Raw genomic sequence first — 46,373 nt, forward strand, 5'->3', positions numbered from 1 at the left:
CGCCTGGTCGGCGGGGCGCTCGTACGAGAAGAAGACCGGGGTCGGCGACACGACCTGCACGTCGACGCCGTCGGCGTCCATGTCGGCGAACCGGGTCGGCGCGTCCCAGCACGCCGCGCCGATCGGCCGGAACTCCGTCGAGCCGATCATGATCATGGCGTCGCGCTCGGAGTCGACGCGCAGCGTGGGCCAGCCCTCGCCGCCGCACTCGACGGCGAGGTCGGGCCAGCCCTTGGGTACGACGTGCGTGTGCACGTCGACGACTCGGGTCACCGTCAGCCTTTGCCGGGGTGCAGTGTGCCGCACTTCTCGCAGGTGCGGGCCTGCTCGTCGGCGTAGAACGCGCCGAACACCGGCGGCAGGTCGGTGACGATGTCGCGAACCTGCAGCTCGACCTCGTGCACGAGGTTGCCGCACTCGGGGCAGTACCACTGGAACTTCTCCAGCGTGCCCTCCTCGCGTACCCGCTCGACGACAAGGCCGACCGAGCCGACCTCGGGGCGCTGTGGCGAGTGCGGCATGTTGCCCGGAAGCACCCACATCTGACCCTCGCCGACATGCACCGTGTCAGGCCCGTCGGGTGTCATGACGTTGAGGTGCATATTGCCCTTGATCTGGTAGAAGAACTCCTCGTACGGGTCGACGTGGAAGTCCGTGCGCTGGTTGGGCCCACCGACGACCATCACGATGAAGTCGGCTCCGGTCGGGAAGAGCTGCTTGTTGCCCACGGGCGGCTTGAGCAGGTGCTGGTTCTCAGCCAGCCAGTCCGGGAAGTTCACCGGCTGCGCGACGTCGGTCATGGCCAAACCTCCTACGGTAGAAGTGCGACCGCCTGCATCTCGATCAGCAGGTGCGGGTGCGGCAACTGGTGCACGGCGACCGTGGTGCGCGCCGGACCGGTCTCGTCGAAGTATTCGCCGTACACCTCGTTGTAGCCGCCGAAGTCGTTCATGTTCACCAGATACGTGGTCACCTGGGTCAGGTCGGTGAGGTCGGCGCCCACCGCCCGCAGGATGTCGCGGACGTTCTCGATGACCGCCCGCGTCTGCTCGCGAATGTCCAGTGTGGTCGTTCCCATCTCGTCCGCGCTGGCGCCCGCGATCGAGCCGTCGGGGCGGCGGCTCGACGTACCGGAGACGAACGCGAAGCCGCCCGCGACCTTCACGTGCGGGAAGCGGCCACGGGGACGCGCCTTGCCAGCCACGATCATGAGAACTCCACGCACACGTTGGTCACCTCGGAGTAGAAGTCGAGCGAGTGCCGGCCACCCTCGCGCCCCACACCGGACGCCTTCATCCCGCCGAACGGGGTACGCAGATCGCGCAGGAACCAGGTGTTCACCCACACCAGCCCGGCGTCGAGGCGGCTCCCGGCGCGGTGCGCCCGCTTGACGTCGCGCGTCCACACCGTGGCGGCTAGCCCGTAGTCGCTGACGTTGGCGAGCGCGTACGCCTCGTCCTCGTCGTCGAACGGCGCCACGTGGCAGACCGGTCCGAAGACCTCCTCGCGGTTGAACCGGTCCGCACTGGACAGTCCGGTGAGGACGGTGGGTTCGACGTATGCGCCGCCGTCCCGAGCGTCGTCGAACGACGGCACGCCACCACCGGTCACCACGGTGGCACCCTCGGCGCGGGCGAGGTCGTAGTACCCGAGCACCTTCGCGCGGTGGTCCCGCGAGATCATCGGCATGGTGGCGGTGGCGTCGTCGTGCGGCCAGCCGTGCGGCAGCGCGGCGGCGTGGGCGGCCAGCCGCGCCACGAACTCGTCGAAGACCGGCCGCTGCACGTACAGGCGCTCGGTGCACAGGCACACCTGCCCGCCGTTGGTGAACGACGAGCGCACCGACCCGTCGATCGCCTCGTCGAGGTCGGCGTCGGCGAAGACCAGGCCGGCGTTCTTGCCGCCCAGCTCGAACGAGACCGCCTTCACACCGTCGGCGGCGGCCCGCATGATGGCCGCGCCGGTCGCTGACTCGCCGGTGAACGTGATGGCGTCGACGCCTGAGTGCCGGGTCAGGTACTCCCCCGCCGAATCGGGACCGAACCCGTGCACCACGTTGAAGACGCCGGCCGGCACGCCCGCCGCCGCAACGGCTTCGGCCAGTACGGAGGCGGACGACGGGGTCTCCTCGGAAGGCTTGACCACCACGGCGTTGCCACACGCCAGCGCCGGCGCGACCTTCCAGGTGAGCAGCAGCAGGGGCAGGTTCCACGGTACGACGACAGCCACCACGCCCACCGGTTTGCGTACCGCGTAGTTGAGCATCCCGGGCGCGCTGAACGCCTCGACGGGCGCGGCCGCGATGATGTCCGCGAACGCCCGGAAGTTGGCCGCGCCACGGGGGATGTCGAGGGTGCGCGCCTGGCGGACGGGCTTGCCCGTGTCGGCGACCTCGGCGGCCACCAGGTCGTCGAAGCGGCGCTCCAACTCGACCGCGATCCGGCGGAGTACCGCCGCGCGGTCGCGTTCGCTGGTGCGGCCCCACTCGCCGCGCAGCGCCTGCCGGGCGGCCGTCACGGCGGCGTCCACGGTCGACCGGTCGGCCTCGCACACGTCGGTGACCAGCTCACCGGTCACCGGGCTGTACTTGGGAAACGTCTTCTCCGAGGCCACGAAGGCCCCGCCGACGAAGTGCCTCAGCGCCGCCATGTCCGCCATCCCGCGAGTCCAGCGGCGGCCGCCAGCAGGGCCGCCACGCCAACCGCCTGATGCTGCCTCCGCACCCGCCGGCGCACGTCCGCGTACGGCGTCGTGGTGAACGACACCAGCTCGTACCGTGACACGTACCGGCCGGGCAGCGCCCGCTCCAGCGCGTGCTCGACGCCCTTCCCGACCCGGAACAGTGGCGAGGCGACCTTGTCACGCATCTCCACGAAGTTGTCCAGGGCCATCTCGGCGATCGCCTCCACGTTGGCCCGGCGGCGGCTCTCGTAGAGCGGCAGCGCGGCGGTCCAGTCGTCGCCGCACTCCGAAAGGCACCGGTCCAGCTCGACGCAGTCCTCGAACGCGCAGTTGGCGCCCTGCCCGTAGAACGGGACGATCGCGTGCGCCGCGTCGCCGATGAGCCCGACCCGACCGTCCACCACCCACGGTGCACAGCGGACGGTGCCGAGCCGGCCGACCGGGTTGTGCTGGTAGTCGTCGACCAGTGTGGGCATGAGCGGCAGCACGTCCGGGTAGTGCCGGCGGAAGTGCCGCTCGATGGCCGCCGGGCTGGAGAGCGAGGCGAAGCTCTCGGTGCCACCGTTGGGCCAGAACAGCGTGCAGGTGAACGACCGGTCCGGGTTGGGCAGGGCGATCATCATGGCGTTGCCCCGCGGCCAGATGTGGAGAGCGTCGGGCGGTAGGGCGAAGTCCCCACCGAGGGGCGGGATGGACAGTTCCTTGTATCCGTAGTCCAGGAAGTCGAGCGACTCGTCCAGCACCCCGTCTCCGAGGAGCTGGCCGCGCACCGCGCTTCCCGCGCCGTCCGCGCCCAGGACGACGTCGGCGCTGGCCTCGACCTTGCCCTGTGGTGTCTCGAAAACGAGAGGGTCCAGGCCGACGAGCTTGTGTTCGAAGAGCAGCCGCACGTCGGGCGCGGACGCGGCGGCGTCGACGAGCGCGCTGTTGAGCGTGGCACGGCTGATCGAGTTGATGGCGCGGGTACCGTCCACACTGTACTGCTGGAAGTCGGGCGCGCCGCGCACCGGATGCACCATCCGGCCGCGCATCGGCAGCGCCTCCGCCATGACCTGCTCGTCGAGCCCGAGGCGGCGCAGCGCGTCGAGCCCGCGTTCGCTGAGCGCGAGGTTGATGGAGCGGCCCCGCTCGACAGGAACGCGAGCCGTACGCGGATCGGAGCGCCGCTCGTAGACGGTAACCGCGTGGCCGCGCCGGGCGAGGAAACACGCCAGCAGGCTCCCCGAAAGCCCGGCACCAACCACGGCCACATCACTCATAGTTGGTCCACCTCCGCGCGTACTGCCTCGGCGGCGCGCCAGCAGTCGTGGTAGGTCGAGTAGAGCGGTACCGGAGCGAGCCGCACGATGTCAGGCTCGCGCTCGTCGGCGACCACGCCGTGGTTGTACCGCAGCGCCTTGGTGAGGCCGGCCGCGTCGGGCACGCGCACCGAGACCTGGCAGCCACGCCGGCCCGGCTCCCGTGGCGTGACCACCAGCCGCGGATCGAGCAGGTCCATCAGGTACCCCGTGAGCCGCAAGCTGCGCTCGCGCAGCGCTTCCATGCCGATTGTGTCGAAGATGGACAGTGACGTGCGCACGGGCGCCATCGCGAGGATCGGCGGGTTCGACACCTGCCACGCGTCGGCGGTGGCCGGCGGGCGCGCGACCGGCTCCATCCGGAAGCGCGTCGCGGGATCGGTGCTCCACCAGCCCTCGAAGCGCGGCAGCCCACCTGTGACGCTGGAGGTGTGTCGTTTGTGTACGAACGCACCGGCGACCGCGCCCGGTCCACTGTTGAGGTACTTGTACGAGCACCACGCCGCGAAGTCGACGCCCCAGTCGTGCAGCCGCAGCGGCACGTTGCCAGCGGCGTGCGCGAGGTCCCAGCCGACGACGGCGCCCGCCTCCTGCCCGAGCGCGGTGATGCCCGGGATGTCGCGCAGTTCGCCGGTGCGGTAGTCGACGCCGCCGAGCAGCACGAGCGCGGTCCGATCCCCATACGCCGCAAGGGTTTCGCGGATGTCGACGCTCCGGATGACGGTCTCGTCGGGGTCCAGCCCGTGGAAGCGCGCCTGGCTGCGCACCGCGTAACTGTCCGACGGGAAGAGGCCCTCCTCCACGACGATGCGGGTGCGGTCGCCGCGCGGGCGGTAGAACGACACCATCAGCAGGTGCAGGTTGACGGTGAGGGAGTTCATCACGACGGTCTCGGTGGGCAGCGCGCCGACCAGCCGGGCGGCGGGCTCGCGCAGTTCCTCGTGGTACGGGAGCCAGGGGTGCTCGCCGTCGAGGTGGCCGGCGACGCCGCGGGTGGCCCACGCGTCCAGTTCCGCGAGCACGCCGGCGCGGGTCGCCTTCGGTTGCAGCCCCAGCGAGTTGCCCGCGAGGTAGGCAGCCACGGGATAGCGGCCGCCCTCGGCGGGCGGGATGTGAAACAGCTCCCGGTGGCCGGGGTCGTCCCGGTCCCTGCGCAGAGCGTCGTCCTGGCCCCGCATCACATCGCCGTCCGCGCCGACCACAGCTCCGGGAACACGACCCGGGCCATGCTCCGCATCAGCCAGGTGGTGCCCGCCGAGCCGCCCGAGCCGGGCTTCGCGCCCATCGTGCGCTGCACCGCGACGAGGTGCTTGTACCGCCAGTCGCCGAATTGCTCCGCGACATCCGTGAGCACCTCTCCGAGCGCCCTCAGTGCGTTCTCGGGGCGATCGTCGCGATAAATCTCCTCCCAAGCCGCCTCCACGGCTCGGTGCGGTTCGTGCTCGCGCGTCCGATCGGCGTTCAGCGCGTCCGGCGGTATGTCGAAGCCGCGCCGGGCGAGCAATGCGATCACGTCGTCCCAGACGCTCGGCGCGTGCAAAGCGTCGGACAGTTCGCCGTACAGCTCGGCGTGGCGCCGGAACGGGCGGATCACCGACTCGCTCTTGAGCCCCAGCAGGAACTCCAGGTGCCGGTACATCGCGGACTGGAAGCCGGACGCCTCGCCGAGCGCGTTACGGAAGCGGTTGAAGTCGGCCGGGGTCATCCACCGCAGCCCGCGCCAGGCGGCGTTGAGCGCCTCCAGGTCCAGGACGGTGCGCCGCAGCGGTGCCATCGCGCCCCACACGTCACCGTCGCGGAGCAACTTCTGCGTCTCGCGCAGTTCGAAGCGAGCCAGCCCGAAGTACAGCTCCATCACCTGGCTGACCACCAGGAACGACATCTCGCCTGGGTCCTTGGTCAGCGGCTGCTGGAGCGTGTGCAGCGTGCTGGCGTGCACGTAGGTGTCGTACGGAACCCGGTCGTCGAAGTCCAGAGTGGGTCCTGTCACCCTTCCCATCCTCGCGCCGTACGCCGTGTGCTGGAATGCCGGTTCAACGGTCGTTTAGCCTGGTGACCAAGGGATCGACAAGCGGATCGGCGAGATCACTTAACGAACTGAAGGTCGCCGTGGATGACATGGACTGGGCCCTACTGCGGGAGCTCCAGGCGGACGCCCGGCTGTCGTACAGCGAGCTGTCCCGCCGCGTGCACCTCTCGCCGCCGGCGGTGGCCGAGCGGGTGCGGCGGCTGGAGGAGGCGGGCGTCGTGACGGGATACCACGCGCACGTCGACCTGACCAAGGCCGGCCGGCACGTGGTCGCCATCATCCGGATGGCCTGCTACGGCGCCCGCTGCGTACTGCGCGACCCCGAGGTGGCGGCGTGGCCGGAGGTACTGGAGATCCACCGCGTGACCGGCGACGCCTGCTGCGTCCTCAAGGTGGCGACCGGCGCGATGGAAGACTTCGAGAAGATCATCGACCGGCTCGCGCCCTATGGCCAGCCGTCGAGCACGATGGTGCTGTCCAGCCCGCTGAACTGGCGCCCGGTAAACCCGACACCATGAGACGTTTACACCTGCTCGCAGCGGTGATGGGATAGCCATCGAGAGGTGGTAACGGTGGACATACCCGTTTCCCTGGACGTGAAGATCACCGAGGCGGCCGACGGGCGCCGGATGATTCGGCTGGACGGTGAGCTCGACATGGCCACCGCCCCGCAGGCCACGCTCGCGCTCGACTGGGCGCTCACCACACCAGGCATCACCGAGGTCGTCGTCGACCTGACCGGCCTGGATTTCCTCGACGCCATCGGCATCACCGTCTTCGTCAACGCGTACCGGCTGGCCCGCCGCCGCGAGCGCACGCTGCGGGCGTGCGGCGCCCGCGGCGAGGTCGAGATGGTGCTTCGAGTGACGGAGGTGGCCGACCTCCTGGGCCTGCCCCAGATACCGGCGGACCTGGCCGCCATGGAGGAGCTGACCTAGCCATGCTCACGACGACGGCGACACCCGACCTGGCCAACGGGGTGACCGTCGTGTCACTGCGCGGCCGGCTCGCGCTGGAGAGCGCGCCGTCCGTGCGCACCACCTTGCTCAAGTGTTTCGCCGAGGCCCCCGAGGCCGTGCTGGTCGACGTGTCCGACCTGCGGGTCGACCGGGCCTCGCAGCTCGCGATCTTCCCAGCCGCGCTCCGGGCCGGCGGCCGGGAGTCGACCGTGCTGTCGCTCTTCGGCGCCTCCCCCGAGCTCACCGGCAGGGCACACGGCGGCGTGCTCGGACCCGTGAGGTTGTACGCCACCTGGGAAGACGCCGTCGCGGCGGTCGACGCCGGGCCACCGACCGGCACCCGGCGCCAGCGGCTCAGCCTGCCCGCCGACCCGTCCGCGCCGGCCCGGGCGCGCGCCCTCGTCACGCTGGCGTGCGACAGCTGGGGGGTCGCCCACCTGTCCGGCCCCGCGACACAGGTGGTCTCCGAACTGGTCAGCAACGCCGTCCAGCACGCCGGCCCGGGCGACGTCCACCTGGCTGTCGCGCTGCGCGGCGACTACCTGCACCTGAGCGTCCGCGACCACAGCGAGCGGGCGGCGGTGAGCGCCGAACGCCCGGATCCCATCGCCGTGCGTGGCCGAGGGCTCTACCTGGTCGACGTCTACTCGACGTCCTGGGGCAGCAACCCTTCCACCGGCGGCAAGACGATCTGGGCCACCCTGCGCGCCACCCCGATCGGCGCCGGCCGGGAATCCGGGGCGCGCCGGAACGCGTGACCCCCGCTTACGAGGCGTAAAGGACTGCATGGCGAAGAAGGTCGACGTCGTGGTGATCGGCGCGTCGGCGGGCGGCGTCGAAGCGCTCCAGGCTGTCGTGTCCCGCCTCCCGGCCGGCTTGCCCGTGGCGCTGCTGGTCGTGCTTCACATGCCCCGGTCGGCGCCGAGCGCGCTGGCCCGGATACTCGACCGGGCCGGCCCGCCGCCCGCGCAGGCCGCGGTCGACGGCGAACGCCTGCGGCGGCGCCGGATATACGTCGCCGCCGTCGATCACCACCTGCTGGTGATCGACGGTCGGGTGCGCCTCTCCCGGGGACCGACCGAAAACGGGCACCGGCCGGCCGTGGACCCGCTCTTCCGCTCCGCCGCCCGCGCCTACGGCCCGTCCGTCGCCGGCGTCGTGCTGTCCGGATCGCGCGACGACGGCGCCGCCGGGCTGCTCGCCGTCAAGCGCGCCGACGGTACCGCCATCGTGCAGGATCCGGCCGACGCCCTGCACCCGTCCATGCCGCTCGCCGCGCTGGAGCGGGTGGCGGTCGACCACGTGGTACCCGCCGCCAAGATCGGCGACCTGCTCGCCGAACTGGTGGGCACGGAGGTCGACGACGATGGGCCATCCCCCGATACCGATCTGCTCGACGCGGAGGTCGCCATGGCCAACCGTGCCCCACTGACGACCGACGAGACGGACGCCGTGCCGGCCGGATACGGCTGTCCACAGTGCGGTGGCGCGCTCTATGAGATCGACGAGGCGCCCGTACCCCGGTACCGCTGCCGGGTCGGGCACGCGTGGTCGCCGGACAGCCTGCTGGACGAGCAGGCCATCGCGACCGAGAGCGCCCTCTGGATGGCGCTGCGCGCGCTGGAGGAGAAGTCGTCGCTCGGCCGGCGGATGGCGGCCAGCGGCGCCGAACGGTACCGGGTGGTGGCCGACGACGCCGAGCACGCCGCCCAACTCATCCGCGACCTGATCGCGCGGATCGGCGACGCGGCTGCCGCTTCCGCCGAGGCCGGCCGACGTGCGGTAGCGTAAACGTCCCATGACGCCTGTCGACCCGCAGTTCGAGGCCCTCCTGGTGTACCTCAAGGAGGCGCGCGGCTTCGACTTCACCGGATACAAGCGGTCCAGCCTGATGCGGCGGGTCAACCGGCGGATGGTCGAGATCAACGTCTCCGACTACGCGGCGTACCTCGACGTGCTCCAGGTGCAGCCGGAAGAGTTCACGGCGCTGTTCAACACGATCCTCATCAACGTCACCGGGTTCTTCCGCGACCCCGACGCGTGGGAGTACGTGCGCACCGACATCCTCGAACCGATGATCGCCGACAAGAACGACGACGCGCCGGTGCGGATCTGGAGCGCCGGCTGCGCGTCCGGTGAAGAGGCGTACACGCTGGCCATGCTGCTCGCCGAGATCCTCGGCCCGGAGGCGTTCCGGCAGCGCGTGAAGATCTACGCCACCGACGTCGACGAGGAAGGCCTCGCGCAGGCCCGGCACGCCGCGTACGGCGAGCGCGACATGCGCGACGTCCCGGCCGACTTCCTCGACCGCTACTTCGAGACCAACGGCAACCGGTACGTCTTCCGCAAGGACCTGCGCCGGTCGGTCATCTTCGGCCGCAACGACCTCGTGCAGGACGCACCCATCTCCCGCATCGACCTGCTGGTCTGCCGCAACACGTTGATGTACTTCAACGCGGAGACACAGTCACGGATCCTCTCCAGATTCCATTTCTCGCTCGCGAGCGGCGGCGTACTGTTTCTTGGTAAGGCCGAGATGCTTCTCAGCCACGCCAGCCTCTTCCTTCCCGTAGACCTGAAGCGCCGGGTCTTCCGCAAGGTACCAAGGTCAATGCCACACAACGGCTCGATCTTCGCGGACCTGCCGCAGCCGCCGCCGCGCGACGAGCTGGTCGGGCTCGACCAGCTTCGCACCGAGGCCTTCCTGGCCAGCCCGGTGGCGCAGATCGTCGTGACCTCCGACGGCTTGGTGGCTCTCACCAACAGGCGCGCCGAGGCGTTCTTCGGCGTCTCCTCCCGCGACGTCGGGCGCCCGTTCCGCGACCTCGACCTGTCGTACCGTCCGGTGGAGCTGCGCAAGTACATCGAGCAAGCCCAGGTGGAGCGCCGGATGGCGCGCGTCACCGACGTCGAGTACGTCCGTGGTGGCGGCGAGACCGTACACCTGGAGATCCAGATCAACCCGCTGGTCGACACCGACGCCAGCCTTCTCGGCGTGACTCTGATCTTCCAGGACGTCACCGATGCCAAGCGGCTCCAAGACGAGCTGGAGCACGCCAACCGGCAGCTCGAGACCGCGTACGAGGAGCTCCAGTCGACCAACGAGGAGCTGGAGACCACCAACGAAGAACTTCAGTCCACTGTGGAAGAGCTGGAGACGACCAACGAGGAACTCCAGTCGACCAACGAGGAACTGGAGACCATGAACGAGGAGCTCCAGTCGACCAACGACGAGCTCCAGAACATCAACGACCAGCTGCGCGACAGCACCGGCAAGCTCGACGAGGCCAACGCGTTCCTTGAGGCGATCCTCACCAGCATGCGCGCCGGCGTCATGGTGGTGGGCATGGACCTGCAGGTGCAGGCGTGGAACAGGCGCGCCGAAGACCTGTGGGGCCTGCGCCGGGAAGAGGCCGTCGGCCAGCACTTCCTCAACCTCGACATCGGGCTGCCCGTCGAGCACCTGCGGCCGATGGTCCGGCAGGCGCTGGGCGGCGGCGAGCAGACGGAACCGCTACACGTGCCGGCGGTCAACCGGCGCGGCCGCGCCATCACCGTCCGCGTGGTGTGCACGCCACTCTCCCGCGACCACGAGACCATCACCGGCGCGATCGTCGTGATGGAACAGGACGAGCCGGGCTCATAATAGGAGCGTGACCGGCAACCACGCGGCCGACGACGCACGGCGGCGCGCCGACGAGGCGGGCGCGCGCGCCCAGCAGCTTCGCGACCGCCTCGACGCCGCGCAGGCGGGCGGCGAAGACATGCACGGGTCGACGCCGGGCGACGTCGACCGGGCGACCGAGCGAGCCTCCCGGGCCACCGAACGGCTGCGGCAGGCGCTCGAATCCAGCGCCGCGGCGCACGACCGGGCCGCGCTCGCGCACGAGACCGCCGCGGCCCGTGGCGGCGACCCAGACGGCGTACACGTGCGGCAGGCAGCCGACCACCGCCGCGACGCGGCGGCGGACTGGGAGCGCCTCGCAGATCTGGATTAGGGCTACCGCGACGTCCGCGGCGGTCCAGGCCCGTTGCTCCCGCGGCCTCACCCACCGCGGCCACACGACCCGCCCGGTTACGCGCGCTCCGCCGCCACCAATTCAGCGATCTGTACCGCGTTGAGCGCCGCGCCCTTGCGCAGGTTGTCGCTGGAGCAGAAGAACGACAGCCCGTGCTCGACGGTCTCGTCGGCGCGGATGCGGCCCACATAGGTCGGGTCCTGGCCGGCGGCCTGCAGCGGGGTCGGCACCTCGCTCAGCACCACGCCGGGCGCCGCGCCGAGCAGCTCGATCGCCCGCGCCGGGCTCAGCGGCCGGGAGAACCGGGCGTTGACCTGCAGCGAGTGGCCGGTGAACACGGGCACCCGCACGCACGTGCCGGCGACCTTCAGGTCGGGAATGCCGAGGATCTTGCGGCTCTCGTTGCGGAGCTTCTGCTCCTCGTCGGTCTCATCGGATCCGTCGTCGACGATCGAGCCGGCGAGCGGCAGCACGTTGAACGCGATCGGCCGGGCGTACTGCCGGGGCTCGGGCATCGGCACCGCCGACCCGTCGAATGCCAGCTCAGCGGCCCGGTCGACGACCTTCTTGACCTGCTCGTCGAGCTCGGCGACGCCGTTCAAGCCGCTGCCGGACACCGCCTGGTACGTCGAAACGACCATGCTGACCAGGCCGGCCTCGGTGTGCAGCGGGCGCAGCACCGGCATCGCGGCCATGGTCGTGCAGTTCGGGTTGGCGATGATGCCCTTCGGGCGCTGGGTCGCCGCCTCCGGGTTGACCTCGGAGACCACGAGCGGCACGTCCGGGTCCATCCGCCAGGCCGAAGAGTTGTCGATCACGACCGCGCCGGCTTCGGCGACGCGCGGCGCCAACTCCTTCGACGTGCCCTTACCTGCCGAGAACAGCGCGATGTCGAGCCCCCGGTAGTCGGCCGTGGCCGCGTCTTCCACCGTGATCTCGGTGTCCCACCAGGAGAGCGTGCGCCCGGCCGAACGACTCGACGCGAAGAGCCGCAACCGCTCGACGGGGAACTGCCGCTCCGCCAGAACCCGGCGCATCACGCCGCCGACCTGGCCCGTTGCTCCGACAATGCCGATCTGCATGGCCGCCACGTTACCGGCGACCCTCGCCGGCGTCGGGTCGGATATCCCAGCCTGTGGGCCCGGTCTCTCAGTTTTTGTCGGTGGGCGGGTAACGGTACGGATCGGTGGTGGCACCCGACGGCCTTGACCTGGCGGTGCCGGAAGGGTCGGTGATGGGCCTGAAGGCGGCCAGCCGTTAACTTCTGCCGTCCCAGCGGTCTCGCCGGTCCCAGGCGCCTCGCTCGTCTCTGCCACGGGCGGCGGCGGCCCGGCGGCCCTCCAGCAAGGCGCGCCGGGAGCGGACGTTGGCGCGCCGCCAGCGGGCCGCCACGATCATCGTCGCCAGCATGGCGGCCACCGCGATCGCGATACCGATCACGGGGGCGTACGACGACCGGGTCAGTGGTCCGGCAGCCGAGTCCGGGGCGGCGGCCGGCTGCTGCCCCTTCAGCGCGGCCGGCGGTGTGGGCGAGGGCGGCACCTCGTCGGGGTTGACCAGCCGGCCGACCGAGGCACCGGCGGGCACGGCGTACCCCCAGTCCAGCAGCGCCGCCGCCTGCTGCCAGGTGCGCTGCGGCCGGGCCTCGGCGTCCAGCAACGTCACCACGAGGCGCCGCCCGTTGCGCTCGGCCGCACCGACGAACGTGTGCCGCGCCAGCGTGGTAAACCCGGTCTTGCCGCCCAGCGCGCCCTGGTACCGCAGCAGCAGCTGGTTCTCGTTCTGGATCTGGAAGCCGCGCGGGTCCTTCGGCGGCTGGGCCGGGATCTTCGCCCGCTCCGTCGCCACATACTTGCGGAAGTTCTCGTTCGCGAAGCACACCCGGGCGATCAACGCGAGGTCGTACGCGCTGGTGAACTGGCCATTGCCGTCCAGCCCCGACGGCGTCACCGCGTGCGTCTGCAACGCACCGAGCCGGCGGGCCTCCGCGTTCATCGCCTCGATCGTGGCCGGTACCCCGCCGGGCCCACCGCCGATGCGGGCCAGCACGTTGGCGGCGTCGTTGCCGGAGTTCAGCAGGAGCCCGAGCCAGAGCGTCTCGATCGAGTACTTCCCACCGAGCAGCAGCCCCACCGCCGAGCTGCCCGCCTCGAAGTCCAGGTCAGCGCGGTTCACCTGGATCACCTGCTTGGGGTCCAATCTGGACATGACGGTCGCGGCGAGCAACAATTTCTGCACGCTGGCGGGCGTACCGTACTCGTGCGGCCCGCACCCCCCGAGTACCTCACCACTGTCCATGTCGGCGACAAGCCACGACGTCGCCGTCACCTTCGGCGGCGCGGCCGCACCCTGCGGGACCGTGAGGCCCGCGGTAGCCAGCCCTTCCCCACCCACGGCCCGCTGATAGTCGGTCAACGCCGGCGCGACGGGCTTGGCCGGCCGCTTCACCGGCGGATCAGGCTTGACAGACGGGCACGCGACGAAGGCTGGCGGTGCAGCTCTCTTCAGCACCGCCCCGGCTTGAGCCCGCTCCCCGGATGGCCCTTCACTCAGGGCCGATGCGGCTCGAGCCCGCTCCCCGGACGGCACTTCACTCAGGGCCGACGCAGCTCGGACCCGCTCCGCGGATGGCGCTTCACTCAGGGCCGATGCGGCTCGGACCCGCTCCGCGGGTGGCGCTTCACTCAGGGCCGATGCGGCTCGGACCCGCTCCGCGGATGGCGCTTCACTCAGGGCCGATGCGGCTCGGACCCGCTCCGCGGATGGCGCTTCACTCAGGGCCGATGCGGCTCGGACCCGCTCCGCGGGTGGCGCAAGCGCCGCGGGCGCGGCACGGGCCGGGAGCGGCACCGAGATCGCCATCAACGCCGCGCTCGCCATAGACGCGACCAGACCCCGAACAAACATCCCGATCACCCTAATCCGGTCTCCGACCAATGGCGACCGATGCGCTTCCGGCGCGAGTATCGCTGACGGCGCGGCGGTCGGCGGCGGTCGGGCTGGACCCGCTGCTCGGGGCGGCCGATCAAGGGCATTCGCGTGGATCAAGGGCAAACGCACGCGGAAACGAGATCCAACCGCGTGCATTCGCCCTTGATCGGCGGAAAAGGTCCCCGCGGGAGACGGCGCGCCGTCGTGGCTGGGACCAGCCGCCGCGGTTCGAGGGGTTGACGGCGGTGTATCGCCGCGCGGGTGCGCGGTGCGCGGTGCGCGGTGCGCGGTGCGCGGTGCGCGGCGATCAAGGGCATTCGCATGGATCAAGGGCAAATGCACGCGGAAATGAGATCCAACCGCGTGCATTCGCCCTTGATCGGCGGAAGCGGCGTGGCGACACGCCGTGCCGGGCCGGCCTGGGAGTGGACGCGCGCGGAAAAGCGCGTGCATTCGCCCTTGATCGGCGTGCACGGCGTGGCGGCGCGCCGTCGCGGGCGGCGGACTGTGCGGCGCGGAAGGTGGGCCGGGTTTCGGGGGTGTAACGGGGAGGTCACGAGGGCTTGACGTGGCGGGCGTCACAGGGCTAGCTTGCCGAAATGACATCGATGTCATCGGTCGACGGTCATTGGAGGCGTGCATGAAACCCGTAGCGCAGCTGCTCCCACTCAACCATCCCGAGCACTTTTATCGGGGCGGGGAGCGGATTGCCGCGCTGCGAGGCGGGTCCGTCGAGGAGGGCGCGCGCCGGCCCGAAGAGTGGATCGCCTCGATGACACCGATGACATCCCGCCCTGACCAGGGATTTTCTCGGCTCGCCGACGGTGCGCTGCTGCGTGACGCCATCGCCGCCGATCCCGACGGCTGGCTGGGCAAGGAGCACGTCGCGCGGTACGGCGCGTCGACGGAACTGCTGGTCAAGCTGCTCGACCCGGCGCAGCGGCTGCCGGTACATCTGCATCCCGACCGGGCCTTCGCGCGGCAGCACCTCGGGCTGCCGCACGGCAAGACCGAGGCGTGGATCGTGCTGGAGGTCGACGAGGGGGCGCGGGTACGGCTGGGGTTCGCCGCGCCGATGCGGATGGCTGACGTGCGGGCGATGGTCGACGGCGGTGACTCGGACGGGCTCATGGAGTCGCTGCGCACCCGGGCTGTCCGGCCGGGCGACGCGGTACTGGTGCCGGCCGGCGTCCCGCACAGCGTCGACCCGGGCATCTTCCTGCTGGAGCTCCAGGAGCCGACCGACCTGTCGATCCTGCTGGAGGCCGAGGGGATGGCGGTCGACGTGCCGCGCGACGGCCATCTCGGGCTCGGCTTCGACGTGGCGCTGGAGGCGTTGCGGCTGGACCCGATCGCCGACCTGGACGCGCTGATCACGCGGCCGCACGCGGTCGACCCGGGCCGGCTGGCCGATCTGATGCCCGCTGCCGCCGGCCCGTACTTTCGCGCGCACCTGTCCGCGGACGACAGCGGACCGTCTGTGGCGGCGGGCTTCGCGGTGGTGGTCGGCACCGCGGGCTCCGGCCGGCTGGTACCCGCTCACGGCGACCCCCTCCCGCTGGGGCGCGGCGACGCCGCCGTGGTGCCCTTCGCGGCGGGTGACTGGCGGCTCGACGGCCCGGTCGAGGCCGTCGTCTGCCGCCCACCGCTCCCGGAGGACAACCGGCCGCCTCTCGCGGAGCACGACCGCCCGCCCCTTCCGGAGGAGACACCCGAGCCGCGGCCTGAGGAAACACCCCAGCGTCTTGCCGAGGAGGCGTAGTGACGGGGCTGCTGATCGGCGTGGACATGGGGACCACGCGGGTCAAGGCGGTCGCGGTCGACACCACCGGCGCCGTACGCGGGCAGGCCGAGCGACCGACGCCGTGGCGGCACGTAGGCGGGCACGCGGAGGTGGATCCGGAGACGCTCGCCGATCTGGCTCGCGACGTGGCCGCCGAGGCGGCGCGGAACGCCACGACCGGTGGCACCGGGCCGCGCGGCACCGCACCGCGTACGGGCAACACCCGCGAAGCGGCGACCGCCGCCAACGCGGGCCGGGCGGGCATGAGCTCGGCCACCATCGGACCCGCCAATACGGGCCCCGTCAGTACCGCTGAGACGGGACCGGCCAACGCGGGCCCTGCCGGCACCGGGCAGGGCAACGCGGCGGTGCGAACCGGTGGGATCGAGGGGGGCGGCCCCGGGCACGGGCGGGTGCTCGGGGTCGGGGTGGCGGGGATGGCGGAGACGGGCGTACTGGTCGACGGGAGCGACCGGCCGCTCGTCCCCGCCATCGCCTGGCACGACCCTCGCGGCGACCTGGACACGATCGCGCGGGAGCTCGGCACCAACGAGTTCCAGCGGACGACCGGGCTGCCGCTGACCCCGCTCCCCTCGCTCGGCAAGCTGCTCTGGCTGCGCAGGCGCCACGCTGACCTGGGCAAGCCGGTGCGGTTCTTTTCGGTGGCGGAGTGGGTGGTGCGGCGGCTGGGCGGCGATCCGGTCGCCGAGCTGTCGCTGGCCAGCCGCACCGGACTGCTGGATCTGGCCGCCGCGCGACCGTGGGACGCGGCGGCCGACCTGCTCGGCTGGCCGGCGTTGCTCCCCGAGCCGGTGCCGGCCGGCACAAGCGCGGGGCGGGCCGGGGGCGATGGCGTGCCCGAGGTACTGCGGGGCGCCACGCTCACGGTCGCGGGGCATGACCATCAGGTCGCCGCGTACAGCGTCGGTGCGGCCACCGACGGCGCCCTGTTCGATTCGCTGGGCACGGCCGAGGCATTGGTCAGAACAATCAGGCCGCTTTCACACGACCAGATCGGTGCACTCGTCGGTCACGGCATGTCGGTCGGCTGGGGCGTCGTGGCAGGTCATTTCTGTGTACTGGCAGGGCTGCCCACCGGTCTGACGCTGGGCCGCATCGCGGCAATGCTCGGTGCAAACACGAGCACACAGCGGCGCGCCCTCGGTGAGCTGGCGCTGACAGTACCGGAGCATCCGACGCTGCGATTGGTGGAACCGACCGACGAGCGGTTCGGGCTCGCGGGCATCACAGACGGCGTCACGCCGGCGGCGCTGTGGCGCGCCGCGGTGGACGGCATGGTCGCCGAGGCCCAGCGGGCGCTGGACCGCATCGACGCGCTCGCCGGCCCGTACCGGGAAGTGGTCGCCGCGGGCGGCTGGCTGCACAATCCCGCGCTCCTTGCCGCGAAGCGGCGGCAGTTTCCCGCGATGCGCACGACGAGCGTCGCGGAACCAGGCGCCTACGGCGCCGCTCTCATGGCCGCGCGCGCGGCCGGTATCCCCCTGCCAGATGGAAGGTAGAACCGCATGTCCCTCAGCCTTGATCAGATCGCTAACGACGCGGGGACGTTCGCGATCCTCGCGATGGACCAGCGCGGCACCCTGCGCAAGATGCTGGAGAAGGCTGGTCAGCCGGCGTCCGGCGAGGACATGAGCGACTTCAAGGTCGACGTGATCGGTGCATTGTCGCCACATGCCTCGGGCGTTCTCACCGATGTCGAGTACGGCGTCGGAGCGGTTCGGACGGCCGGCGCGCTCGACGCGCGGGCCGGGCTGCTGATCTCCAGCGAGCGCTCGCCGCAACCGACGTGGAACGGCGAGCACCGCACCGAGTACGCACCGACCGAACGCGGCCCGGCGTTCGTGGCGGAGAACGGCGGCTCGGCGCTGAAGTTCCTGGTGCGGTGGCGACCGGACCGGGTGGCCGGCCCCGGCGAGCCGGACCTGGCGCAGGAGGCCCTGGACGCGGTCGCCGCCGTGGTCGCCGACTGCCGGGCGGCCGGGATGCCGTCGGTCATCGAGCCCCTGGTGACGACGCTGCCCGGCGAGGGCCCGGAGGAGAAGAAGCGACTGGTGATCCGCTCAGCGGAGCTGCTGGCCGAACTCAACCCGGACCTGCTGAAGCTGGAGTGGCCCGGCGACGCGGACGGCTGCCGCGAGGTCAGCAAGGTGGCCGGGCGGGTGCCGTGGGCGCTGCTGTCGGCCGGTGTGGCGTACGACGAGTTCGTGGCCCGGGTGCTGACGGCCATGGACGCGGGCGCGTCCGGGTACATCGCTGGGCGGGCGTTCTGGGGCGAGGCGGTCGGGCTCACCGGTGCCGAGCGGCGGCAGTTCCTGGCCAGTACCGCCCTGGATCGCATGGCCGGCCTCAACGCCGCGATCGAGGGGCACGGCCGGAGCTGGCGGGAGGTACGCGGATGAGCAAGCCTGTCCTGGGGGCGTACCGGGTGGTGAAGACGTTCGGGCACGTCCGTGCATTGCGGCACGCCTCGTTCGAGGCATTCCCCGGTGAGGTCACGGCGCTTGTCGGCGACAATGGCGCGGGCAAATCGACGCTCACCAAGGTGCTTTCCGGGGTGTACTCGCCGGACGAGGGCGAGGTGAGGATCGACGGCAATCCGGTGCGGTTGTCCGATCCGCACGACGCGAAGGCTCGGGGCATTGAGACCGTGTACCAGGATCTCGCCCTCGCCCCCGACCTGGACGCGGCCGGAAACGTCTTCCTCGGTCGCGAGCTGCGCCGGTTCGGCATCCTCCACAACCACCCCGAGATGCGGCGGCGCACCGCGACCGCGTTCCGCGACCTCGGCGTCGGTCTCGTGCAGGACATGCGGGCGCCGGTGGCGGAGTTCTCCGGCGGCCAGAAGCAGTCCGTGGCGATCGCGCGGGCGGCCATGTGGGCCACCAAGGTGATCGTCATGGACGAGCCGACCGCCGCGCTCGGGGTCATCCAGACCGCGAACGTGCTCGAACTGGTCGAGCGCATCCGCGACAAGGGGATCGCGGTCGTGTTCATCTCGCACAACCTGCCGCAGGTGCTCCAGGTGGCCGACCGGATCGAGGTCCTGCGGCTCGGCGCGCGGGTGGCCCGTTTCCGGCGCGGCGAGGCCGACGTCGACCGGCTCATCGCCGCGATCTCCGGCGCGTACGCGAACGAGGCGAACGAGGAGTCCTCATGACGCAGACCAAGCCGACGGCGGACACCGAGTCTCAGGAGCCGGTGACCCCGAGCGTGCCTTTCGTGCGCGCGCTGCTGCGCAACCCGACGATGGTCACTTTCGCGGTACTGCTGGCCATCATCGCGGCGTTCTCGATCCTCGCGCCGGACACCTTTACCCAACGCAGCAACTTCACGCAGCTGGCGCAGAACGTGGCCATCCTGACCGTCGTCAGCGTCGGCACGACGTTCGTCATCATCACGGCCGGTGTCGACCTGTCGATACCGAGCGGCATCGTGCTCGGCGAGGTGTTCGCGGTACACGCGCTGAAGCTCATCGGCACGGGTGGTGACACGACTGCGGCGGACGTGACCGCCGACCAGACCAAGGCCTGGTACATCCTGGTGGCGCTCGCGGGGGCGCTGCTGGCCGGCCTGATCATCGGAACCATCAACGGCTTGGTCGTGGCGTATCTGAAGGTGCCGCCGCTGCTGGCCACGCTGGGCACGCTCGGCGCCGGACTGGGCGCCGCTCTCATCCTCCAAAATGGAGTCAACACGGCGACGTACGCGCTCGACCCGCTCGGGCACGGATCGTGGATCGCCGCCGTGCCGAACCTCATTCCCATCGCGCTCGTCGTGGTGGTCGCGGGGTTCATCCTGTTGCACATGGCGGTTTTCGGCCGGCACACGTTTGCGATCGGCTCGAACCCGGAGGCGGCGCGCAGGGCCGGCATCAACGTCGAGCGGCACCTTCTGAAGGTTTACATCATCGGCGGCGTATCGGCCGGGTTCGCCGGCTTCCTCTCCGTCGCGTACTTCTCCACCACCAGCATCGGCGGGCACTCCACCGACAACCTCCAGGCGATCACCGCTGTCGCGCTCGGTGGCACCAGCCTCTTTGGCGGGGTCGGGTCGATCATCGGCACCCTGATCGGCGTCTGGATTCCGGCGGTACTCAAGAACGGCTTCGTCATCACGGGGGTCCAGCCCTACTGGCAGGACGTCGCGGTGGGCCTCGTGCTCATCGTCGCCGTCTGGTTCGACCAACTGCGGCGGCGTACCCGCAACCGCGGATAACACGACAGGAGGAAACCCCATGAAGAAAATCGCGGCGGTCGTGGTCGCCGGCGTACTACTGGTCGCCGGGTGCGCTGACGAGTCCGGCGGCGACACTGGATCAGACAGCGGATCGGCGTCCGGCAAGAAGTTCACGCTGATGGTCGGCGTCAAGGGCGACCCGTTCTACGTCTCGATGGAGTGCGGCGCCAAGGAGAAGGCCAAGGAACTGGGCGTCGACCTGCAGGTGCAGGGCCCCGACAAGTTCGACGCCACACTGCAGAACCCGTTGCTGGACGCGGTCGCGGCCAGCAAGCCGGCCGCGCTGCTCGTCGCGCCGAACGACGTCAAGGCGTCCGCCACCCCCCTCAAGCGCATCCAGGACGCCGGCACCAAGGTGGTGCTCGTCGACACCACAGTGGACGACACGAGCATCGGCGCGTCCCGGATCGCCACCGACAACAAGCTTGGCGGCGCCAAGGCGGCTGAGGCGTTGAACGAACTGCTCGCCGGCAAGCCGGGCAAGGTACTGGTCATCTCCACCGACCCCGGTGTGTCCTCGGTGGACGCTCGCGTGGCCGGCTTCGAGGAGGCCGTGAAGACGAAGTTCACGAACTTCACGCTCGCCGCGGCGACCCAGTACTCGCACAACTCGCCGCAGACCGCGGCCAGCATCATCCAGGCCGAACTGCAGCGCAGCCCGGACCTGGTGGGCGTCTTCGCCACCAACCTCTTCTCGGCGCAGGGCACCGCCACCGGCGTGCGCTCGGCGGGCAAGAGCAACCAGGTGAAGGTCGTCGGCTTCGACGCCGGACCCGACCAGATCAAGCAGCTGGAGGCCGGCGACGTGCAGGCGCTGGTCGCACAGAAGCCGTACGACATCGGCGTGCAGGGCGTCGAGCAGGCGGCGAACGCGATCGAGGGCAAGACCGTCGAGACCAACATCGCCACCGAGTCGCTCATCGTCACGAAGGACAACATGAGCGACCCCGAGGTCAGCAAGTACATCTACAAAGACAAGTGCTGATCGCGCGGGGAGCCGGCGCGGCCGGTGCCGGCTCCCCGCCGTCACAGAAAGGTCCAACATGGACGTTCAACGGCTCGGCATGGTGCGCCGGCTGGCTCGGATCGCCACCGATGACGGCTTCTTCTGCGTCGCCGCCCTCGACCACCCGGAGAACTACGTCGCGCTCTTCGACAAGGACGTTTCCCGGGTGCCGCACCAGACCGTCGTCGACTCCAAGCTGCACCTGGTGAGCGCGCTGTCCGGCCACGCGTCGGCGGTGCTGCTCGACCCCGTGTACTCGCTGGGGCAGGCCATCGCCACCGGCACGCTGCCCGGCTCGGTCGGTGTGATCGCCCCGATCGAGCTGTTGACGTACACGCCGGACAGCCCACCCGGCTGGGCACTGCCCACTGTGCTCCGTCCGCAGTGGACCCCGGAAAAGATCGCCAAGCTGGGCGCCGACGCGGTCAAGCTGATCCTGTTCTACCGCTCCGAACTGGCCGACGTGGCGGCGGAACAGCGCAAGCTTGTCGCGGATCTCGCGGCGGCGTGCCATGAGGAGCGGCTGCCGCTGGTCGTCGAGCCGATCTGGTACCCGCTCTCGCCCGACGAGGGCGACGGCGGTCGGGCCGACGCGATCGTCGCCGCGGTGGCCGAGTTCACGCTGCTGGGCGTCGACGTGCTGAAGGTGCAGTTCCCCGGGTCCGCGGCCGCCTGCCGCGACCTCGACGCCGCCGCCACCGTGCCGTGGGTGCTGCTGAGCGAGGGTGCCGGGTTCGAGGACTTCGCGACGCAGATGGAGATCGCCGCGAAGGCCGGCGCCAGCGGATACATCGCCGGGCGCGCCGTGTGGGGCGACGCGGTCGGGCACCTGCCCGCGGGCGAGCGCGACGCGGCGGTGGCTCGCGCGGCGGACCGGCTCGACACGCTCACCGCGATCGTGCGCCGCCACGGGCGGCCGTGGCAGGAGCGGGCCACCGCGTCGGAGCTGTCCTCCACCTGGTACGAGGCGTTCGGGGTGTGACGATGGGCGCCGTGCGTGCCTACGTCGTGGCCGGTGCGCCGGCCACCGGCAAGAGCGTGCTCGGCGCCGCGCTCGCCCGGGCCGCCGGCGCCGCGCCGCTCGACCAGGACGTGCTCACCGGGCCGCTGACCGCCGTCGTGGCCGGGCTGGTCGGCGCCGCGCCCGCTGATCTCGATGATCCCCGGGTACGGTCAGCCACCCGCGACGCCACCTATGCCGCGTTGATCGACACCGCGGCCGGCTGCCTGGCGGCGGGCGTGTCGGTGGTACTGATCGCCCCGTTCTCGTCGGAGCGCTCCGACCCGGTTGCATGGAACGCACTGAGCGACCGCCTCGGTGCACCCGACGGTATTGCCCTGATCTGGACAACCTGCCCGCCAGCGGAGGTGGCCCGCCGGCTCACCGAGCGCGCCGCGCCGCGTGACCGACGCAAGATCGCCGATCTCACCGCTTTTCTCCGCTCCGGCGTCCTCGACCCGCCCGCCGTGCCGCACGTGGCCGTCGACACCACCGCTCCGCTCGCGCACCAGGTCACAGCGGCGCTGACCGGCACCGGCGCGCTGGCGCCCGGCCGGTAGCCTGCCAAAGGTTTCTCGAAGGAGGCCCCCTTGCTCATCGCCACCCCGAACATCACCGTCGACCGGACGGTGCGCCTGCCCGAGCTGCGGCTCGGCAGCGTGCTCCGGCCGCCCCGACCAGCGGTGACGGCCGGCGGCAAGGGCCTCAACGTGGGCCGGGTGGCGGCCGCCTTCGGGCGCCGGGCCACGCTGCTGGCCTTCGAACCCGATGACGACGCCGTGCTCATCCGCCGGCTGTTCGCCGCCGAGCCCGTCGACCTGGTCGGTGTGCCGGTGGCCGGCGACGTCCGGGTCGCCACCATCTACCTGGAGGACTCGGGCCGCGTGACGGTGCTCAACGAGCCGGGCCCGGAGATCTCCGGCGAGGCGTGGCGGCGTTACGAGGAGGCGATCGCCGCCGAGTTGGCCAGCGGCCGGCACCGCACGCTGGTGTGCTCGGGCAGCCTGCCGCCGGGCGTGCCGGACGACGGGTACGGGCGGCTGGTGGGCATCGGGCACCGGTTCGGCGTACAGGTGATCGTCGACGCGGCGCGGGCGGCGCTCGCGGACGCGGTGGCCGCCGGTCCGGACATTGTCACGCCCAACCTCGCGGAGGCGGCCGGTGTTCTCTGGGGGCATCCGGATGAGGAAGTGCACGACGGTGACCCGGAGGTACCCGAGCGGGCCCAGCGGGCGGTGCGCGAGCTGTGCGCCCGGGGTGCCCGGTCGGCGGCCGTGACCGCCGGAGCCGCGGGTACCGCCTACGGCGACGCGGCGAGCGTGACCTGGGTGCCCACCGTCCAGGTGCCGGTGGTCAACCCGATCGGGGCCGGCGACTCGTTCGTCGGCGGACTGGTCGAGGCGTGGGAAACGGGCGTCAGCGGTACAGCTGCGATCATCTTCGCGGTCGCGACGGCGACCGCGTCGGTCGAGCAGGAACTGGCCGGCGGGGTCGACCCCGCGCGGGCGCGCGAGCTGGCCGCGCTCGTGGCCGCGGCGGCCGAGCGGCGCGTGGGGGCGTGATGTCTTCCCGGCGGCCGACGCTGCGCGATGTGTCCTCGCTGGCGGGGGTGAGCGCGAAGACCGTCTCGCGTGTCATCAACGACGACCCGGCCGTGGCGCCCGGCACCGCGGAGAAGGTCCAGGCGGCGATCCGCGAGCTGGGGTTCTTCCCGAATCCGGTGGCGCGCTCGCTGCGGGTCGGGCGCGACGACGCGGTGGGCCTCGTGGTCGAGAACATCGCCGACCCGTTTTTCGCCGAGGTCACCAGCGCGGTCGAGGAGGTGGCGCGGGAGCGGGGCATGTTCGTGGTGATCGCGAGCGCCGGGTACGCCCCCGAGAACGAGCGCGTGGTCGTCGACGGCCTCACCAACCGCCGGGTCGCGGGGCTGATCATCACGCCGACCTCCGGCGACCACTCGTACCTGGGGCACGGGCACTCGCGGTTGCCGACCGTGTTCGTCGACCGGCCGCCGATCCAGCACGACGCCGACACCGTGCTCGCCGACAACGAGGGCGGCGCCCGCCTCGCCACGCGGCATTTGATCGACCACGGGCACCGGCGGGTGGCGTTCATCGGCGATCGGCTGCACATCTACACGACGCGGCTGCGGTACCAGGGCTTCCGCGCGGCGATGCTGGACGCGGGATTGCAGGTGGACGAGCGGCTGGTGCGCGTCGATGCGATGGGCGCGCAGAACTCGACCGCCGCGACCGTAGAGCTCCTCACATCCGACCCGAATCCCACCGCGGTCATCTCGGCGAATGCACGGACCTCGCTCGGAGTGGTGAAGGCACTGCACCAGGAGGATCGCACCGACATTGCCCACGTGAGCTTCGACGACTTCCAGGGCGCCGAGTCGCTCAACCCGCCGGTGACGGCTGTCTACCAGGACCCGCAGGCGCTGGGTCGCCAGGCGGCGGAGCTGCTCTTCGACCGCCTGAACGGCGACGACACACCGCCGAGGCGGGTGGTGCTCCCGGTACGCCTGATCGTCCGCGGCTCCGGCGAGCTCCCGCCCGCGCCCATGCCCACGCTCCCGTGATCAGGGCTGTGAACGCTCCGAGTCGCATCCGCCGTCGTGGGCGAGCGCCGCGCGGCGACTCGGACCGTTCATCCCTCACGTCGCTCTAACGACTTCAGGGACGCCCTGATCACGGTTTAGGCCAGTAGGGAACGCAAGCCCGCGTCGACGTCCACGTAACCGCCCTCGCGGCCGCGCGGCACGATGCTCAGCATGTCCGCGGCGAACTGGCACAAAGGTGCCCTGGGCAGGTCGATCGCCAGCATGTCCCGGCCGTTGCGCAGGATGATGCTGACCACGCTGGCGCCCGGCTCGGTGCCGATGACCACGTCGCCCTCGCCCGCCTGGCCGGTCAGGCCCGCGAGCAGAAGATCACGCGCGAACACCCAACAGGACGCGTCGGACGCGTCGGCGCTGACGATGACATGCACGGCGTACGGGTCCTCCGCGGCGTACCCGAGCCCGATCGTCACCGATCCATCGACCGTGGCCGAGTACGCGTGACCCATCATCATCTGCCACGCCGATCGCTTCCTCCATCTCACGATCGTTGAATACGGTCCCCGAAGGGCGTCGGATGAATATTGGAGGTGATCGGCGGCACAAGTCGGGCGGATACCCACCGCACCGGGCACCCCGGGATGGCAGTCTTGACCGATGCGGACCCGCACCGATGTGATCGAAGACCTTATGGGTCGCTTTCCCCACATTCCCCGCGAGGCGGCGCTAAAGGAAGATCTGCTGCGCGGTGGTATGGCGTTCGACGAGTCGGTACTGACCGACGGCGACGACGGCACGGTGAAGCCCAAGTCGTACTTCATCTTCTCCTTCGACCACCGCACCCTCCCCGAGCTGGGCGAGGCGGCGCTGCGCCGGCCGCCGGAGGAGGTCGTGCTGACCGGCGGGCCGTACGAGCTGCGCCGCACAGTCGTATCGGTGCGGGTCAACCCCGACTCCCCGTACCGCGTACAGGCCGACGCCGACGGCGTGGCCCGGCTCTTCCTCGACGGGCGGCCGATCGCCGACGTCGGGCTCCCGCCGATGCCGGACTACTACCGGCACACGCTCGCCAACGGCAAGTCGGTCATGGAGGTCGCGCCGACCATCCAGTGGGGCTACCTGATCTACCTGACGGTGTTCCGCGTCTGCCAGTACTTCGGCGCCAAGGAGGAGTGCCAGTACTGCGACATCAACCACAACTGGCGCCAGCACAAGGCAGCCGGCCGGCCGTACACCGGAGTCAAGCCGGTCGACGAGGTGCTCGAGGCGCTCGCGATCATCAACAAGTACGACACGGCGCAGAGCTCGCACGCGTACACGCTGACCGGGGGCAGCGTCACGTCGAAGGTGGACGGGCTGGCCGAGGCCGACTTCTACGGGCGGTACGCGAAGGCGATCGAGGAGCGTTTCCCGGGCCGGTGGATCGGCAAGGTGGTGGCGCAGGCGCTGCCCAGGGCCGATGTGCAGCGGTTCCACGACTACGGCATCCGCATTTATCACCCCAACTACGAAGTGTGGGACAAGCGCCTTTTTGAGCTGTACTGCCCGGGGAAGGAGCGGTACGTCGGGCGGGAGGAGTGGCACCGCCGCATCCTCGACTCGGCGGAGATCTTCGGGCCCCGCAACGTCATCCCCAACTTCGTGGCCGGCATCGAGATGGCCGAGCCGTTCGGGTTCCGGACGGTGGACGAGGCAATCGAGTCGACAACCGAGGGGCTTCAGTACTTCATGTCTCGGGGCATTCTGCCGCGGTTCACCACGTGGTGCCCCGAGCCGACCACGCCATTGGGTCGGACCAATCCTCAGGGCGCTCCGCTGGAGTACCACATCCGGCTGCTGGAGGCGTACCGCGCGACCATGGAGGCCAACGGCCTCACCTCGCCGCCCGGATACGGGCCACCCGGGGCGGGGCGCGCGGTGTTCTCGGTGAGCTCCTTCATGGACACGCTGCCCGCTTCGGACACCTTGCCCGCTTCGGATACGGTTCCCGCGTGATCTTGGTTTTCTCGCGGACCACCGGGTTCCGGCACGACTCCATCCCGGCGGGCATCGAGACCGTGCGCTCGTTCGGGTACCCCGTCGACGCCACCGAGGACCCCGACTGGTTCACGCCGGAGCGGCTCAGCCGGTACCAGGCAGTCGTCTTCATGAACACGAACGGCACCGTGCTCGACGACGCCGGCCGCAGGGCATTCGAGGAGTATGTGCGGGGCGGTGGCGGGTTCATGGGAGTGCATTCGGCGACCGCGACCGAGTACAACTGGCCGTTCTACGGCGAGCATGTCGGTGCGTTCTTCGACCAGCACCCCGAGGTGCAACCGGCCACGGTCACCGTGGTCGACCACGACCACCCCGCCACCGCGCACCTGCCCGCCACGTGGTCCCGCGTCGACGAGTGGTACGACTTCCGCACCCGCCCCGACGCGCGGGTACTGCTGCGGCTCGACGAGACGACGTACTCGGGCGGCGGGATGGGCGCGGACCACCCGCTGGCCTGGTGCCACGAGCACGGCGGCGGCCGGGCTTTTTACACGGCGCTCGGCCACACGATCGAGGGGTACGACGAGCCCGCGTTCCGCGAGCACCTGCTAGGCGGCCTCCGCTGGGCCGCCACCCTGCCCTAACGCCGCCCCCTCGCCGAACGGCGCGCCGTTCGGCGAACGGCGGGCTCCTCGTCGATCGGCCCGCCCTTCGCCGATCGGCGCTCCTCGCTGAACGGCGGGCTCCTCGCCGATCGGCGCGCTCCTCGCCGATCGGCGCGCTCCTCGCCGATCGGCGCGCTCCTCGCCGATCGGCGGGCTCCTCGTCGATCAAGGGCAAACGCACGTGGTTCGATCTCAAAACCGCGTGCATTTGCCCTTGATCGACACGAATGGCCTTGATCGGCGCACGCCGGCCGCACGCCCGGCGCACGCCCGGCGCGGGCAGCGCGACGCGGGGCTCAGCGGCGGCCGACCGCCGCGTACGTGGACAGCCGCTCCGGGTCCGGCACCTCGACCTCCGGGCGCCACTCCGCCACGAACACCAGCCCAGGATCGATCAGCTCGAACTCCTCGAAGAACGCCAGCACCTCCGGCCGCGTCCGCATCGTCATCACGTCGGCGCCCTTGGCGTATCCGCCGTCGAACGTCTCCTTCAGCAACTCGGTGCTATCGGTGCGCCGCCCGTCCTGGGTGACCTGGGTGAGCGCCAGGTAGCTGCCCGGTGTGAGCACCTCCCGGTACCGCCGGATCGCACCGAGCGGCTCGTCGCCCGGAAGCTGGTGCAATACGCCGACCACCAGGAGTCCAACCGGCTCGGCGAAGTCGATGAGCTTGCCGACCACCGGGTGCCCGAGCACCGTCTCCGTGTCGCGCAGGTCGGCGCGGATGATCCCGGCCAGCGGGTTCTCGGCCAGCATCGCCGTACTGTGCGCCACCGCGATGGGGTCGACGTCGACGTAGACCACGCGCGCGTCGGGCGCGGCGCGCTGCGCGATCTCGTGGACGTTGCCGACCGTCGGGACACCGGAGCCCAGGTCGAGGAACTGCCGGACGCCCACCTCCACCAGGTGCTGCACCGCGCGCCGCAGGAACGCCCGGTTGGCCCGCATCGTCTCCGCCACGTCGGGCTTGACCGCGACCAGCCGCTGCGCCATCTCGCGATCGACCGCGAAGTTGTGGCTGCCGCCGAGGAAGTAGTCGTACACCCGGGCCGGGCTGGGGGCGTCGAGGTCAAGCTCGCGGTACCAGGACTGCTCCACGCCGCAAGACTAACCCGGTCGGTGCCCTGGACACGGCCAACCGGCCGGGCCACGATTAGGCGAATGGGCATCGATGAATCCACATCTCGACGGGCGTTCATCACCTCAGCCACCGCGATGGCCGCAACACCGCTGGTCGCGGGCTCATTGGCCGGTGCGGCGCCCGCCCAGGCAGCCGGGTCAGCCCAGGTCGCGGGGTCACCCCCCGGGCCGGGCCGCCCCCTCACCCCTCAGCGGCCCAGCCGCGCTCTCCGGGCGCTGCTGGCCGACATTGACCCGAGGCGCATCGAGGCAATCGTGCGCCGGCTCGCGGCATTCGGCACGCGGCACACGCTGTCCAGTCAGGACGATCCGGCCCGCGGCATCGGAGCGGCACGTGACTGGATCTACGAGCAATTCGTCGGGTACGCCGGTGCATCTGGTGGTCGCATGACCGTCGAGAAGCAGTCGTACCTCCAAGAGGCGGCACCGCCCCGCATCCCCACGCCCACGGTCATCACGAACGTGGTGGCGACCCTGCGCGGCACGACCTCGCCAGAGCGCGTCTACGTGGTGTCCGGACACTACGACTCGCGCGTCACCGACGTACTCAACGCGACCGCCGACGCCCCCGGCGCCAACGACGACGCGTCCGGCGTGGCGGTGGCGCTGGAGCTCGCACGCCTCATGGCCAGCCGCCCGATCGAGGCGACCGTGGTGTTCACCGCGGTGGCCGGCGAGGAGCAGGGGCTGTTCGGCTCGGCGTTCCAGGCTCGGCAGTACAAGGCGGCCGGCGCCGATGTGCAGGGCATGTTCAGCGACGACATCGTCGGCAGCAGCACCGCCGACGATGGCACACGCGACCGGCGTACGGTGCGCCTGTTCGTCGAGGGCGTGCCGACCTCGGAGACGCCGGAGCAGGCGACGGTTCGCCAGTCGGTGGGCGGCGAAAACGACTCGCCGTCGCGGCAACTCGGCCGCTTCGTGCGAGACGTGGCCGACAACGACGCCACCGGCATGCGGGTCCGCGTCATCTACCGCCGCGACCGGTACCTGCGCGGCAGCGACCATATCTCCTACCTGCGCGAGGGTTATCCGGCCGCTCGTTTCACCGAGCCGAACGAAGACTTCCGCCACCAGCACCAGGATGTCCGCGTCGAAAACGGCGTGCAGTTCGGCGACCTGCCGGAGTTCTGCGACTTCGAGTACATCGCGCGGGTGGCCCGGGTCAACGGCGCCGCGCTGTGGTCGCTGGCCCAGGCACCGGGCACGCCGCGCTCGGTGCGGATCCTGACGGCCGCACTCACCAATGACACGACGCTACGGTGGACCCGGGGCACCGAGCCGGATCTGGCCGGGTACGAGGTGGTGTGGCGGGAGACGACCGCCCCGGAATGGACCCATGTGATCCCGGTCGGCGACGTGACCGAGGCGACGATCGACCTGTCGAAAGACAACGTCTTCTTCGGCGTCCGCGCGGTAGACCGCGAAGGCCACCACAGCCCGGTAGCTTTCCCCGTGCCCGCAACCTCCTAACCCCTTTCCCCCTTTTTCGTCGATCAAGGGCGAATGCACGTGGTTTGATCTCTTTTCCACGTGCATTCGCCCTTGATCAATGCGTTCTTCCTTGATCGCGACCAGCAAGGGCGATCTCGTTAATCAGCAACAATCAGGTATCCGACAGGTTTCCTGAATCGCTTATCGCCCAATTCTGGCAACATAAACTGACAATCATTGATCAGATTGTTGCGGGCTCGTCGCTGTCTGTCAGGGGGTGCGGTGATCCAGGTCCTGCTCGGACAGAGAGGCACGCTGTTTCGGGGGGCGCTGGCCACCGTCCTCTCCGCCGAACCCGACCTCACGGTCGTGGCCGAGCTCGACCGCGCCGACGACATCCTGCCCATCGCCACCCGCGAGCGCCCCGACGTCGCGCTCCTCGACGCCAGCCTCCCCGGCCCGGTCACGGTCGGCGAACTCTGCCCAGCCCTGTGCCAGTCGCTGCCCGCCTGCGGAGTACTCATCCTGCTCGACCGGCCAGCGAGCGCCGCCCTCGGCCGCGCGCTCGCCCGGCTGGCGCCGCGCGTCGGATTCATCGGCATCGAGACGTCGACCGGCGACCTGGTCGAGGGCGTGCGGCAGGTCGCCCGCGGCGAGCCGGTGCTCGACGCGCAGCTCGCCGTAGCGGCACTGACCGCCGGCGAGAGCCCACTGACCGACCGCGAACGCGAGGTCTTACGACTCGCGGTCGACGGCACGCCGCCCAGCGAGATCGCCCAGGCGCTCTTCCTGAGCACCGGCACAGTCCGCAACTACCTGTCGCGCATCCTCGCCAAAACCGGCGCCCGCACCCGCATCGAGGCCATCCGCATCGCCCAGGACGCCGGCTGGATCTAAATTTGAGCTACCGCGACGCCCGTCGTGATCCATACCGTCGCTCCCGCGGCCTCACCCTCCGCGCTCCACGACCACACCGCCCGCGCACAGCACGCCCACACCGCCGCGCACAGCACGAGCACACCGCCCGCCCGCAGCGCGTGCCACCCCGCCCGCCCGCGCGCAGCGCGCGCACCCAGCCCGCCCGCGCGCAGCGCGCACACCCCGCGTATCAGCGCCGGAGTCAGGCGGGCAGCGCCCGCCGATCAAGGAGATCTTCATCGATCAAGGGCAAAAACACGCGGAAAGAGATCCAATCACGTGCATTCGCCCTTGATCGGCGCAACCGGCGTGGCGACACGCCGTGCCGCGCCCGCCGGGCGGCGCCCGCGCGCGGATCGGAGATCACAGCACGTGCATTCGCCCTTGATCGGCGCAACCGGCGTGGCGACACGCCGTGCCGCGCCCGCCGGGCGGCGCCCGCGCGTGGATCGGAGATCAAAGCACGTGCGTTCGCCCTTGATCGGCGGCGCACGGCGCGGGGCGCGGTGCACGGCGCGGGGCACGGCGCACGGCGCGGGGCGCGGTGCACGGCGCGGGGCGCGGTGCACGGCGCGGGGCGCGGGGCGCGGCGCGGGGCGCGGTGCACGGCGCGGGGCGCGGTGCACGGCGCGGGGCGCGGTGCACGGCGCGGGGCGGGGCGGCGCGGCGCGGCGAGTGAGGGGGACGCGGGGCGAGGCTCGTGGGAGCGGAGCGCGGAGGCGGGCGCGCGGAGAGCGAGGAGGACGCGGCGGCGAGGACGTGGGGCGAGGGTTGCCGGTCGGGCGGTGGTCTGTGGAAAGGGTCAGACCGCGTGCGGTTGGCCTTGGTCGGCGGGGTCGGAGGGCCAGGCCCGCCGCAAAGCGGGCAGCCCGGGCAGCGCGGACGGCTTGACGGGCGGGGACGGTCGGGCGGGCGTGGGGGACGCGCCCGCGATCAGGCCCGGGTGCCAGAGGCCGTGGAGTTCGCGGTACAGCGGATTGCGGCTCAGCAGCGCCGCATGGGTGCCCAGATCCGGGCTGACCCCGTCCAGGACCAGGATGCGCCGCGCGCGCTCCGCCGACGTTACCCGGTGAGCGATGACGATCAGCGTGCCCTCGCGCGCGGCGAACGCCTCCTCGGCCACCCGTTCGGCGGCCGGGTCGAGGTGGCAGGTCGCTTCGTCCAGGACCACGAGCGGCGCGGGCGACAAGTATGCCCGGGCGAGGGCGATCAGCTGCCGCTCCCCCGCTGACAGCTCGTCGGGCCGGACCGGCGCCTCCATGCCGCCGAGCCGATCGACCAGAGTGGACGCACCCACGGCTTCGACCGCCGCCTCGACCTCCACTGTGGACGCGCCAGGTCGCAGGTACAGCAGGTTTTCCCTTACCGTGCCGGCGAACACGTACGCCTCTTGCGGGATCAGCACCCGGGTCCCGGGCATCACACCGGCTGGCGCCCCACCGACCAGTATCGAGCCTGAGGCCGGACTCAGCAGCCCGCAGACCAGGCTCGCCATAGTGGACTTTCCGATCCCGCTGGGCCCGACGATCGCCAGGTGATCCCCCTCGGGGAGGATGAGGTCGAGGTCGCGGAGCACCGGCTCGGCGTGCGGCCCGTACCGGAACGTCACTCCGCGCAATACCACGTCGTACCCCCGCGCCGCCACCGGCCGCGGCGCGCTCGCGGTGACCACAGTGGACGCGGTCAGGATTCGGTCCAATGTGACCACGAACCGCAGCCCGCTGCCGCCCAGTCCCGACATCAGGCGGCTCAACGCGGGCTGGAGTGCGAACAGCACATACGTCAGCGCGCCCATGATGGCGCCGGCGGTGAGCCCGCGGCGCACCAACCACGGGCCGGCGGCCAGGACGACGACGAGCGGGAGCCAGCCGCCCACGGCGAAACACAGCGTGCGCAGTGCCGCGGTGCCGGCGAGGGCGCGCTCAGCGGCCGCCTGTTCGCGGATCGGGCCGGCGACCATCGCGGCCGCGTGCTCCTCGGCTCCCCGCGCCACCACGTCGCGGACGCCGGCGAGTACCGCTCCGGCGGTGGCCGACAACCGCTCGTCGGTGCGCACCGCCGCCCGTTGCCGCTCCGCCGCGAACCCTAACGTCGCCACGAACGCGGCCACGCCGAGCACGAACGGAGGCAGTATCAGCAGCCCGATCACCGGCGCCACCGACATCAGGCCCACGGCCGCGCCCACCACCGTCACCACGAAGCCGCGCACGACGACGATCAGGCCGGCGTACGTGTCGCGCACGATCTCCACCTGCCGCGTGAGCCGCACGACCGCGCCGTCGTCGGGCTGGCCCGCGACGGCCCGCCGCAGCGCACCCCCGACCACTCGCCGGACGAGTTCGTCGCGGAACGGCTCGACCACGTCGCCGAGCCGCCGAAACACCTGCCGCGCCCCGATCGCGCCGACACCCGCGGCGAGCAGCAGCACGCCGAGCCAAGCCAGGCCCACCACCGGCCGCCCCGCGAGGAATCCACTGTCGACGGCCCGCGCCACCGCGACGCCGAGCAGCGCCGACGGCAACGCCTCCGGCACCGACCACGCGGCCAGCGCCAGCAACGGCCGGCGCGGCAACGCCGCCAGCCCGAACCGCAGGGCGTTCACACGAACACCGCCCGGTAGTCGGGATCGTCGCACAGCGCGGCGTGGGAGCCCACCGCGCGCACGCGCCCGGCGTCGAGCCACACCACGAGGTCCGCGCGCGAAGCGGTCGCCGCGCGGTGCGTGACAATCAATCTGGTACGCCCACGGCCGTCAGCCGTCAACGTGCGGCTGATCTGCATCTCCGTAACGGTGTCCAAACTGGACGTCGCGTCGTCGAGTACCAGCAACCGCTCCGCATGCCACGCACGCGCGAGCCCGAGCCGCTGCCGCTCCCCGCCGGACATCGGGGCGTCCGCCAGCGGTGTGTCGTACCCGAGTGGGAGCCGGCTGACGAAGTCGTCGGCGTGCGTGGCGAGCGCGGCACCGCGTACCCGATCGCGCGCAAGCCCGAGCCCGACGGCGTCGGCGACTGTCCCGCCAATCAGGACCGGCCGTTCGAACGCGCAGCCCACGGCCGCGCGTAGCGCGCCGTGGCTGAGGTCGGTCAGCGGCACCCCGTCGAGCCGCACCTCGCCCTCGTCGGGGTCGCGGAGCCGGGCCGCGACCGCGGCGAGCACGGACTTTCCCGCACCGGACCGGCCGACGACGGCGACCGCGGCCCCACCGGGCACCGCCAGGTCGACGCCGTCGAGCAGCGTGGCGTCGCCGGATCGCACGGCGACACCGCGAAACTCCAGCCGGCCCGGACCGGGCGGAAGCGCCGCTGGTCCATATTGGATGGTCGGGCGCGCCAGCACCTCGCCGACGCGGTGCAGGGCAGCGCGCGCCCGGGCGAGACCCGCGAGGGTACCGGTGAGGCCGCCGAGCCCCGCGCCGATCACCGCGTAGCGTCCGGCCGCGAAGAGGTCTCCGGCGCTGATCCGCCCGGCGGCCAGCGCGAGGCCGCCGGCCGCGAGCACCGCGACCAGGACGAGCGGGCCGGCGGCGGCCGCCTGCCCGCTGGAGCGCGCCAACACCCGCCAGGTCCGCTCACCCTCGGCGCGCAGGTCCGCGAGCGGCGCGAGCACGCGGCGCTCCTCACGTTCCGTAGTGCCGGCGGCGGCGATGGTACGTGCACCGCCGAGCGCCTCGGTCAAGCGCGCCGCGATCCGGCCCTGCGCCCGCTGGTAAGCACCGACCACCTCCGCGGTGCGCCGAGTGAATGCTCTGAGCACCGCACCGACCAGCGCCAGCCCGCAGAGGAACGCCAGCGCCAGCCACGGGTCGATGAGCGTCAGCAGCACGAGGCTGCCCGCGGGCGGGAGGATCGCGGTCGCGACGCTGACGGCGGTGGGGCCGGCCTGGGCCGCGTCGACGGCGTTGGCGGAGACCCGGCTGACGAGATCGCCGGCGTCGACGCCTCGACCGGCCGACAGCACGTGCCGCACGAGACGTTCGCGCAGCCAGGCGGCGGCGGTCGCGACGGTGATGGTGCCGGCGTAGGCGCCGAGCAGCTCTCCGGCGACGCCCAGCGCGACAAGCCCTCCCGCGAGGGCCACCCATGTGCCCGAACCGCCGCCCGCGACGATCGCGTCGATCGCCCGGCCCAGCACAGCCGGCAGCGCGAGCGTCACGGCAGTACCCGACAGGGCGGCGACCGCGACGAACGGCAGCCATCGGCCACCGCGCCGCGCTACCGCCCCGAACGACGCCGTCGTCACATAGACTCCATTTCACGGCGCCGCGGCCCCGGACAACCGACACTTGTCCGGGACCGCGGCTTCGTTGTCACGACTCCGCTGTCAGTGCTCGCGGATCATGGGTGAAACGGTCACTTGCAGAGCAGGACGCTCAGGTCGCTTTCGCCGCACAGGGTGACGCTGAGCTCGCTGCCGCCACACGAGTGCTTGCTGTTGCTGCTGTCCGCCGCGAGTTCGGGGCTCGGGGTGTCCATGCCTTGCAGGTCGAGCAGTGCCATGGTGGCACTCCTTTCAGGGAAGGGGGGATATCCGACCCGCGCCGGCTGGCGCGGGGGTCTGTGGGGCGGCGCCGGCCGCCTCCGGCGCCGAGCGCCGCGTGGGCGGCAGCATCGGCAGGTGTACCGGTGTGTCGTGCAGCGCCGCTCCGAGGGCGAGAAGCACGCCGGCGGTGCCGGTGGCCAGGTCCATGGAAAGGCGAAGCAGGGCGGTGCCGGGGAAGGCGAGCCCGCCGCCGTACGGGATGGCATGCCAGGCGAGCCCGCGCACCTGCTTCCCGACTCGCGGGTCAGCCGCTGGATCGGCTGAGCGGCCAGCCAGGTAGAGCAGGATGCCGGACCGTCCAGTGTGGAGTCCAGGTAGGACGTACATCGTGGACTGTGCGGCGAGCTCGATGCCCGGCACCGCCGCCGCGAACTGGTCGTCGTGGCGCCGCGCCAGGTACTCGTCGAGCACCATGCCGATGCCGACGCTGCCGACGTCCAGGTACGGCAGGGTGCGCCAGCCCTCGTTGACGTGCAGTACCCCGTTGTCGCGCTTGACGCAGCGACGCAGGTCCTGCCGCAGCGCGGTCGCCGCCTTGTCCAGCAACGCCGTGTCGCCGGTGTCGTCGTACGCGCGCATCAGTAGCAGCGCCGCGCCGGCTGAGCCGCGCATCAGCCCGGCATACGGATTCTCGCGCCCGCTGACCTCCGGTACCGAGTCTTCGTCGCCGAGCCGGTCGGCGACCAGTTCGACGGCCCGGTGCGCGGCGATCCGCAGCGCCGGCTCGCCGGTGCGGTCAGCGAGGTGGAGGAGGTTGAGGCCCACGCCGGCCAGCCCGCCCTGCAGGTCGGAGCCGAGCGCCGTCCAGTCCTCCCGGAGGCAGAGGTCGACCACGTCGAGGGCGGCCTGGCGGTGCCCGAGGTGGTCGAGCGTGAACGCCGCTCCGTGCAATCCGTCGTAGAGCCCCAAGCGGCTGCCCTCCGGCGGTCGGGTCGCCTTCTTGAGCAGCCACTCCTCCAGTTGCGGGTGGCGGCCGGCGCCGGTGACCGACAGCGCGTACAGCACGCCAGCCGCCCCGTACGCCAGCCCGATCGCGCCGAGCGGGAACTGCTGGATGTCACCAGGGAACAGCCGGTCGGCGCGGTCGGGCGTGGCGCTGGCCAGGATCGCCCGCGCGAGATCGTCGCGCAGGGCCGGCCAGCCCGCGGGGTCGGGTTCGATCCGCGGTGTGGGGGCGGGAACGGTGTCTGTGTCGGGCACAGCCGGAGCAATCACCTCGACGGCCTCGGTGAGAAAGTCGCTTGGCACCGGGAAGTGCTCCGAGATGATCTCGGCCCAATGCCGCGCCTTTGCCCTCGACAGGCCGAGCAGGTTCGCCATCGGCAGGAACAGAGCCAGCCGCAGGCACGCCAACCCGTACCGGTCGACGTCTTGGCCCCGGGTGCCGCGGGGTGCGCTGAAGCCCTGGTTGCCGAGCGCGGGCCGGGTGGCCGTCGCCATCGGTGCCGCCACCTCGAAGTCGAGCAGTGCGGCGGTGCCGTCGTCGCGCACCATCACGTTGAACAGGTGCAGGTCGCCGTAGACGAACCCGCGCTCGTTGACGCCGTGGATCGCCGCTTCGACCTGGCGGTACACGTCGATCGCCCACGCCGCGTACTCGGCCCGCTCGGCCGGCCCGGACGTCGGGTCGGTCAGCGGGTACCGGTACACGATCGCCTTGCTCAGCGGCTGGCCATCGATGTGCTCCATCGCCAGGAACCGGTGCTCCCCCACCGAGAACAGCTCGTACGCCTCGGGGATGCCGGGCACACCGGCCAGCGCGCGCAGCATCTCGTACTCGCGCTCGACACGGCGTACCGCATCATGGCCCCGGGCGTCGATGCCGGCGTGCGGCCGGCCCTCCTTGAGCACGACGGGCGTCCCGGTGCGGGTGTCCGTGCCGGCGTAGATGCCGCCGCCGTTGGAGAAGTGCAGCACACGCTCCACCTTGTACGGCACGTCGGCGAGCGTGACCGCGTTGCGGGCGGCGAAGTGTGGCGCGAGGAAGTCCGGGAGCGTGACCCACGGCGGCAGGTAGAAGACGGGGGTGCGGCGGTCGGGCACGAGCGTGCCGGTGTCGTCGGCGATCGCGGGCACGACCTGGCCGTTGTCGCCGACGCAGTACCGGCTGCTGAACGCCCCGTACCGCACGTACAGCGGGCCGGGCCCCCACCGCAGGTCGCTCAGGATGTAAGGGCTCGGTTCACCGTCGAGCAGTGCTCCGAGCTCTTCGAGGATCGCCTCGCACGCGGCGTCGTCGACCGGGTAGATCGTCACGAGCTTGCCGCTGTATCCGCGCGGTGCGTACTTCGACACCCGTGCGAGCAATGTCGCCGGCGATCGGAGCACTTTGAAGTCGATGCCTCGGGGCATGCAGTAGTCCCAGACCGCACCGATGATGCGCTCCGCGTTGTCGAGGCACGCCGATACGTGGATCTTCCAGCCCTGGTCTGGCAGGTTGGGGTTTCCGGAACGGAACACGATCCAGTCGTCCTGCTCGCGACGCTGCCAACCGTCCGGCAACGCACGCTCGGCGCTGGCGAAGCCCGCTGCGGGCTTGGCGTGCAGGACGTCGTAGAACAACAGGTCGGCCATGCAGAACGCTTCGTATCGATCGTCCATGCCGGCCCCTCACCTTCGTTTCATCGGTGAGTTCATCGTGGCGACGGCAATCGATCCGCTCTAGTGCCCATAGTCACCACTGGACGATGAGGATATCGATCGCTACTCGTGCGTAATTCACGGCCAAAAAGTGTGTAACAACGCGTTTGAAAAACGGCGACGCGGCACCTTCCAGTGCCGCGCCGCTAATCCTATTCAGCATATATGGTTTTGGGTACTACTGCCAGATCCACCCCGCGTCGCGCGCGATGCGAACCGCCTCTATCCGGGTCCGCGCACCGACCTTGCTCAGCGCACGAGACAGGTAATTGCGCACCGTGCCCGGCGACAGGCACAGCTCGCGCGCAATCTCCTTGGCGGGCCACCCCGTGGCCGCTATCTGCAGCACCTGCATCTCCCGGTCGGTGAGGGGATTCGACCGGTTCAGGGCGGCGACCACCAGCTCCGGGTCAGCGACGGGCTCGCCGCCCGCCAACCGGCGCACGCCGGCCACGATCCGATCCGGCGCCACCTGGTGGCCGAGAAATCCGCAGGTGTGCCCCTGATACCGCAGCGCGGCGCTCAAGGCGCGCGCCTCACGAGGGGCGGCCAGCACGAGCGTCCGGCACGGGAAGCGCCGCCCGGCGCCGACCGCCGCCATGTCGACGACCGCGACGTCCGGTTGCAGCGCCTCCGCGCGGCCCCACACGTCGGCAGTCGGCTCGACCTGCGCGACGACGTCGATGTCGGGTTGTGCCGAGAGTACGAACGCCAGCGCGCCGCGTACCAGTCCTCCATCGAGTGCGAGCAAGATACGAATCACGGTGCACATTGAAACATGCCATTGTCTAGGTCGCTTGGTTTCACAACCATCCCTTCTCCCTGGCCACCCGGATGGCCTCCAGCCGGTTGCGGGCCCCGGTCTTGCGCATGATGTCGGACAGCCTGTTCCGCACGGTGCCGTGCGCCAGGTGGAGGCGGGTGGCGATCTCTTTGGGAGGCAGCCCTTCCGCCGCCGCGTTGAGCACGTCGCGCTCCCGCTCGGTGAGCGGATTGGTCGGCGGGTTGAACGCGGCCGCCGCCACCCTCGGGTCGATCACCCGCTCGCCGCGGGCGATCAGCCGCACCAACCGCACGAACCGGTCCGGCGACAGGTCCTTGCTCACGAAACCGAGCACCTCGGCCTCGATCGCCCGCAGCAGCAGGTCCGCGCTCCAGCGGGCGCTCATGGCCAGCACAGCGGCGCCCGGCAGCCGCCGACGCACCCGCGCCACCGCGGTCAGCGCGTCATTCGCATGCTCGTTCACCGCGGTCAGATCAAGATCGACCACGATCACGTCGGGCCGTCCGGTGATCCGCTCGACCGAATCGACCTCGGCCAGGACCTCTACATCACTTTCACTCGACAGCACGGCGCTCAACGCGCTGCGCAACAAACCCATCTCCTCGACGATCACAACCCCGATCACGAGGCGTTCTCCGATCTCCGGTACGCGGATCAGCGCGGGCATGCCACGCCTTGCCCTCGGTGCGCTGCCGCCCGCTACCGCGTGCATTCCACGGAGCAATCTCGGGGTTTCTGACAGTTCACCGGCGGCCTCGGCCGGCTCACGGCAGGTCCCCCTGCCGGGCCCGATCAGGCACACTGGGTACGTCGGAGCGCCGTGCGAGCACGCACGCGGCGTTCCGTTGGTGCTGCTGATCTCAGCCGGGAAGCGGCATGACACCGGGCAACCGGCCGGCACGGAGAAGATGGGTCGGCACAGCGGCCAGCCCGGCACGCGCCTCGGGTCGCCCCGGCGCTTCGCCGGGCACGACCGACGGCAGCGATGGCCCGCCGGCGGCGCCGTGCGCGAGGGAGCAACCGCCGAGGCCACCCGCCGGGGGTGGTGGAGCATCCGGCGCCGGGCGCTGTCCGCCGGCACCTTCATGGGGTACCGCGCTCGGCCACGCCACGTCTCGCCGCGGCCCGGGCACGACGGTCGGACCGCTCGCCTGGACGGTGAGAATCCTGGCCGGTGTGGCGATCGCCGCGACCGGTGCGGCGGGCGCGGTAGCCGGGTCAGCGCCGAGCGGCGGCTCCTCGACGATGGATGGACTGCCTGGCGGCGCGGCACCCACGCCACCGACCACCGGTCCGACGACGTCACTGCCCACCTCGCCGACTACCCCGGCCACACCACCGAGGACAGGTCCAAGGACCGGACCGAGAACGGCACCCGTGACGGAGTCCACGCCGCCTATCACCGGATCGAGCACCGCGTTCACCGATCCGAGCACCGCTCCGACCGGCTCGACCACCACACCGGTGACCGCACCGATCGTGCCTGCGCCGGTGCCCACAATTGGCTCGAGCACCGCTCCGACCGGCTCGAGTCCAGTGCTCGCGACTGGCTCATGGATCGCACCGACCACCGTGCCGAGCTCCGCGCCCATGACAGATCGAGGTACCAGATCCGCAACCGGCTCCGTCACCGCGCCCACATCGAGGTCGACGCCGGTGACCGATACCGCGTCCTCCAGAACCGGAACGCCCACGCTGCCGCCGGCCGCGGACCCGGCGCTGCCGACCACGTCCCCTCGCTCGGTCCCGTCCGAGCTCACCAGCCCGGTATCGACCGGCCGGTCCGGAACCGATCCCACCGCGGACGGCGGCTGCTCCCGAGGCGGCGCCTCCGACCTGGGCTCGGATGGCCGGTCGGGCGCGGGCGGATCGGTGGTGGGGACATCCGGGGCGGGCACCTCGGGCAGGTCCACGGGGAGATCGACATCCACCGCCGCGGTCAGCCCGCCGAGGAGCCCCCGCTCTCCCCCACCGTCGGCAGCGCGCGCCGGCGACGACGCCAACAGTCCACACACGACGTACGCAGCCACGGCCGCGCCTGCCACGATGAGCAGGCGCAGCACCGTCCTGGAGAGCGTCGAGCTGGACATCAGGGCCGAAACTACCAACGCTCACACAAGGTCGCACGTCGATGGCTCATTGTTGACGTGACACCGCCTCCCCTGGAGAGGCCTCGATCCGTGCGATGACCTCCCCTTCCTTGCGAAACGTCACGGTTTGCCGTTCACCCGTTGGGTTGACGACCGCAAGGGTGGGCCTGGCCTCGTCTCCGAACGCCAAACCGTACGGTGCGTCCGCGGTCACCGCCGCTTGCGGTGCGCCGAAAGCCGCCAGCATTCGTACGTAATACCCGACCATCGCGCGACTCGTGCTGTCCTCGCGGGGCGGGTTCTGGCCAAGGCGGCGCAACGCCGCGTCCGGATCGGCCGCGGCCAGGTCGGCCGCGAACAGATCGCCCCAGACGCGGGGACGAGCCACCGCGCGGTCGAGCGCCGCCGATCGGTCGCGCGCCGCTTCGGGGTTCGCACGGTACAGCGAGCCGAACGTCACCGGCAGCATCTGGATCCCCTCGATCGACTCGGGACGCGGATCGAAGAACGTCGCGTAGTCGATTTTGGCGTCCCAGACAATGCCGGCGACCCGGTGCGAGTACCCCTCGGGGTGATCGAGGCCCATTCCGAGCCAGTACATCCGAGCGGTGGCCGCCTCCATCGCGTAGTGCGTGGCGCCCAGTTCGACGAGATCGTCCTGGCCGCGCACCAGGCCCCAGCGCACCACCGCCTCCCACGCGGCGACCGCCTCGCTCGACGACTCCTGGTTGTTGCCGTCGGCGAACGGTGCGAAGCCCGACGCCGCCGACCGCCCCAGGTACGGGTTGAACACGCGGAACGGAGGGAAGCCGGGCGCACCGCCCGTGTACTCGCGCGCGATCAGGTCGACCGCGCCGCCGTACTCGCGCAGGAACCCCTTGTCGGCCGCGGCCAGCACCGCCGCCGCCCGCACCAGATAGCCGTACTGGAAGTGGTGGTCGTTGTAGTCCTCGCTACCGAACTCGGGCGGCACCGCGATGAGCCCGCCCCATGTCTTGTCGTACGTGAAGTAACGGCCGTCGCCCGGCCCGCGATACGTGAGCCAGTCGACGAGTTGCGGACGCAACCGGTCGAGCGCCTCCGCGCGCCGCCGCTCGTCGTCGACGCCCTGCGCGACCTGCGCGATCGTGGCCAGCCGGCCCAGTTCCTTCATGCCGAAGTAGCTGCCGCCGTCACCCGGCTTGGCGGCCAGGTCCCGGTCGAGGTCGGCGACGATCTCGGAGCGCGCTCGCCCGGGCAGCGGTATCGAGGGCGCCTCGGTGAGTAGGCCCGGCATCGGTGCACTTACCCGGATTTCATCGGCCTCCACCACCGACATCGCACCGAGCGCGTCGGCGTATTGCCCCGCCATCTCCCGGCCACCGCTCCCGCGCTGATGCGGCAGCAGCGCCCACACGCCCGGCCCGCCACCGCGCCGTTTCGCGGTCAGCGTCTGGGTGACCGTGCCGGCCGCGCGGTCGTACGCCATCGCCGCGGTCGTGGTCTCGACCGGATGGGCGGCCGCGTCCTTCACAGCGGCGTCCCACGCCGCACGATCGGCGCCGTCGGGCACCTTCGCGACCGCGATCCGCCCGTCACGCGCGCCGGTGGCGACCAACCGATCCCCATCACGGCGCCAGCTTCCCCCGTCGGCGACGAAGTCCCACCCATCGGCATGGGCTACCTGACCATCCACAGTGGCTTCCGGGGCGGTCAGCGCGGGCTCGGTGCCATCGAAGCGCAGGTACAGGATCGGACTGCCCTGTACGAGCCTGGCCTCGACTGAGCCGGCACGCAGTACGACATGGAACGCTCCATATTCGACGACCCGCAGCTCGCCGATCGGCCCGCCCGCCGTGACAGCCGGTTCGAACGGGGTGACCACCGCGTTGGCCGACGCCGCCGGCGGCCCCGAACTGACCTGAAATCCCTCAGGCGCCGCACGAACCGCCAGCGGATGTGTCCACAGTGGCTGGCTGAGCGGGCCCGTGAGCGCCGACGTCCACCACTGGTTGGTCGGCAGTGCCTGGCTCTTCAGGTCGCCGCCGGCCTGCGCCGGCGGCTTCGACGGCATGGCGCCACTGCCGGCGAAGCCGGCGGGACCGCCGGGATCGGGCTTCGCGATCGTCGCTGGCGGTGCCGCTTCCCGGTCCGGCTCCGCGCCGGACGTGCATCCGAAAAGCAGCACGAGTACCGCCAGCGCCGCGGTCGCCCTCACTTGGCGCTGTTGACCGCGGGGGTGCCACCGACGGCCGTCTTGGTGTCCACTGTGGCGGTGAACGGCAGCCCCGGCACCAGGGAGCGCACCGTGTTCACCTCGGAGCCATCCGGCACGAGCACGACCGTGAAGCCGCCGCCGGACGGGTCATTGCCGACCCGCGGCACCACGCGTTCGAGGCGCGCGACGATGGGCTTGTCGAGCCCGTCCGCGGTGACGCGGGCACTCATGCCGAGCCGCAGCCGGCGCAGTTCGTCGACCGACGTGCTTGCCTGGAACGTCAGCCGCGCCGGGTCGTACATGGTGACGACCGGCTGGCCCGGGGTGGCGACGCCGCCGGTGGTGACGTTGACCTCGGAGATGATGCCGTCGATGGGCGCCTTCAACACGCGGTCCTCGGGATCGCCGTCCGGCGCCGTGACGGTCACCTCGGCCAGCTCGTCACCCGCGGACACCTGGTTCTGCGGCGCGACGCCCACAGTGGACACCGTGCCCGCGGCGGCGGTGCCAACCGGTACCGGATCGGCCGTCAGGACCGCGTTTCCAAGCTCGACGTAGGCGCGGGCGGCGAGCCGGTCGCGGGCAATGTACGTGCCGCCCGCGACCGCCGCCGCGATCAGGACCAGGACCACGACGGTGGTGCGCAGCCCGCGCAGGAAGCCGCGCAGGCGGGACGGCCGGTTCGACGTCGCCGCATACGTCTGTTCGCTCCGAGATGGCGCCTGAGGCAATGGAATCTTTTCGGTCGTGTCATTGCTCATGATTGCTCTCCCTCTCAGCGGGTCATGCTCGGTACGCTGGCCACACCGACCGCGGAGCGGCTCTGCTCCTCCCTCTCGTGCGCGATGGTGTCGTCGACCGCCGGGCCGCCCGCCACCGCCTCGATGACCATCCGGCCGAGGATCACCACGTGCATCGCCGCCCACGCGGCGGACAGCCAGGTCGGCGGCGGATCCGCCATGACCGCGAGGCCGACGGCGATCGCGGTGGCGTTCAAGGTCAGGAGCGCCACGTGCGACATCACCACCCACAGCGACCGGGCGCCGGATCCGGCGTTCGTCGCGCGCCAGACCGCGGGCCGGTTACGCAGCGTCGCCCACAGCGCCCTCGCGTGTACCGGTGCCGCGCCGATGCTGGCGACGATGGCGGACGCCTTGAAGCCGCCGGACTGCAGCCACGTGACCAGCAGCACCATGAAGTAGAACGGCAGGTAGTGCGCGGCCCACGTCCAGCCGTCGGCGCGGATCGGGCTGAGCCCGAAGAGCAGGTAGGTCGCGGGCAGCAGCATGAACGTCAACATCGCCACGGACAGCAGGTAGTGCGTGCCGGTGAACAGGTACTGCAGGCGCTGGTCGACGGTGAGCCCGGTGCCGCGACGGAACAGCCGGCCGCGCAGCAGCACCTCGAACCCGCCGCTCGCCCAGCGCAACTGCTGCTTGAAATACGTGGCAACGTCCTGCGGCGCCAGACCACGGGCCAGCACCTGCGGCACGTACGTCGACTTCCAACCGCGTCGGTGCAATCGCAGCGACGTCCAGATATCTTCCGAGTTGCTGCCCGTGGCAATGCCACCGATTTCATCGAGCGCGCTCCGACGAAACATCACGTTCGTACCGACGCAAAAGGCCGCGTTGAACCGGTTCTTGCCCGGACAGACCAGCTCGTAGAAGATCCGCTGCGCCTCGGCGGACCCGCGGGACACCAGGTTGACACGGTTGATGTAGTACTGCGGCGACTGCACGAACGCGACGTCCGAATCCTGGAAGTGCGGCAGCACCTCGATGAGAAAATTCGGCTCGGGCACGTGATCGGCGTCGAAAATGACCACGTACTCGCCACTCGTGCTCGCGAGCGCCGCGTTTACGTTGCCGGCCTTGGCGTGCGCGCGCCCCTCGCGGCGCAGATAGCCGACACCCTCCTCGTCGCAGACCCTGGCCAGATCGTCGCTGCGCCCGTCGTCCAGCACCCACGTCTGGTGCGCCAACTCCATGTCGCGCGCCGCCACGACCGTGCGGCGTACCAGCTCAGGCGCCTCCCCATAGGCCGTGATGAACACGTCGATCGTCGGTGGAGCCGCTCCGGCGCGCAGGCGATTGCGCCACACGGTCGCGTTGACCGGCTCGGGGCGATCATCATGGGCGAGGATCGTCCACCAGGTACCGATCGCGTGCAGCGCGGTCAGCCCTTCCGCGAGCAGCATGGCGGTCCACAGCCAGATCGGACCGCGGTAGGCCGGGTTGAGCAGGAAGAGCTGGTAGAACATCGTGGCGAGCAGGGCCCCGATGATCGCCACCCGTGTCGATCGTTGGAGAGGGCGCCAGGCCAGGCGCTTTTTCGCGGCCACAGTGGTGGTCGGCATGGTGAATCCTCATCTGATCGTCGGCTTCTCAATACGAGGTTTGCCCCGGCGTGTTGCACACCGGTCCCGACGATATGACAAGGCAGTGAATTGACCTTCGCTCGCCTATTGAGCGCGTTAAATCGCCTACATTTTCAGGTCATAGGTTTGATGGGCCGGAAACCGGGAACGACCTGATGGCGCAGTGTCTCGACGACCATTCCCGCAGCTCACGGAGTTCTCGCGGTAACCGTAGTCCAGGTCCCTCACTCCCGCAACCAGAGTGAACGCCCTCACATCGGCCCCATTCCCCCAGCTAAATACCCTTTCCCGCTCCCCCATTTCACATGTAGCCGATTCCGACGCCCCCTCCCGACCTTTTCCGTCGATCCCTCCCCTCTTCCGTCGATCCCTACCCCCCTCTTCCGTCGATCAAGGACGAACGCACGTGGTTGGATCTCTTTTCCGCGTGCGTTTGCCCTTGATCGATGCGGATGTCCTTGATCGATGGTCCGGCTCGGTCCATGGCCGGCTGCGTCGATGGCCGGCTCCGTCGATGCCCCGCTGCGTCGATGGCCGGCTCCGTCGATGGCCGGCTCCGTCGATGCCCGGCTCCGTCGATGCCCGGCTGCGTCGTGGCTGGCCTAGGAAATCGCGGCAATGACCTGCGCTGCCTTGGAATTCGCCGCGACGGCAGCGACCGATGCGGTCTCCCGGCATCCAGCGGCGGTCGAACGTCGCGGCGCGGCGTGATGACCTCGAAGCTCGTGCCGCGTGCCGCCTCCGCCGCGAGATCCACGGGCCGAGCGCTTCAAGAACACGCCGCTCCCGCGACGCGGCGGCTTGCACGGGACCGACACGGCGCAGGCGTGGCCTCACAAGGCAGCGCGGCATAAGGCCGCAGGTGTGAGCCGGCGCCGCGCGAGCCAACGCCGCACGACCGGACGCCGATCGAGGGCTTCTCCAGCGATTAAGAATCCCTGGTGTCAACGGACATCTCGATCTCCGGTTGTGCGGACCGCGGACCTCCGGCTGTGCGGACATGAGTTCTCCGGGTGGGTGGTCACCAGATCTCCGGTTGGGTGGTCAGCTCAGCGGGACCACCCCCTTGCCGGCGAG

41 protein-coding genes (1 of these 41 only partly in view) are annotated in these 46,373 nt (G+C 71.0%); 20 read left to right on the plus strand and 21 right to left on the minus strand.

Features of this window, described 5'->3' with window-relative positions:
* The 7 genes in view from QMG73_RS34160 to QMG73_RS34190 are tightly spaced (at most 11 nt apart) and all read right to left on the minus strand, a layout consistent with a single transcriptional unit that may run on beyond the window.
* A protein-coding gene (locus QMG73_RS34160) for an amidohydrolase family protein (RefSeq protein ID WP_281902708.1) crosses the window boundary here: on the minus strand, positions 1 to 306 show its 5' end (the start). It extends 762 nt beyond the left edge of the window; 306 of the gene's 1,068 nt are visible here — the first part of the coding sequence; its start codon is at positions 304 to 306; the stop codon falls past the left edge of the window.
* Positions 276 to 800 carry a 3-hydroxyanthranilate 3,4-dioxygenase gene (locus tag QMG73_RS34165; protein ID WP_281902709.1) on the minus strand — a complete coding sequence of 175 codons (525 nt, stop codon included), beginning with the start codon at positions 798 to 800 and terminating at the stop codon, positions 276 to 278. The genes QMG73_RS34160 and QMG73_RS34165 overlap by 31 nt, the downstream gene beginning before the upstream one ends.
* 11 nt (positions 801 to 811) lie before the next feature.
* On the minus strand, positions 812 to 1,210 hold the full coding sequence (locus QMG73_RS34170) for a RidA family protein (protein WP_281902711.1): 399 nt from the start codon (positions 1,208 to 1,210) through the stop codon (positions 812 to 814).
* On the minus strand, positions 1,207 to 2,649 hold the full coding sequence (locus QMG73_RS34175; protein WP_281902712.1) for a 2-hydroxymuconic semialdehyde dehydrogenase: 1,443 nt from the start codon (positions 2,647 to 2,649) through the stop codon (positions 1,207 to 1,209). Before QMG73_RS34175 ends, QMG73_RS34170 begins: the two co-directional genes overlap by 4 nt.
* Positions 2,637 to 3,941, minus strand: coding sequence for an FAD-dependent oxidoreductase (locus QMG73_RS34180; protein ID WP_281902713.1), 1,305 nt, complete (start codon positions 3,939 to 3,941; stop codon positions 2,637 to 2,639). Before QMG73_RS34180 ends, QMG73_RS34175 begins: the two co-directional genes overlap by 13 nt.
* Positions 3,938 to 5,158, minus strand: a complete 1,221-nt coding sequence (gene kynU, locus QMG73_RS34185) for a kynureninase (protein ID WP_281902714.1) — start codon at positions 5,156 to 5,158, stop codon at positions 3,938 to 3,940. The genes QMG73_RS34180 and kynU overlap by 4 nt, the downstream gene beginning before the upstream one ends.
* Complete coding sequence (locus QMG73_RS34190; protein ID WP_407676894.1) at positions 5,158 to 5,979, minus strand: tryptophan 2,3-dioxygenase; 822 nt, start codon at positions 5,977 to 5,979, stop codon at positions 5,158 to 5,160. Before QMG73_RS34190 ends, kynU begins: the two co-directional genes overlap by 1 nt.
* A gap of 110 nt (positions 5,980 to 6,089) precedes the next feature.
* Between QMG73_RS34190 and QMG73_RS34195 the strand changes: the two genes are divergently transcribed.
* Genes QMG73_RS34195 through QMG73_RS34220 form a run of 6 tightly spaced genes read left to right on the plus strand, consistent with a single transcriptional unit; the run spans position 6,090 to position 10,966 of the window.
* Positions 6,090 to 6,527 carry an Lrp/AsnC family transcriptional regulator gene (locus QMG73_RS34195; RefSeq protein WP_281902716.1) on the plus strand — a complete coding sequence of 146 codons (438 nt, stop codon included), beginning with the start codon at positions 6,090 to 6,092 and terminating at the stop codon, positions 6,525 to 6,527.
* 54 nt (positions 6,528 to 6,581) lie between these two features.
* Positions 6,582 to 6,947, plus strand: coding sequence for an STAS domain-containing protein (locus QMG73_RS34200; RefSeq protein ID WP_281902717.1), 366 nt, complete (start codon positions 6,582 to 6,584; stop codon positions 6,945 to 6,947).
* Positions 6,948 to 6,949: 2 nt separating this feature from the next.
* The gene (locus QMG73_RS34205) at positions 6,950 to 7,726 is read left to right on the plus strand and encodes an ATP-binding protein (RefSeq protein ID WP_281902720.1); all 777 of its coding nucleotides are present in this window, start codon (positions 6,950 to 6,952) and stop codon (positions 7,724 to 7,726) included.
* Positions 7,727 to 7,754: 28 nt separating this feature from the next.
* On the plus strand, positions 7,755 to 8,759 hold the full coding sequence (locus QMG73_RS34210; RefSeq protein WP_281902722.1) for a chemotaxis protein CheB: 1,005 nt from the start codon (positions 7,755 to 7,757) through the stop codon (positions 8,757 to 8,759).
* Positions 8,760 to 8,766: 7 nt separating this feature from the next.
* Complete coding sequence (locus tag QMG73_RS34215; protein WP_281902723.1) at positions 8,767 to 10,614, plus strand: CheR family methyltransferase; 1,848 nt, start codon at positions 8,767 to 8,769, stop codon at positions 10,612 to 10,614.
* A gap of 7 nt (positions 10,615 to 10,621) precedes the next feature.
* Entirely contained in the window at positions 10,622 to 10,966 is a 345-nt protein-coding gene (locus QMG73_RS34220; protein ID WP_281902725.1) for a hypothetical protein, read from the plus strand.
* 77 nt (positions 10,967 to 11,043) lie between these two features.
* Here the strand turns inward: QMG73_RS34220 and QMG73_RS34225 are convergent, their stop codons facing one another.
* A complete protein-coding gene (locus QMG73_RS34225; protein ID WP_281902726.1) occupies positions 11,044 to 12,069 on the minus strand; it encodes an aspartate-semialdehyde dehydrogenase in 1,026 nt (341 codons plus the stop codon).
* Positions 12,070 to 12,244: 175 nt separating this feature from the next.
* Positions 12,245 to 13,540 (minus strand): D-alanyl-D-alanine carboxypeptidase, encoded by a 1,296-nt coding sequence (locus QMG73_RS34230; RefSeq protein ID WP_309299558.1) that lies wholly within the window; start codon positions 13,538 to 13,540, stop codon positions 12,245 to 12,247.
* Between the two features lie 1,018 nt (positions 13,541 to 14,558).
* On the opposite strand from QMG73_RS34230, the gene QMG73_RS34235 reads away from it, so the two are divergent.
* From QMG73_RS34235 to QMG73_RS34280, 10 genes are read left to right on the plus strand one after another with little or no spacing between them, the layout of a single operon-like run.
* On the plus strand, positions 14,559 to 15,680 hold the full coding sequence (locus QMG73_RS34235; protein WP_281902728.1) for a class I mannose-6-phosphate isomerase: 1,122 nt from the start codon (positions 14,559 to 14,561) through the stop codon (positions 15,678 to 15,680).
* The gene (locus QMG73_RS34240) at positions 15,680 to 17,221 is read left to right on the plus strand and encodes an FGGY-family carbohydrate kinase (protein ID WP_281902729.1); all 1,542 of its coding nucleotides are present in this window, start codon (positions 15,680 to 15,682) and stop codon (positions 17,219 to 17,221) included. The genes QMG73_RS34235 and QMG73_RS34240 overlap by 1 nt, the downstream gene beginning before the upstream one ends.
* A 6-nt stretch (positions 17,222 to 17,227) precedes the next feature.
* Positions 17,228 to 18,121, plus strand: coding sequence for a hypothetical protein (locus QMG73_RS34245; protein ID WP_281902730.1), 894 nt, complete (start codon positions 17,228 to 17,230; stop codon positions 18,119 to 18,121).
* Positions 18,118 to 18,879: an ATP-binding cassette domain-containing protein gene (locus tag QMG73_RS34250; protein WP_281902731.1), complete on the plus strand. Its 762-nt coding sequence runs from the start codon at positions 18,118 to 18,120 to the stop codon at positions 18,877 to 18,879. The genes QMG73_RS34245 and QMG73_RS34250 overlap by 4 nt, the downstream gene beginning before the upstream one ends.
* Entirely contained in the window at positions 18,876 to 19,937 is a 1,062-nt protein-coding gene (locus QMG73_RS34255; protein WP_281902732.1) for an ABC transporter permease, read from the plus strand. Before QMG73_RS34250 ends, QMG73_RS34255 begins: the two co-directional genes overlap by 4 nt.
* Before the next feature lie 19 nt (positions 19,938 to 19,956).
* Entirely contained in the window at positions 19,957 to 20,943 is a 987-nt protein-coding gene (locus tag QMG73_RS34260; protein ID WP_281902733.1) for an ABC transporter substrate-binding protein, read from the plus strand.
* Between the two features lie 58 nt (positions 20,944 to 21,001).
* Positions 21,002 to 21,946 carry a beta/alpha barrel domain-containing protein gene (locus tag QMG73_RS34265; RefSeq protein ID WP_281902734.1) on the plus strand — a complete coding sequence of 315 codons (945 nt, stop codon included), beginning with the start codon at positions 21,002 to 21,004 and terminating at the stop codon, positions 21,944 to 21,946.
* 2 nt (positions 21,947 to 21,948) lie between these two features.
* A complete protein-coding gene (locus tag QMG73_RS34270) occupies positions 21,949 to 22,524 on the plus strand; it encodes an AAA family ATPase (protein WP_281902735.1) in 576 nt (191 codons plus the stop codon).
* Between the two features lie 30 nt (positions 22,525 to 22,554).
* The gene (locus QMG73_RS34275; RefSeq protein WP_281902736.1) at positions 22,555 to 23,526 is read left to right on the plus strand and encodes a 1-phosphofructokinase family hexose kinase; all 972 of its coding nucleotides are present in this window, start codon (positions 22,555 to 22,557) and stop codon (positions 23,524 to 23,526) included.
* Positions 23,526 to 24,548, plus strand: a complete 1,023-nt coding sequence (locus tag QMG73_RS34280) for a LacI family DNA-binding transcriptional regulator (protein WP_281902737.1) — start codon at positions 23,526 to 23,528, stop codon at positions 24,546 to 24,548. Before QMG73_RS34275 ends, QMG73_RS34280 begins: the two co-directional genes overlap by 1 nt.
* 116 nt (positions 24,549 to 24,664) lie before the next feature.
* Here QMG73_RS34280 and QMG73_RS34285 read toward each other — a convergent pair whose 3' ends face one another.
* A complete protein-coding gene (locus tag QMG73_RS34285; RefSeq protein ID WP_281902738.1) occupies positions 24,665 to 25,072 on the minus strand; it encodes an SsgA family sporulation/cell division regulator in 408 nt (135 codons plus the stop codon).
* Between the two features lie 112 nt (positions 25,073 to 25,184).
* Here QMG73_RS34285 and QMG73_RS34290 point away from each other — a divergent pair, with 112 nt between their 5' ends.
* Both QMG73_RS34290 and QMG73_RS34295 read left to right on the plus strand, forming a co-directional pair.
* The gene (locus tag QMG73_RS34290; RefSeq protein WP_281902739.1) at positions 25,185 to 26,522 is read left to right on the plus strand and encodes a radical SAM protein; all 1,338 of its coding nucleotides are present in this window, start codon (positions 25,185 to 25,187) and stop codon (positions 26,520 to 26,522) included.
* The gene (locus QMG73_RS34295; protein ID WP_281902740.1) at positions 26,519 to 27,151 is read left to right on the plus strand and encodes a ThuA domain-containing protein; all 633 of its coding nucleotides are present in this window, start codon (positions 26,519 to 26,521) and stop codon (positions 27,149 to 27,151) included. The genes QMG73_RS34290 and QMG73_RS34295 overlap by 4 nt, the downstream gene beginning before the upstream one ends.
* A gap of 317 nt (positions 27,152 to 27,468) precedes the next feature.
* On the opposite strand, the gene QMG73_RS34300 is transcribed toward QMG73_RS34295, so the two are convergent.
* Positions 27,469 to 28,269, minus strand: coding sequence for an SAM-dependent methyltransferase (locus QMG73_RS34300; protein ID WP_281902741.1), 801 nt, complete (start codon positions 28,267 to 28,269; stop codon positions 27,469 to 27,471).
* A gap of 63 nt (positions 28,270 to 28,332) precedes the next feature.
* On the opposite strand from QMG73_RS34300, the gene QMG73_RS34305 reads away from it, so the two are divergent.
* Entirely contained in the window at positions 28,333 to 29,784 is a 1,452-nt protein-coding gene (locus QMG73_RS34305; RefSeq protein ID WP_281902742.1) for a M28 family peptidase, read from the plus strand.
* Between the two features lie 243 nt (positions 29,785 to 30,027).
* On the plus strand, positions 30,028 to 30,642 hold the full coding sequence (locus tag QMG73_RS34310) for a response regulator transcription factor (protein ID WP_281902743.1): 615 nt from the start codon (positions 30,028 to 30,030) through the stop codon (positions 30,640 to 30,642).
* Between the two features lie 823 nt (positions 30,643 to 31,465).
* Here QMG73_RS34310 and QMG73_RS34315 read toward each other — a convergent pair.
* The 10 genes from QMG73_RS34315 to QMG73_RS34360 all read right to left on the minus strand — a co-directional run bounded on the left by QMG73_RS34315 (position 31,466) and on the right by QMG73_RS34360 (position 45,209).
* Entirely contained in the window at positions 31,466 to 33,265 is a 1,800-nt protein-coding gene (locus tag QMG73_RS34315; RefSeq protein WP_281902746.1) for an ATP-binding cassette domain-containing protein, read from the minus strand.
* Positions 33,262 to 34,905, minus strand: coding sequence for an ABC transporter ATP-binding protein (locus QMG73_RS34320; RefSeq protein ID WP_281902748.1), 1,644 nt, complete (start codon positions 34,903 to 34,905; stop codon positions 33,262 to 33,264). The genes QMG73_RS34315 and QMG73_RS34320 overlap by 4 nt, the downstream gene beginning before the upstream one ends.
* Before the next feature lie 110 nt (positions 34,906 to 35,015).
* Entirely contained in the window at positions 35,016 to 35,162 is a 147-nt protein-coding gene (locus QMG73_RS34325; RefSeq protein WP_265252054.1) for a SapB/AmfS family lanthipeptide, read from the minus strand.
* Between the two features lie 13 nt (positions 35,163 to 35,175).
* The gene (gene lanKC / locus QMG73_RS34330; RefSeq protein ID WP_281902750.1) at positions 35,176 to 37,806 is read right to left on the minus strand and encodes a class III lanthionine synthetase LanKC; all 2,631 of its coding nucleotides are present in this window, start codon (positions 37,804 to 37,806) and stop codon (positions 35,176 to 35,178) included.
* A 217-nt stretch (positions 37,807 to 38,023) separates the two neighbouring features.
* The gene (locus QMG73_RS34335) at positions 38,024 to 38,608 is read right to left on the minus strand and encodes a response regulator transcription factor (protein WP_281902752.1); all 585 of its coding nucleotides are present in this window, start codon (positions 38,606 to 38,608) and stop codon (positions 38,024 to 38,026) included.
* A gap of 40 nt (positions 38,609 to 38,648) precedes the next feature.
* Positions 38,649 to 39,296 carry a response regulator transcription factor gene (locus tag QMG73_RS34340; RefSeq protein ID WP_281902753.1) on the minus strand — a complete coding sequence of 216 codons (648 nt, stop codon included), beginning with the start codon at positions 39,294 to 39,296 and terminating at the stop codon, positions 38,649 to 38,651.
* 193 nt (positions 39,297 to 39,489) lie between these two features.
* Entirely contained in the window at positions 39,490 to 40,719 is a 1,230-nt protein-coding gene (locus tag QMG73_RS34345) for a hypothetical protein (protein WP_281902755.1), read from the minus strand.
* 46 nt (positions 40,720 to 40,765) lie between these two features.
* Entirely contained in the window at positions 40,766 to 42,916 is a 2,151-nt protein-coding gene (locus QMG73_RS34350; protein WP_281902757.1) for a glycosyl hydrolase, read from the minus strand.
* Complete coding sequence (locus QMG73_RS34355; protein WP_281902759.1) at positions 42,913 to 43,677, minus strand: HlyD family efflux transporter periplasmic adaptor subunit; 765 nt, start codon at positions 43,675 to 43,677, stop codon at positions 42,913 to 42,915. Before QMG73_RS34355 ends, QMG73_RS34350 begins: the two co-directional genes overlap by 4 nt.
* A 14-nt stretch (positions 43,678 to 43,691) precedes the next feature.
* The gene (locus QMG73_RS34360; RefSeq protein ID WP_281902761.1) at positions 43,692 to 45,209 is read right to left on the minus strand and encodes a glycosyltransferase family 2 protein; all 1,518 of its coding nucleotides are present in this window, start codon (positions 45,207 to 45,209) and stop codon (positions 43,692 to 43,694) included.
* Positions 45,210 to 46,373: the final 1,164 nt, after the last annotated feature.

Source organism: Phytohabitans aurantiacus, from assembly GCF_027923225.1.
GTDB lineage: Bacteria > Actinomycetota > Actinomycetes > Mycobacteriales > Micromonosporaceae > Phytohabitans > Phytohabitans aurantiacus.

Bases quoted from the DNA above. Each gene is read 5' to 3' on its own strand.
- QMG73_RS34260 (WP_281902733.1), top strand. From the start codon at position 19,957: ATGAAGAAAATCGCGGCGGTCGTGGTCGCCGGCGTACTACTGGTCGCC.
- QMG73_RS34205 (WP_281902720.1), top strand. From the start codon at position 6,950: ATGCTCACGACGACGGCGACACCCGACCTGGCCAACGGGGTGACCGTC.
- QMG73_RS34325 (WP_265252054.1), bottom strand. From the start codon at position 35,162: ATGGCACTGCTCGACCTGCAAGGCATGGACACCCCGAGCCCCGAACTC.
- QMG73_RS34180 (WP_281902713.1), bottom strand. From the start codon at position 3,941: ATGAGTGATGTGGCCGTGGTTGGTGCCGGGCTTTCGGGGAGCCTGCTG.
- QMG73_RS34265 (WP_281902734.1), top strand. From the start codon at position 21,002: ATGGACGTTCAACGGCTCGGCATGGTGCGCCGGCTGGCTCGGATCGCC.
- QMG73_RS34235 (WP_281902728.1), top strand. From the start codon at position 14,559: ATGAAACCCGTAGCGCAGCTGCTCCCACTCAACCATCCCGAGCACTTT.
- QMG73_RS34225 (WP_281902726.1), bottom strand. From the start codon at position 12,069: ATGCAGATCGGCATTGTCGGAGCAACGGGCCAGGTCGGCGGCGTGATG.
- QMG73_RS34250 (WP_281902731.1), top strand. From the start codon at position 18,118: ATGAGCAAGCCTGTCCTGGGGGCGTACCGGGTGGTGAAGACGTTCGGG.
- QMG73_RS34280 (WP_281902737.1), top strand. From the start codon at position 23,526: ATGTCTTCCCGGCGGCCGACGCTGCGCGATGTGTCCTCGCTGGCGGGG.
- QMG73_RS34215 (WP_281902723.1), top strand. From the start codon at position 8,767: ATGACGCCTGTCGACCCGCAGTTCGAGGCCCTCCTGGTGTACCTCAAG.
- QMG73_RS34210 (WP_281902722.1), top strand. From the start codon at position 7,755: ATGGCGAAGAAGGTCGACGTCGTGGTGATCGGCGCGTCGGCGGGCGGC.
- QMG73_RS34340 (WP_281902753.1), bottom strand. From the start codon at position 39,296: ATGCCCGCGCTGATCCGCGTACCGGAGATCGGAGAACGCCTCGTGATC.
- lanKC (WP_281902750.1), bottom strand. From the start codon at position 37,806: ATGGACGATCGATACGAAGCGTTCTGCATGGCCGACCTGTTGTTCTAC.
- QMG73_RS34190 (WP_407676894.1), bottom strand. From the start codon at position 5,979: ATGGGAAGGGTGACAGGACCCACTCTGGACTTCGACGACCGGGTTCCG.
- QMG73_RS34345 (WP_281902755.1), bottom strand. From the start codon at position 40,719: ATGTCCAGCTCGACGCTCTCCAGGACGGTGCTGCGCCTGCTCATCGTG.
- QMG73_RS34290 (WP_281902739.1), top strand. From the start codon at position 25,185: ATGCGGACCCGCACCGATGTGATCGAAGACCTTATGGGTCGCTTTCCC.
- QMG73_RS34270 (WP_281902735.1), top strand. From the start codon at position 21,949: ATGGGCGCCGTGCGTGCCTACGTCGTGGCCGGTGCGCCGGCCACCGGC.
- QMG73_RS34170 (WP_281902711.1), bottom strand. From the start codon at position 1,210: ATGATCGTGGCTGGCAAGGCGCGTCCCCGTGGCCGCTTCCCGCACGTG.
- QMG73_RS34255 (WP_281902732.1), top strand. From the start codon at position 18,876: ATGACGCAGACCAAGCCGACGGCGGACACCGAGTCTCAGGAGCCGGTG.
- QMG73_RS34305 (WP_281902742.1), top strand. From the start codon at position 28,333: ATGGGCATCGATGAATCCACATCTCGACGGGCGTTCATCACCTCAGCC.
- QMG73_RS34355 (WP_281902759.1), bottom strand. From the start codon at position 43,677: ATGAGCAATGACACGACCGAAAAGATTCCATTGCCTCAGGCGCCATCT.
- QMG73_RS34165 (WP_281902709.1), bottom strand. From the start codon at position 800: ATGACCGACGTCGCGCAGCCGGTGAACTTCCCGGACTGGCTGGCTGAG.
- QMG73_RS34245 (WP_281902730.1), top strand. From the start codon at position 17,228: ATGTCCCTCAGCCTTGATCAGATCGCTAACGACGCGGGGACGTTCGCG.
- QMG73_RS34175 (WP_281902712.1), bottom strand. From the start codon at position 2,649: ATGGCGGCGCTGAGGCACTTCGTCGGCGGGGCCTTCGTGGCCTCGGAG.
- kynU (WP_281902714.1), bottom strand. From the start codon at position 5,158: ATGCGGGGCCAGGACGACGCTCTGCGCAGGGACCGGGACGACCCCGGC.